The sequence below is a fragment of the Citrobacter sp. CK198 genome (genome assembly GCF_030333295.1).
Classification (GTDB): Bacteria; Pseudomonadota; Gammaproteobacteria; order Enterobacterales; family Enterobacteriaceae; genus Citrobacter_B; species Citrobacter_B koseri.
Genome location: NZ_JAOWGE010000030.1, coordinates 173,015 through 230,345, shown reverse-complemented (window position 1 = coordinate 230,345; position 57,331 = coordinate 173,015). Strand labels below are relative to the sequence as shown.

At 52.3% G+C, this 57,331-nt stretch carries 57 protein-coding genes and 1 tRNA gene (1 of these 58 only partly in view); 27 read left to right on the top strand and 31 right to left on the bottom strand.

Going from position 1 to position 57,331, the window contains the following annotated elements:
• The first annotated feature begins 182 nt into the window (after positions 1–182).
• Positions 183–1,229: a protease SohB gene (gene sohB / locus OGY62_RS09960; RefSeq protein WP_024130302.1), complete on the top strand. Its 1,047-nt coding sequence runs from the start codon at positions 183–185 to the stop codon at positions 1,227–1,229.
• A gap of 155 nt (positions 1,230–1,384) precedes the next feature.
• Here the strand turns inward: sohB and OGY62_RS09955 are convergent, their stop codons facing one another.
• Positions 1,385–1,636 (bottom strand): YciN family protein, encoded by a 252-nt coding sequence (locus tag OGY62_RS09955; RefSeq protein ID WP_003020616.1) that lies wholly within the window; start codon positions 1,634–1,636, stop codon positions 1,385–1,387.
• A 400-nt stretch (positions 1,637–2,036) separates the two neighbouring features.
• Here OGY62_RS09955 and topA point away from each other — a divergent pair, with 400 nt between their 5' ends.
• The 6 genes from topA to acnA all read left to right on the top strand — a co-directional run bounded on the left by topA (position 2,037) and on the right by acnA (position 9,546).
• Positions 2,037–4,634, top strand: a complete 2,598-nt coding sequence (topA, locus tag OGY62_RS09950; RefSeq protein ID WP_049011909.1) for a type I DNA topoisomerase — start codon at positions 2,037–2,039, stop codon at positions 4,632–4,634.
• Between the two features lie 211 nt (positions 4,635–4,845).
• A complete protein-coding gene (gene cysB / locus OGY62_RS09945) occupies positions 4,846–5,820 on the top strand; it encodes an HTH-type transcriptional regulator CysB (protein ID WP_012132231.1) in 975 nt (324 codons plus the stop codon).
• Positions 5,821–6,123: 303 nt separating this feature from the next.
• Positions 6,124–6,285 (top strand): YmiA family putative membrane protein, encoded by a 162-nt coding sequence (locus tag OGY62_RS09940; RefSeq protein WP_012132233.1) that lies wholly within the window; start codon positions 6,124–6,126, stop codon positions 6,283–6,285.
• Positions 6,286–6,288: 3 nt separating this feature from the next.
• The gene (locus OGY62_RS09935; protein ID WP_096753854.1) at positions 6,289–6,459 is read left to right on the top strand and encodes a YciX family protein; all 171 of its coding nucleotides are present in this window, start codon (positions 6,289–6,291) and stop codon (positions 6,457–6,459) included.
• A 130-nt stretch (positions 6,460–6,589) separates the two neighbouring features.
• Positions 6,590–6,685 carry a small membrane protein YmiC gene (ymiC, locus tag OGY62_RS09930; protein ID WP_223849120.1) on the top strand — a complete coding sequence of 32 codons (96 nt, stop codon included), beginning with the start codon at positions 6,590–6,592 and terminating at the stop codon, positions 6,683–6,685.
• Between the two features lie 185 nt (positions 6,686–6,870).
• The gene (acnA, locus tag OGY62_RS09925) at positions 6,871–9,546 is read left to right on the top strand and encodes an aconitate hydratase AcnA (protein WP_286459695.1); all 2,676 of its coding nucleotides are present in this window, start codon (positions 6,871–6,873) and stop codon (positions 9,544–9,546) included.
• A gap of 54 nt (positions 9,547–9,600) precedes the next feature.
• Here the strand turns inward: acnA and ribA are convergent, their stop codons facing one another.
• Positions 9,601–10,191 (bottom strand): GTP cyclohydrolase II, encoded by a 591-nt coding sequence (ribA, locus tag OGY62_RS09920; RefSeq protein WP_286459693.1) that lies wholly within the window; start codon positions 10,189–10,191, stop codon positions 9,601–9,603.
• A 187-nt stretch (positions 10,192–10,378) separates the two neighbouring features.
• On the opposite strand from ribA, the gene pgpB reads away from it, so the two are divergent.
• The 5 genes from pgpB to yciH all read left to right on the top strand — a co-directional run bounded on the left by pgpB (position 10,379) and on the right by yciH (position 14,031).
• Positions 10,379–11,143 (top strand): phosphatidylglycerophosphatase B, encoded by a 765-nt coding sequence (pgpB, locus tag OGY62_RS09915; RefSeq protein WP_012132240.1) that lies wholly within the window; start codon positions 10,379–10,381, stop codon positions 11,141–11,143.
• Positions 11,144–11,293: 150 nt separating this feature from the next.
• Positions 11,294–11,602 (top strand): LapA family protein, encoded by a 309-nt coding sequence (locus OGY62_RS09910; protein WP_286459690.1) that lies wholly within the window; start codon positions 11,294–11,296, stop codon positions 11,600–11,602.
• Between the two features lie 6 nt (positions 11,603–11,608).
• Positions 11,609–12,778, top strand: coding sequence for a lipopolysaccharide assembly protein LapB (lapB, locus tag OGY62_RS09905; RefSeq protein WP_012132243.1), 1,170 nt, complete (start codon positions 11,609–11,611; stop codon positions 12,776–12,778).
• Positions 12,779–12,967: 189 nt separating this feature from the next.
• Positions 12,968–13,705, top strand: a complete 738-nt coding sequence (gene pyrF / locus OGY62_RS09900) for an orotidine-5'-phosphate decarboxylase (RefSeq protein WP_286459688.1) — start codon at positions 12,968–12,970, stop codon at positions 13,703–13,705.
• Positions 13,705–14,031, top strand: coding sequence for a stress response translation initiation inhibitor YciH (gene yciH, locus OGY62_RS09895; RefSeq protein ID WP_058669222.1), 327 nt, complete (start codon positions 13,705–13,707; stop codon positions 14,029–14,031). Before pyrF ends, yciH begins: the two co-directional genes overlap by 1 nt.
• Positions 14,032–14,143: 112 nt before the next feature.
• Here yciH and osmB read toward each other — a convergent pair whose 3' ends face one another.
• From osmB to fabI, 7 genes are all read right to left on the bottom strand, one after another.
• Positions 14,144–14,362, bottom strand: a complete 219-nt coding sequence (gene osmB / locus OGY62_RS09890) for an osmotically-inducible lipoprotein OsmB (protein WP_012132246.1) — start codon at positions 14,360–14,362, stop codon at positions 14,144–14,146.
• Positions 14,363–14,641: 279 nt separating this feature from the next.
• Positions 14,642–15,394, bottom strand: coding sequence for a DNA-binding transcriptional regulator YciT (yciT, locus tag OGY62_RS09885; protein WP_024130303.1), 753 nt, complete (start codon positions 15,392–15,394; stop codon positions 14,642–14,644).
• 88 nt (positions 15,395–15,482) lie between these two features.
• Positions 15,483–15,665 (bottom strand): YciZ family protein, encoded by a 183-nt coding sequence (locus OGY62_RS09880; RefSeq protein WP_024130304.1) that lies wholly within the window; start codon positions 15,663–15,665, stop codon positions 15,483–15,485.
• Between the two features lie 183 nt (positions 15,666–15,848).
• On the bottom strand, positions 15,849–17,840 hold the full coding sequence (gene pdeR / locus OGY62_RS09875; protein ID WP_047463555.1) for a cyclic di-GMP phosphodiesterase: 1,992 nt from the start codon (positions 17,838–17,840) through the stop codon (positions 15,849–15,851).
• A 248-nt stretch (positions 17,841–18,088) separates the two neighbouring features.
• Positions 18,089–20,023 carry an exoribonuclease II gene (locus tag OGY62_RS09870; protein WP_060816072.1) on the bottom strand — a complete coding sequence of 645 codons (1,935 nt, stop codon included), beginning with the start codon at positions 20,021–20,023 and terminating at the stop codon, positions 18,089–18,091.
• 88 nt (positions 20,024–20,111) lie between these two features.
• On the bottom strand, positions 20,112–21,269 hold the full coding sequence (locus OGY62_RS09865; protein ID WP_230032093.1) for a carboxymuconolactone decarboxylase family protein: 1,158 nt from the start codon (positions 21,267–21,269) through the stop codon (positions 20,112–20,114).
• A gap of 243 nt (positions 21,270–21,512) precedes the next feature.
• The gene (fabI, locus tag OGY62_RS09860; RefSeq protein WP_024130306.1) at positions 21,513–22,301 is read right to left on the bottom strand and encodes an enoyl-ACP reductase FabI; all 789 of its coding nucleotides are present in this window, start codon (positions 22,299–22,301) and stop codon (positions 21,513–21,515) included.
• Positions 22,302–22,778: 477 nt separating this feature from the next.
• Here fabI and OGY62_RS09855 point away from each other — a divergent pair.
• A tRNA-Thr gene (locus tag OGY62_RS09855) sits at positions 22,779–22,854 on the top strand.
• 109 nt (positions 22,855–22,963) lie between these two features.
• Here the strand turns inward: OGY62_RS09855 and OGY62_RS09850 are convergent.
• The 8 genes from OGY62_RS09850 to pspF form a co-directional block, all read right to left on the bottom strand.
• A complete protein-coding gene (locus tag OGY62_RS09850; RefSeq protein ID WP_012132255.1) occupies positions 22,964–23,797 on the bottom strand; it encodes an SdiA-regulated domain-containing protein in 834 nt (277 codons plus the stop codon).
• Between the two features lie 85 nt (positions 23,798–23,882).
• On the bottom strand, positions 23,883–24,689 hold the full coding sequence (gene sapF / locus OGY62_RS09845) for a peptide ABC transporter ATP-binding protein SapF (RefSeq protein WP_012132256.1): 807 nt from the start codon (positions 24,687–24,689) through the stop codon (positions 23,883–23,885).
• A 1-nt stretch (position 24,690) separates the two neighbouring features.
• Positions 24,691–25,683, bottom strand: coding sequence for a peptide ABC transporter ATP-binding protein SapD (sapD, locus tag OGY62_RS09840; protein WP_012132257.1), 993 nt, complete (start codon positions 25,681–25,683; stop codon positions 24,691–24,693).
• A complete protein-coding gene (gene sapC, locus OGY62_RS09835; RefSeq protein WP_012132258.1) occupies positions 25,683–26,573 on the bottom strand; it encodes a peptide ABC transporter permease SapC in 891 nt (296 codons plus the stop codon). Before sapC ends, sapD begins: the two co-directional genes overlap by 1 nt.
• Positions 26,560–27,525 carry a peptide ABC transporter permease SapB gene (gene sapB, locus OGY62_RS09830; RefSeq protein WP_047463560.1) on the bottom strand — a complete coding sequence of 322 codons (966 nt, stop codon included), beginning with the start codon at positions 27,523–27,525 and terminating at the stop codon, positions 26,560–26,562. The genes sapC and sapB overlap by 14 nt, the downstream gene beginning before the upstream one ends.
• Complete coding sequence (gene sapA / locus OGY62_RS09825) at positions 27,522–29,165, bottom strand: ABC transporter substrate-binding protein SapA (protein ID WP_286459686.1); 1,644 nt, start codon at positions 29,163–29,165, stop codon at positions 27,522–27,524. Before sapA ends, sapB begins: the two co-directional genes overlap by 4 nt.
• A 178-nt stretch (positions 29,166–29,343) precedes the next feature.
• Complete coding sequence (locus OGY62_RS09820) at positions 29,344–29,844, bottom strand: DUF3828 domain-containing protein (protein ID WP_286459683.1); 501 nt, start codon at positions 29,842–29,844, stop codon at positions 29,344–29,346.
• Between the two features lie 178 nt (positions 29,845–30,022).
• Positions 30,023–30,997: a phage shock protein operon transcriptional activator gene (pspF, locus tag OGY62_RS09815; RefSeq protein WP_110494213.1), complete on the bottom strand. Its 975-nt coding sequence runs from the start codon at positions 30,995–30,997 to the stop codon at positions 30,023–30,025.
• Positions 30,998–31,169: 172 nt separating this feature from the next.
• Between pspF and pspA the strand changes: the two genes are divergently transcribed.
• The 7 genes from pspA to tyrR all read left to right on the top strand — a co-directional run bounded on the left by pspA (position 31,170) and on the right by tyrR (position 37,068).
• Entirely contained in the window at positions 31,170–31,838 is a 669-nt protein-coding gene (gene pspA, locus OGY62_RS09810; RefSeq protein WP_012132265.1) for a phage shock protein PspA, read from the top strand.
• Between the two features lie 54 nt (positions 31,839–31,892).
• Positions 31,893–32,117 (top strand): envelope stress response membrane protein PspB, encoded by a 225-nt coding sequence (pspB, locus tag OGY62_RS09805; protein WP_012132266.1) that lies wholly within the window; start codon positions 31,893–31,895, stop codon positions 32,115–32,117.
• The gene (gene pspC / locus OGY62_RS09800) at positions 32,117–32,476 is read left to right on the top strand and encodes an envelope stress response membrane protein PspC (RefSeq protein ID WP_134769384.1); all 360 of its coding nucleotides are present in this window, start codon (positions 32,117–32,119) and stop codon (positions 32,474–32,476) included. The genes pspB and pspC overlap by 1 nt, the downstream gene beginning before the upstream one ends.
• Positions 32,477–32,486: 10 nt before the next feature.
• Positions 32,487–32,708: a phage shock protein PspD gene (gene pspD / locus OGY62_RS09795; protein WP_012132268.1), complete on the top strand. Its 222-nt coding sequence runs from the start codon at positions 32,487–32,489 to the stop codon at positions 32,706–32,708.
• A gap of 214 nt (positions 32,709–32,922) precedes the next feature.
• Positions 32,923–34,320 carry a YcjX family GTP-binding protein gene (locus OGY62_RS09790; protein ID WP_058669435.1) on the top strand — a complete coding sequence of 466 codons (1,398 nt, stop codon included), beginning with the start codon at positions 32,923–32,925 and terminating at the stop codon, positions 34,318–34,320.
• Positions 34,317–35,378: a YcjF family protein gene (locus OGY62_RS09785; protein ID WP_200053807.1), complete on the top strand. Its 1,062-nt coding sequence runs from the start codon at positions 34,317–34,319 to the stop codon at positions 35,376–35,378. The genes OGY62_RS09790 and OGY62_RS09785 overlap by 4 nt, the downstream gene beginning before the upstream one ends.
• 148 nt (positions 35,379–35,526) lie before the next feature.
• Positions 35,527–37,068: a transcriptional regulator TyrR gene (gene tyrR / locus OGY62_RS09780; protein WP_071258372.1), complete on the top strand. Its 1,542-nt coding sequence runs from the start codon at positions 35,527–35,529 to the stop codon at positions 37,066–37,068.
• Positions 37,069–37,126: 58 nt separating this feature from the next.
• Here the strand turns inward: tyrR and tpx are convergent, their stop codons facing one another.
• Positions 37,127–37,633 (bottom strand): thiol peroxidase, encoded by a 507-nt coding sequence (gene tpx / locus OGY62_RS09775; RefSeq protein ID WP_012132276.1) that lies wholly within the window; start codon positions 37,631–37,633, stop codon positions 37,127–37,129.
• A gap of 135 nt (positions 37,634–37,768) precedes the next feature.
• Between tpx and ycjG the strand changes: the two genes are divergently transcribed.
• On the top strand, positions 37,769–38,734 hold the full coding sequence (gene ycjG, locus OGY62_RS09770; RefSeq protein WP_012132278.1) for an L-Ala-D/L-Glu epimerase: 966 nt from the start codon (positions 37,769–37,771) through the stop codon (positions 38,732–38,734).
• Here the strand turns inward: ycjG and mpaA are convergent.
• Positions 38,709–39,437 carry a murein tripeptide amidase MpaA gene (mpaA, locus tag OGY62_RS09765; RefSeq protein WP_286459681.1) on the bottom strand — a complete coding sequence of 243 codons (729 nt, stop codon included), beginning with the start codon at positions 39,435–39,437 and terminating at the stop codon, positions 38,709–38,711. The two genes, ycjG and mpaA, sit on opposite strands and share 26 nt — an antisense overlap.
• A 228-nt stretch (positions 39,438–39,665) precedes the next feature.
• Between mpaA and OGY62_RS09760 the strand changes: the two genes are divergently transcribed.
• Complete coding sequence (locus tag OGY62_RS09760) at positions 39,666–41,285, top strand: peptide ABC transporter substrate-binding protein (protein ID WP_012132280.1); 1,620 nt, start codon at positions 39,666–39,668, stop codon at positions 41,283–41,285.
• A 42-nt stretch (positions 41,286–41,327) separates the two neighbouring features.
• On the opposite strand, the gene OGY62_RS09755 is transcribed toward OGY62_RS09760, so the two are convergent.
• Positions 41,328–42,359 (bottom strand): mechanosensitive ion channel family protein, encoded by a 1,032-nt coding sequence (locus OGY62_RS09755; protein ID WP_286459679.1) that lies wholly within the window; start codon positions 42,357–42,359, stop codon positions 41,328–41,330.
• Positions 42,360–42,595: 236 nt separating this feature from the next.
• Here OGY62_RS09755 and OGY62_RS09750 point away from each other — a divergent pair, with 236 nt between their 5' ends.
• Positions 42,596–42,856 (top strand): DUF2534 family protein, encoded by a 261-nt coding sequence (locus OGY62_RS09750; protein ID WP_012132282.1) that lies wholly within the window; start codon positions 42,596–42,598, stop codon positions 42,854–42,856.
• Positions 42,857–42,912: 56 nt separating this feature from the next.
• Here the strand turns inward: OGY62_RS09750 and uspE are convergent, their stop codons facing one another.
• The 5 genes from uspE to ogt all read right to left on the bottom strand — a co-directional run bounded on the left by uspE (position 42,913) and on the right by ogt (position 47,017).
• Positions 42,913–43,863 (bottom strand): universal stress protein UspE, encoded by a 951-nt coding sequence (gene uspE, locus OGY62_RS09745; RefSeq protein ID WP_286459678.1) that lies wholly within the window; start codon positions 43,861–43,863, stop codon positions 42,913–42,915.
• Between the two features lie 259 nt (positions 43,864–44,122).
• Positions 44,123–44,326, bottom strand: a complete 204-nt coding sequence (gene ydfZ, locus OGY62_RS09740) for a putative selenium delivery protein YdfZ (protein ID WP_024130312.1) — start codon at positions 44,324–44,326, stop codon at positions 44,123–44,125.
• Between the two features lie 198 nt (positions 44,327–44,524).
• Entirely contained in the window at positions 44,525–45,229 is a 705-nt protein-coding gene (locus tag OGY62_RS09735; RefSeq protein ID WP_230012614.1) for a class I SAM-dependent methyltransferase, read from the bottom strand.
• 325 nt (positions 45,230–45,554) lie between these two features.
• Complete coding sequence (fnr, locus tag OGY62_RS09730; RefSeq protein WP_003020397.1) at positions 45,555–46,307, bottom strand: fumarate/nitrate reduction transcriptional regulator Fnr; 753 nt, start codon at positions 46,305–46,307, stop codon at positions 45,555–45,557.
• Between the two features lie 194 nt (positions 46,308–46,501).
• Positions 46,502–47,017, bottom strand: coding sequence for a methylated-DNA--[protein]-cysteine S-methyltransferase (ogt, locus tag OGY62_RS09725; RefSeq protein WP_286459676.1), 516 nt, complete (start codon positions 47,015–47,017; stop codon positions 46,502–46,504).
• Positions 47,018–47,538: 521 nt separating this feature from the next.
• Here ogt and smrA point away from each other — a divergent pair.
• Positions 47,539–48,102 carry a DNA endonuclease SmrA gene (smrA, locus tag OGY62_RS09720; protein ID WP_012132289.1) on the top strand — a complete coding sequence of 188 codons (564 nt, stop codon included), beginning with the start codon at positions 47,539–47,541 and terminating at the stop codon, positions 48,100–48,102.
• Between the two features lie 40 nt (positions 48,103–48,142).
• On the opposite strand, the gene OGY62_RS09715 is transcribed toward smrA, so the two are convergent.
• Positions 48,143–49,375 (bottom strand): sensor domain-containing diguanylate cyclase, encoded by a 1,233-nt coding sequence (locus OGY62_RS09715; protein WP_114847872.1) that lies wholly within the window; start codon positions 49,373–49,375, stop codon positions 48,143–48,145.
• 537 nt (positions 49,376–49,912) lie between these two features.
• Here OGY62_RS09715 and zntB point away from each other — a divergent pair.
• The 3 genes from zntB to dbpA all read left to right on the top strand — a co-directional run bounded on the left by zntB (position 49,913) and on the right by dbpA (position 52,757).
• On the top strand, positions 49,913–50,896 hold the full coding sequence (gene zntB, locus OGY62_RS09710) for a zinc transporter ZntB (protein ID WP_012132292.1): 984 nt from the start codon (positions 49,913–49,915) through the stop codon (positions 50,894–50,896).
• A gap of 275 nt (positions 50,897–51,171) precedes the next feature.
• Entirely contained in the window at positions 51,172–51,354 is a 183-nt protein-coding gene (ynaL, locus tag OGY62_RS09705; protein WP_072025335.1) for a proline-rich small protein YnaL, read from the top strand.
• Between the two features lie 29 nt (positions 51,355–51,383).
• Positions 51,384–52,757 (top strand): ATP-dependent RNA helicase DbpA, encoded by a 1,374-nt coding sequence (gene dbpA, locus OGY62_RS09700; RefSeq protein WP_114847873.1) that lies wholly within the window; start codon positions 51,384–51,386, stop codon positions 52,755–52,757.
• A gap of 81 nt (positions 52,758–52,838) precedes the next feature.
• Here the strand turns inward: dbpA and ttcA are convergent, their stop codons facing one another.
• From ttcA to nifJ, 5 genes are all read right to left on the bottom strand, one after another.
• Positions 52,839–53,774 carry a tRNA 2-thiocytidine(32) synthetase TtcA gene (gene ttcA, locus OGY62_RS09695; protein ID WP_012132294.1) on the bottom strand — a complete coding sequence of 312 codons (936 nt, stop codon included), beginning with the start codon at positions 53,772–53,774 and terminating at the stop codon, positions 52,839–52,841.
• A gap of 218 nt (positions 53,775–53,992) precedes the next feature.
• Positions 53,993–54,427, bottom strand: coding sequence for a universal stress protein UspF (gene uspF, locus OGY62_RS09690; protein WP_012132296.1), 435 nt, complete (start codon positions 54,425–54,427; stop codon positions 53,993–53,995).
• Between the two features lie 75 nt (positions 54,428–54,502).
• Complete coding sequence (locus OGY62_RS09685; RefSeq protein ID WP_012132297.1) at positions 54,503–54,721, bottom strand: KTSC domain-containing protein; 219 nt, start codon at positions 54,719–54,721, stop codon at positions 54,503–54,505.
• A gap of 141 nt (positions 54,722–54,862) precedes the next feature.
• A complete protein-coding gene (gene ompC, locus OGY62_RS09680) occupies positions 54,863–55,999 on the bottom strand; it encodes a porin OmpC (protein ID WP_047463579.1) in 1,137 nt (378 codons plus the stop codon).
• A 364-nt stretch (positions 56,000–56,363) separates the two neighbouring features.
• A protein-coding gene (nifJ, locus tag OGY62_RS09675; protein ID WP_286459674.1) for a pyruvate:ferredoxin (flavodoxin) oxidoreductase crosses the window boundary here: on the bottom strand, positions 56,364–57,331 show its 3' end. 2,557 nt of this gene lie beyond the right edge of the window; only the last 968 of its 3,525 coding nucleotides appear in the window; the start codon falls outside the window, past its right edge; it ends in the stop codon at positions 56,364–56,366.

Sequence of the window (57,331 nt, the reverse complement as noted above, 5' to 3'; positions counted from 1 at the left end):
AACTTTTCGGCTTTATGCCTGAAAGCCCGCGTCATTTCAATCAGTCAACGGCGATAACGCCGAAAAATGAACACTTTGTCATACTTTTCACCCAGTAACCGCAACGCAGGATCAAACGAGACGGGCTAACACGCCTGTTGTACACTGAGCCAAAATAGCGTTGTGTAACCAAGGTGGGACTCGTGGAATTGTTGTCTGAATATGGGTTGTTTTTGGCAAAAATCGTCACTGTCGTGGTGGCAATCGCCGTCATTGTGATGCTGATCGTGAATGCTGCCCAGCGTAAACGCCAGCGTGGGGAGCTGCGGGTAACGAATCTCAGCGAGCAATATAAAGAGATGAAGGACGATCTGGCGACGGCGCTGATGGACGGCCATCAACAAAAACTCTGGCATAAAGCGCAGAAAAAAAAGCTGAAGCTGGAGGCAAAAGCGGCGAAAGCGAAAGCAAAGCAGGGGGAAAATGCCGCGACGGGGAAACCTCGTGCCTGGGTGCTGGATTTTAAAGGCAGTATGGATGCCCACGAAGTCAGCGCGCTGCGTGAGGAGGTGACGGCGGTGTTAGCGGCGTTTAAACCGCAGGATCAGGTGGTCGTGCGTCTGGAAAGTCCCGGCGGCGTTGTGCATGGCTATGGCCTGGCGGCTTCGCAATTGCAGCGTCTGCGCGATAAGCAGATCCCGTTGACGGTAACGGTGGACAAAGTCGCCGCCAGCGGCGGTTACATGATGGCCTGTGTGGCCGACAAAATTGTTTCGGCGCCGTTTGCGATTGTCGGCTCTATTGGCGTTGTGGCGCAAATCCCTAACTTTAATCGCTTTTTGAAAGGGAAGGATATCGATATTGAGCTGCACACGGCGGGCCAGTATAAGCGCACGCTGACGCTGCTTGGCGAGAACACGGAGGAAGGGCGCCAGAAATTCCGTGAAGATCTGAATGAAACCCATCACCTGTTTAAGCATTTTGTGCAGCAGATGCGTCCTGTGCTGGATATCGAACAGGTGGCCACAGGCGAGCACTGGTATGGCCAACAGGCGCTGGAGAAAGGTCTGGTGGACGAAATCAACACCAGTGATGACGTTATTCTCCGCTTGATGGACGGTTATGAGGTGTTCAACGTTCGCTTTATGCAGCGTAAGAAATTGATGGATCGGTTTACGGGTAGCGCCGCAGAAAGCGCCGATCGTTTGTTGCTACGCTGGTGGCAGCGCGGACAAAAACCGCTGATGTAAAATTGTCATTGCCCGGTGGCGCTAACGCTTACCGGGCCTACGGACTGTTTTGTAGGCCGGATAAGGAGCCCGGTGGCGCTAATGCTTACCGGGCCTGCGGACTGTTTTGTAGGCCGGATAAGGCGTAGCCGCCATCCGGCAAAACCTTTCCTGCGTTAATCGATCAGGTGATACTTCTCAGAAAGCACATGTGCCAGATGTTTAAACATATTAAACACGGCGGTGCTTTTTGGCGTCGGTAAACCTTGCTCGTCTAAAAAGTAATCGCCGCTGAAGACCAGCACGCCGTTTCGTTGCGTCACACCGGTGGCGACAATCCCCGCCAGCGTGTCCTCATGCTCACGAATGATTTTGTTGGCTTCAATCAGCAGTGTTTCACGATCGATAGGTTGGGTGTCTTTATGCATTATTTACTCCTTAAACAAGGACATTAGTCTACGCCGGGCGCTGCTTATGGGCAAATATTCCCTGATAAACACGAAGGTCTTGTAAAGGTGCTGTTACTGGCGAGATTTGTTTTTGCATGCTAATAAAGTTGCGTAACGAATTTTATCAGGTACAGTGTGACGCTTTCGTCAATCTGGCAACAGATTTGCTTGACATTCGACCAAAATTCCGTCGTGCTATAGCGCTTGTGTGCTAAAAAGCCTGTTAACTCAGTCACCTGAGGATCACGTTTCGCGCACTGAGTCAGTACAAGGGGTTGATATCCGCCGACACAGAGACCATATCGGTGTCTCGTCGCCAGTGGAAGGTGAATCAACGTGCGACGCATTCCAGGAAGAATCAATTTAGGTAAAGGTGAATATGGGTAAAGCTCTTGTCATCGTTGAGTCCCCGGCAAAAGCCAAAACGATCAACAAGTATCTGGGTAATGATTACGTGGTTAAGTCCAGCGTCGGTCATATCCGTGATTTGCCGACCAGTGGCTCAGCAGCTAAAAAGAGCGCCGACTCTACCTCCACCAAAACGGCTAAAAAGCCCAAAAAGGATGAACGTGGCGCTCTCGTCAACCGAATGGGGGTTGACCCTTGGCATAACTGGGATGCGCAGTATGAAGTGCTGCCCGGTAAAGAGAAGGTCGTCTCTGAACTGAAACAATTGGCTGAAAAAGCCGACCACATCTATCTCGCAACCGACCTTGACCGCGAAGGGGAAGCCATTGCCTGGCACCTGCGGGAAGTGATCGGGGGTGATGACACGCGCTATAGCCGCGTGGTGTTTAACGAAATAACCAAAAACGCGATTCGCCAGGCGTTTGATAAGCCAGGCGAACTGAATATCGACCGTGTTAACGCGCAGCAGGCGCGCCGCTTTATGGACCGCGTTGTGGGCTATATGGTGTCGCCATTGCTGTGGAAAAAAATTGCGCGAGGCCTGTCGGCAGGCCGCGTACAGTCCGTTGCCGTGCGTCTGGTTGTTGAGCGCGAACGTGACATCAAAGCGTTCGTACCGGAAGAGTTCTGGGAAGTGAACGCCAGCACGACAACGCCTTCTGGCGATGCCTTGCCGCTCGACGTTACGCACCAGAATGATAAACCGTTCCGTCCGGTTAACCGCGAGCAAACGCTGGCGGCGGTCAGCCTGCTGGAAAAAGCGCGTTACAGCGTACTGGAGCGTGAAGATAAACCGACCAGCAGCAAGCCTGGCGCGCCGTTTATCACGTCGACGCTGCAACAGGCGGCGAGCACGCGTCTGGGCTTTGGCGTGAAAAAAACCATGATGATGGCACAGCGCTTGTACGAAGCGGGCTACATCACCTACATGCGTACTGACTCCACCAACCTGAGCCAGGATGCGGTAAACATGGTTCGCGGTTATATCAGCGATAGCTTCGGCAAGAAATACCTGCCGGAGAACCCGAACCAGTACGCCAGCAAAGAAAATTCACAGGAAGCGCACGAAGCGATCCGTCCTTCTGATGTTGCGGTGATGGCCGAAGCGCTGAAGGATATGGAAGCGGACGCGCAGAAACTGTATCAGTTGATCTGGCGTCAGTTTGTCGCCTGTCAGATGACGCCAGCCCAGTACGATTCCACCACGCTGACGGTCGGTGCGGGTGATTTCCGCCTGAAAGCGCGTGGCCGCATTCTGCGTTTCGACGGCTGGACGAAAGTCATGCCTGCGCTGCGTAAAGGCGATGAAGACCGGACGTTGCCTGCGGTGAATAAAGGCGATGTGTTGACGCTGGTTGAACTGACCCCGGCGCAGCACTTCACCAAACCACCGGCGCGCTTCAGTGAAGCATCGCTGGTTAAAGAGCTGGAAAAACGCGGTATTGGTCGTCCATCCACCTATGCGTCGATCATCTCGACCATTCAGGATCGCGGTTATGTCCGCGTGGAAAACCGTCGCTTCTATGCTGAAAAAATGGGTGAGATTGTCACCGATCGACTGGAAGAAAACTTCCGCGAGCTGATGAACTACGATTTCACCGCCCAGATGGAAGACAGCCTCGACAAGGTGGCCAGCCACGAAGCCGAGTGGAAAAACGTGCTTGATAACTTCTTCAGCGATTTTACTCAGCAGCTTGATAAAGCGGAGAAAGATCCTGAAGAGGGCGGCATGCGCCCTAACCAGATGGTGCTGACCAGCATCGACTGCCCGACATGCGGGCGCAAGATGGGGATTCGCACCGCCAGCACCGGCGTGTTCCTGGGATGTTCCGGCTATGCGCTACCGCCGAAAGAGCGCTGCAAAACCACCATCAACCTGGTGCCGGAAAATGAAGTGCTGAACGTACTGGAAGGCGATGATGCGGAAACCAACGCCTTGCGTGCAAAACGTCGTTGCCAGAAGTGCGGCACCGCAATGGACAGCTACCTGATCGATCCGAAACGCAAGCTGCATGTCTGCGGTAATAACCCGACCTGCGACGGTTACGAAATCGAAGAGGGCGAGTTCCGCATTAAAGGTTATGACGGCCCGATCGTTGAGTGCGAAAAATGTGGCTCTGAAATGCACCTGAAAATGGGGCGTTTTGGTAAGTACATGGCCTGTACTAACGACGAATGTAAAAATACCCGTAAGATTCTGCGTAACGGTGAAGTCGCGCCGCCGAAAGAAGATCCGGTGCCGTTGCCGGAACTGCCGTGCGAGAAATCGGACGCGTATTTCGTGCTGCGTGACGGCGCCGCAGGGATCTTCCTCGCGGCGAATACCTTCCCTAAATCGCGTGAAACGCGTGCGCCGTTAGTGGAAGAGTTGTACCGCTTCCGCGACCGTCTGCCGGAAAAACTGCGTTATCTGGCCGATGCGCCGCAGCAGGACCCGGAAGGCAATAAGACGCTGGTGCGTTTTAGCCGTAAGACGAAACAGCAGTATGTTGCCGCTGAAAAAGACGGGAAAGCGACGGGATGGTCCGCATTCTTCGTTGATGGCAAGTGGGTAGAAGGTAAGAAATAACAGTCACCTGGCTGAATTTCACTTAAGAGGGTCGCGCAAGCGGCCCTTTTTTATTCCGGGCTTATTATTTTTTCTTCGCATCTATACAGCTCTGATATAAATGATATAGTGGTTATAGTTAACGGCTTTTTTATTATTAAATCGTATTAGCAGCGCGTGACGTGCTGCTTATCAAACGATGACATGACGGCGCTAATCTGGATGGTTTAACATGAAATTACAGCAGCTTCGCTACATTGTTGAGGTGGTTAATCACAACCTTAATGTCTCTTCCACCGCCGAAGGGCTTTACACCTCCCAGCCGGGCATCAGTAAGCAAGTTCGTATGCTGGAAGATGAGCTTGGCATCCAGATTTTCGCGCGCAGCGGTAAACACCTGACGCAAGTGACGCCAGCGGGGCAGGAAATTATTCGCATTGCGCGCGAAGTGTTGTCCAAAGTCGATGCCATCAAGTCCGTGGCGGGCGAACACACCTGGCCGGATAAAGGTTCTCTGTATATTGCCACCACGCACACTCAGGCGCGCTATGCGCTGCCAAATGTGATCAAGGGCTTTATTGAGCGCTATCCTCGCGTTTCATTGCATATGCATCAGGGGTCGCCCACGCAAATCGCAGAAGCGGTTTCGAAAGGGAATGCCGACTTCGCTATCGCTACCGAAGCGCTGCACCTGTATGACGATCTGGTGATGCTGCCATGCTACCACTGGAATCGCTCTATCGTCGTCACGCCAGAGCACCCGCTGGCCGCTAAATCATCGGTGACGATTGAGGAACTGGCACAGTATCCGCTGGTGACTTACACCTTTGGCTTTACCGGGCGCTCCGAGCTGGATACCGCGTTTAATCGCGCCGGGCTGACGCCGCGTATTGTCTTTACGGCAACCGATGCGGACGTGATAAAAACATACGTCCGACTTGGCCTGGGGGTAGGGGTGATTGCCAGCATGGCCGTCGATCCGATTTCCGACCCGGACCTGGTGCGTGTCGATGCGCATGATATTTTCAGCCATAGCACCACGAAAATTGGTTTTCGCCGCAGCACGTTTTTACGCAGCTATATGTACGACTTTATTCAACGCTTTGCGCCGCATCTGACGCGCGATGTTGTGGATACCGCCGTGGCCTTGCGTTCTAACGAAGAAATCGAAGCCATGTTTAACGATATTAAATTACCGGAAAAGTAATCACGCGCGTGAGTTTTCAGGTATCTCCAGACATGAGGAGATACCTGAATAACCACTAAATTTATGGATTATGGTTTTCGTTTTTTCTGCGATCATATTACCTGTATCGTATTCATGGAAAAGCGCCAGTAAAGTAGTTTCGAATTACCCGCCTCGCAAATTCCGCCTTTCAAATATTTATTTCCGGTCAAAAGATTGATTTATTCATGGGAAACGATTCGTAAATTCACTGGATTTTTGACTAAAGTTTCTTTAGGATTTGTCTCATCTGATGATTAATTGTACCGATTGTTTGGTGCTAAAATGATAAGTGATGCCGATTGTATGAGGTTAGCAATGCCTTCTGGAAACCAGGAACCCCGCAGGGACCCCGAGCTTAAACGCAAAGCATGGCTGGCGGTATTCCTCGGCTCTGCGCTGTTCTGGGTTGTGATTGCGCTGGTTATCTGGCAAGTGTGGGGGTAAGTCATGGTTTCGCAGGAACATCAGCAACCCTCAACGCCAGCACGTCAGCCTCGTGATAGCGTGAAGGAAGCGCGGAGCGAATGTGTGACGAATATTCCAGAATCCTGGAAACTCACACAACAGCAACAGGCATTTATTGATTCATTCGCTGAAGATGAGCAACAGAAACAATAATTGGCGATTTTTTTAATCATCATTTCCAGTACAGGTCATTAACATCCCGTACTGTATTTTCTTATACACCACAGCAATAAGCGCTGAGTAAATCTCAGCATAAAGTATTAAACAAATGTCGGTGTAGCCTATGCAAACTGTGAATCTTAAATATTGGTCATGGATTGGGGCGTTCTCAGTATCGCTCTTGTTCTGGGCTCAACTTATCTGGATTGTCTCTTTCTGATCGTATGCCGGTCAATGCCCGATGGCGCAACGTCATCGGGCCTGCGCATGCCAATTCCCGTCCGTAAGGTTTCTCCTCTTTTATCAATTCGGGTTGTTATCAAAACGTTACATTCTGTTTGTGTTATCTTTAATACTAACCCTGAGGAGAGTCAGGGTATCCAACCCTGTTATTAAGGAGGAGCTATGTCGTCAACCCTACGAGAAGCCAGTAAGGACACGTTGCAGGCCAAAGACAAAACCTATCATTACTACAGTCTGCCCCTGGCTGCCAAAAAACTGGGCGATATTACCCGCTTGCCCAAGTCGCTAAAAGTTCTGCTTGAAAACCTGCTGCGCTGGCAGGACGGCGACTCTGTTACCGAAGAAGATATTCAGGCGTTAGCCGGGTGGCTGAAAAAAGCCCATGCCGACCGCGAAATTGCCTATCGACCCGCCCGTGTATTAATGCAGGATTTTACCGGCGTCCCGGCGGTGGTGGATCTGGCCGCCATGCGCGAAGCGGTCAAACGCCGCGGCGGGGATACTGCGAAAGTGAATCCGCTATCCCCGGTAGACCTTGTTATTGACCACTCGGTAACGGTCGATCGCTTTGGCGATGATGACGCTTTCGAAGAGAACGTGCGTCTGGAAATGGAACGCAACCATGAGCGCTATGTGTTCCTGAAATGGGGGCAACAGGCTTTTAGTCGCTTCAGCGTGGTGCCGCCAGGAACCGGGATCTGCCACCAGGTGAACCTGGAGTACCTTGGCAAGGCCGTCTGGAGCGAATTGCAGGCGGGAGAGTGGGTCGCATACCCGGACACGCTGGTCGGTACCGACTCCCACACCACGATGATCAACGGCCTTGGCGTGCTGGGATGGGGCGTCGGGGGGATTGAAGCGGAAGCCGCGATGCTGGGCCAGCCGGTCTCAATGCTCATTCCCGATGTTGTTGGCTTCAAGTTGACCGGTAAGCTGCGTGAAGGTATCACCGCGACCGACCTGGTGCTGACCGTGACCCAGATGCTGCGTAAACACGGCGTCGTTGGTAAATTCGTTGAATTCTACGGCGACGGTCTGGACTCCTTGCCACTGGCCGATCGCGCGACGATAGCAAACATGTCGCCGGAATATGGCGCGACCTGCGGCTTCTTTCCGATTGATGGCATCACCCTCGAATATATGCGTTTAAGCGGCCGTAGCGAGGAGCAGGTTGAGCTGGTCGAAACCTATGCCAAAGCGCAGGGGATGTGGCGAAACCCTGGCGATGAACCTGTTTTCACCAGTTCGCTGGAACTGGATATGGGGGATGTCGAGGCGAGCCTTGCCGGGCCGAAGCGCCCGCAGGATCGGGTTGCGCTGGCAGATGTGCCTAAAGCCTTCGCCGCGAGCACGGAGCTGGAACTGAACACCGCGCAAAAAGACCGGCAGCCAATCGATTATGTTATGAACGGCCATCAATACCAGCTCCCGGACGGCGCTGTCGTGATTGCGGCTATCACCTCCTGTACCAATACTTCAAACCCCAGCGTGCTGATGGCCGCCGGTTTGCTGGCGAAAAAAGCGGTAACGCTGGGACTGAAACGGCAGCCGTGGGTGAAAGCCTCGCTGGCGCCGGGATCGAAAGTGGTCTCGGATTACCTGGCGCAGGCGAAACTCACGCCTTATCTTGATGAGCTTGGCTTTAATCTGGTGGGGTATGGGTGCACCACCTGTATTGGTAACTCCGGCCCACTGCCGGAGCCTATCGAAACGGCAATCAAAAAGGGCGACTTGACGGTAGGCGCGGTACTTTCCGGCAACCGTAACTTTGAAGGCCGAATCCATCCGCTGGTGAAAACCAACTGGCTGGCGTCGCCGCCGCTGGTTGTCGCCTATGCGCTGGCGGGCAATATGAATATTAACCTGGCGAAAGAGCCGCTGGGCCACGATCGCAAAGGCGACCCGGTTTATCTGAAGGATATCTGGCCTTCCGCGCAGGAGATCGCCCGCGCCGTTGAACTGGTGTCGTCGGAAATGTTCCACAAAGAGTATGCCGAGGTTTTTGAAGGGACGCCGGAATGGAAAGCGATCAATGTTGATCGCTCAGACACCTATGGCTGGCAGGATGACTCCACCTATATCCGCTTGTCGCCGTTCTTTGACGAAATGCAGGTTCAACCCGATCCGGTTGAGGATATTCATGGCGCCCGTATTCTGGCCATGCTGGGTGATTCCGTCACCACTGACCACATCTCCCCGGCGGGCAGCATAAAGGCGGACAGCCCGGCAGGGCGCTATTTGCAGAATCATGGCGTTGAGCGTCGGGACTTCAACTCCTACGGTTCGCGCCGTGGAAACCATGAAGTGATGATGCGCGGTACGTTCGCGAATATTCGTATCCGCAACGAAATGGTTCCCGGCGTTGAAGGGGGAATGACCCGACATTTGCCGGGGACGGAGGTGATCTCCATCTATGATGCAGCGATGCTGTATCAGCAGGAGAAAACGCCGCTGGCGGTGATTGCGGGTAAAGAGTACGGTTCCGGTTCCAGCCGTGACTGGGCGGCTAAAGGCCCGCGTTTGCTGGGTATTCGCGTCGTGATTGCCGAGTCGTTTGAACGTATTCACCGTTCAAACCTGATTGGTATGGGGATTCTACCGCTGGAGTTCCCGCAGGGCGTTACGCGTAAAACGCTCGGGTTAACTGGTGAGGAGACAATTGATATTGCCAGTTTGCAAAACCTGAAGCCTGGCGCCGCCATTCCGGTGACGTTAACCAAAGTGGATGGCAGCACAGAGGTGATTTCGTGCCGGTGCCGTATCGATACCGCAACTGAATTAACCTACTACCAGAATGACGGCATTCTGCATTATGTGATTCGTAATATGTTGCATTAAGACATAAAAAAGGCCTGATAGCGCGGTGCTTATCAGGCCTTTAATAGCAAAAATTTATTTACCCAATAAATGCCCCATCTTAGCGGCTTTGGTATCCAGATAGTGTTCGTTATTTGGGTTACGGCCAACAATCAGCGGTACGCGCTCAACAATATTGATACCTGCTTCCGTCAGAATTTCGACTTTCTTCGGGTTATTGGTCAGCAGACGGACTTCATCGACGCCCAGCAGTTTAAACATATCGGCACACAGGGTGAAATCACGCTCATCGGCGGCAAACCCCAGCTGATGGTTGGCTTCTACGGTATCGTAGCCCTGATCCTGCAACGCGTAGGCGCGAATCTTATTGAGCAGGCCAATATTACGTCCTTCCTGACGGTGGTAGAGCAGAATACCGCGACCTTCTTCCGCGATATGCGTCAGCGCCGCCTCTAACTGAAAACCACAATCGCAGCGCAGACTAAACAATGCGTCGCCGGTCAGACATTCTGAATGGACGCGAGCCAGGACAGGGGTTTGACCAGCGATATCGCCATAAACCAGCGCGACGTGGTCGTGTCCGGTTGCCAGTTCTTCAAATCCCACCATCAGGAAATCGCCCCATGGGGTTGGCAGTTTGGCTTCTGCCACTCGTTTAAGCTGCATGTATTTCTCCAGATAATGCTGGTGTCATCGCCAATTGGCTTCTGTATGTTGCTATTTTGCCATAAGGCGGCGGACTTCACCTAATCGCTGCCGTGCGATCGCTTTTGGAATGGCACAAATTTGTCAATTTTCCGGCACGCCAGGTTTTCAGTTATGATTGTGGCACTTATCGACGAAAGGAGAGGTCATGCTTTCGATTGCGAAGCGCACAACCGTGGGCGCTGCTCTGTTGCTTGTGATGCCGGTTAGCGTATGGATTTCAGGCTGGAACTGGCAACCCGGACACTCGGTCTGGTGGTTAAAATCCTTATACTGGGTGACAGAAACGGTGACGCAGCCGTGGGGAATTATTACGCATGTGCTTCTGTGCGCCTGGTTTCTTTGGTGCCTGAGATTTCGCCTGAAAGCCGCAATGATGCTTTTTGCTATTCTGGCCGGTGCGATCCTGCTGGGCCAGGGGGTAAAATCGCTGGTGAAGGAGCGGGTGCAGGAACCCCGACCCTTTGTTATTTGGCTGGAAAAAACGCACCATATTCCCGTTGATGAGTTCTACACTTTAAAACGTAAAGAACGCGGGCACTTAGTCAAAGAACAACTGTCCGGGCAGCAGGATATTCCGGCTTTTCTGCGTCAACACTGGCAAAAAGAGACCGGATTCGCGTTTCCTTCCGGGCATACCCTGTTTGCCGCAAGTTGGGCGTTGTTGGCGGTAGGACTATTATGGCCGCGCAGGCGTACCCTTACGATTGCGATTTTGTTAGTCTGGGCGACAAGTGTTATGGGGAGTCGCCTGTTGTTGGGTATGCATTGGCCGCGTGATTTAGTTGTCGCGACGTTGATATCCTGGCTTCTGGTGACGCTGGCGACCTGGCTTGCTCAGCGCATTTGCGGGCCGCTTACGCCACCCGTTGAAGAGGCTCGCGAGATAGCGCAGCGGGAGCAAGAACGTTGACGGTGGTTGATTTTCCGTAATTTGCCCTTAAATCATGAGTGGACAGAACGCTTTTCCGTTTCGCGCGCGTCGCGAAAATGGTAATTTAAAGGGCTGAATGCGGTAAGTTGAACACGATTTATTCGCTCAAACCACATAACGGGAAGTAATGTGAAATATTTACTCATTTTCTTACTGGTGTTGGCGATTTTTGTTATTTCGGTGACATTGGGTGCGCAGAACGATCAACAGGTAACGTTTAATTACCTGCTGGCTCAAGGGGAGTACCGTATTTCTACGTTGCTTGCCGTTTTATTTGCCGCAGGCTTTGCTATTGGTTGGCTAATTTGCGGCCTGTTCTGGCTGCGTGTTCGCGTCTCCCTGGTGCGTTCCGAACGTAAAATCAAACGACTGGAAAACCAGCTTTCGCCTGCGACCGACGTTGCGGTATCTGCCGATTCGTCGGTTGTGAAGGAATAATCATTTATGCTGGAGTTGTTGTTTCTGCTTTTACCTGTAGCGGCAGCCTATGGCTGGTATATGGGTCGCAGAAGTGCGCAACAAACAAAACAGGACGAAGCTAACCGTCTTTCTCGCGACTATGTGGCGGGGGTTAACTTCCTCCTGAGTAACCAACAGGATAAAGCGGTGGATCTGTTCCTCGACATGCTGAAAGAGGATACCGGCACCGTTGAGGCTCATCTCACTCTTGGAAACCTGTTTCGCTCTCGCGGTGAAGTAGACCGCGCCATCCGCATCCACCAGACCTTAATGGAAAGCGCGTCGCTGACTTATGAGCAGCGTCTGCTGGCTGTGCAGCAACTGGGGCGTGATTACATGGCGGCCGGGTTGTATGACCGGGCGGAAGATATGTTCAACCAGCTTACGGATGAAACGGATTTCCGCGTAGGGGCGTTGCAACAGCTGTTGCAAATTTATCAGGCGACCAGCGACTGGCAGAAAGCGATTGATGTGGCTGAGCGGCTGGTGAAGCTCGGCAAAGATAAGCAGCGCATTGAGATCGCACATTTCTATTGTGAGCTGGCGCTGCAACAGATGGGCTGCGATGATATGGATCGCGCCATGACGTTGCTGAAAAAAGGCGCCGCCGCAGACAAAAACAGCGCCCGTGTTTCTATCATGATGGGCCGTGTGTTTATGGCAAAGGGGGAATACGCCAAAGCGGTGGAGAGCTTACAGCGGGTTATCTCCCAGGATAAAGAACTGGTCAGTGAAACGCTGGAGATGTTGCAGACGTGCTATCAGCAGCTTGGTAAAAATGATGAATGGGCGGAGTTCTTACGTCGGGCCGTGGAAGAAAACACCGGCGCCGCCGCTGAGTTGATGCTTGCCGATATTCTGGAAGCGCGGGAAGGGCACGACACTGCGCAGGTCTATATCACTCGCCAGTTACAGCGCCATCCGACCATGCGGGTGTTTCATAAGCTGATGGATTATCACCTCAATGAGGCAGAAGAAGGACGCGCGAAAGAGAGCCTGATGGTGCTGCGTGATATGGTCGGTGAGCAGGTGCGCAGCAAACCGCGTTATCGCTGCCAGAAGTGCGGGTTTACCGCCTATACCATGTACTGGCATTGTCCTTCCTGCCGGGCGTGGTCGACGATTAAACCTATTCGTGGCCTCGACGGGCAGTAGTTTTAAAAAAGTCTGTATTTTAGTTACAACATCCTATTGATTTTTACCTGTCCCTCACACTGGCATCCGGGCAATATCGCCTCGCAGAGGTACAATCGCGCCTGTTCATTTTGCCCTTGCGCAGGTAGAATGCACGCCGTTTACCCATTTCGCGCCGCACCCGGTGCCCATCATCAAGAAGGTCTGGTCATGACGTTTACTGCTTCATCTTCTTCCCGCGCTGTTACCGATTCTCCTGTCGTTGTTGCTCTGGATTACAATAATCGTGATAACGCGCTAGCTTTCGTCGACAGAATCGACCCGCGTGATTGCCGCCTGAAAGTCGGCAAAGAGATGTTCACGCTGTTCGGCCCGCAGTTAGTTCGTGATTTGCAGCAGCGCGGCTTCGATATCTTTCTTGACCTGAAATTTCATGATATTCCAAATACCACGGCACATGCCGTTGCGGCGGCGGCAGATCTGGGCGTATGGATGGTTAACGTCCATGCGTCGGGTGGGGCGCGAATGATGACCGCAGCGCGCGAAGCCTTACTGCCGCTGGGTAAGGATGCGCCATTGCTGATTGCGGTGACGGTACTGACCAGCATGGAAGCCAGCGATCTGGCGGATCTTGGCGTGACATTGTCACCGGCTGAGCATGCGGAACGTCTGGCGCGCCTGACGCAAAATTGTGGGCTGGATGGCGTGGTCTGCTCGGCGCAGGAAGCGGTGCGCTTTAAGCAGGAATTTGGCACAGAGTTTAAGCTGGTAACGCCGGGTATTCGTCCTCAGGGGTCTGACGCTGGCGATCAGCGCCGTATCATGACGCCGGAACAGGCGATGGCGGCGGGCGTGGACTATATGGTTATAGGACGACCGGTTACGCAGTCTGCTGACCCTGCGCAAACCCTGAAGGCCATTAATGCCTCACTGAAACGGGGAGCCTGATGAACAATTCTGACAACCGTCTGGTCTATTCCACGGAAACGGGCCGGATTGACGAACCGAAAGCGGCGGTTGAACGCCCAAAGGGTGATGGTATCGTCCGTATTCAGCGCCAGACCAGCGGGCGGAAAGGTAAGGGGGTGTGCCTCGTTACCGGCATTGATATGGATGATGCTGAACTGACCAAACTGGCCGCAGAGCTGAAGAAAAAATGCGGCTGCGGTGGGGCGGTTAAAGAGGGAATAATTGAAATTCAGGGCGATAAGCGCGATCTGATTAAATCATTACTGGAAGCCAAAGGAATGAAAGTTAAACTGGCGGGCGGCTAATGAAAAAAGCCACGATAGTTATTTATCGTGGCTTTAAATTTCACTGTGTATATTTAGAGTAAAGACCTGTAAAGAATTACCGTATTATTATTTCGAGCCGGTCGACCGTAGATTATTTACCTACCTGATGGCCGATAACACCACCTACCGCAGCCCCGCCAAGCGTACCCAGCGTGCTACCGTCAGTTAAAATGGCACCGCCCAACGCCCCAGCCCCTGCACCGATCGCAGTGTTACGGTCACGTTTAGACCAATTAGAGCAAGCGCTCAGAGACATCGCCAGGGTAATTGCCAGAACAGCGGCGGTCATTTTTTTGCTCGTCATAAACATAATACTTTCTCCTGAATAATTGATTCACGGAAGTAAGTTCTCTTTAATTATAGCTAAAATGATGTTCATTAAAGCCATTAAAGAGACTGTCCGCAAAACCTCGTTGCGCAGGGGTAACAGCTTAAAATCACGCAGGTGATAGTCACTTCCTGTTATATCGCTAATATAAATTTTACGACTTTACCCTGTTAATAACAGGTAAATAGTCTTAATTAGATTGTCGGAAAAATCTCAGAGGGGAGAGATGATTTGCCATACGGCAAATCATCTGCAATACGCTCAGGCACGAGGTTCGATGATGTTCACCGTCAGCCCGGTGCGTTCCAGTTGCATTTGATGGTCCGCACTTATTCTGGAATCGGTGATCACGCGGCTAAAACGTGTTAACGGCCCCAGCGTATAAGGATGTACTGCGCCGAATTTAGAGCTGTCCGTCAGAACAATGGCTTCAGAGCCTTTTTCCAGTACGGCGTTAACCACATCCGATCGCATCATGTCCCGTCCGGTAAACCCGGTATCCGGCTGCCAGCCATCGATACCGATAAAGGCCTTACTGAAGTGAACCTGCTGGATAAACTGGCGGGTCAATGGCCCGACCATACTTTCACTTTTTTTCTGGTAGATTCCGCCAAGGAGGATCACTTCGCACGGCGTCTCTTTGAGCAAGTGAGCGATATAGCTACTCACCGTAATAATGGTGACATCCTTTTGTTCCGCTAACGTTCTGGCCAGCAGGGCATTGCTGCTGCCGTTTTCAATAAACACCGATTCGCCGGGGCTGACCAGTGATGCGGCAAATTCAGCCAGTTCGCGTTTGAGCGTGTAATTGGTCATCATGCGCGTTTCGACGTCATCGCTGTCCAGCGAGACGGCAAAACCATGCGCACGGCGCAGATAGCTCTGTTTTTCCAGGGTGTTAAGATCCTGTCGGATCGTGACTTCAGAGACGCCGGTGATTTTCGCCAGCTCAGCCACGCTCATCTGGCCTTTATCAATGACCATTTGCAAAATTGATTGTTGTCGGGAATTCATAATTTTAATTTTTATAACGGTATCAGTACCGGGGAGTATAAGGGATGCTGCGTTTCCTGAGTCAGGTGCCACGAAAAGCTCGCGTCACTTAGATCTCCCACGGAGCCCGGGGTTTCGTCGAGGAGGCGTCGGTATCTTCTTTCACCTGACTTAACAACTCCGCTTTAAGAATTTCAAGGTTGTGGATGGCAGAGTGGTAATCGCCAGCAACAAGGATATCCAGCACGGTATCAATGCGTTCGGCAACACGTTGGGCGTCGATATCAGACATGGTTATCATCCTTACGTCAAAAATGTATGAATTTCATGATGCAGAAAATAATGCCAAAAGAGAAGGGGAAAAACAGGATTCGCCAAAACCATTGGGTAATATTATATATTCTGTTATTACATGCAGATAAGTTTGTTACCAGAGGTCTCTTACCCTGTCCCGAACGCCTGTTTTTTGCCCATCTCAGCGCATCTTTTTATTCAGATAACGTTTATACCAGCGTTCAAAAGCGGCGGCGGGCATGGGTTTGGCAAACAGGAAACCCTGGCGCTCGTTGACGCCATTCTTGGTTAAAAACGCATCTTCTTTTGCGCTTTCGACGCCTTCCGCAATCACCTGTAGATTTAACGCCTGCGCTACGGCGACGATCGCGCGTACTAACGATTGCGAAACCGACCGCTTATGAATGTCTCTGACAAACGTCTGATCCAGCTTGACCGCATCAATGGGGAAGCGGGCAAGCTGAGAAAGCGACGAGTAGCCGGTGCCAAAATCGTCCAGATGTATCTGTGCGCCAAGCTGGCTGAATTGCTGGATGACGGTCAGCGCCAGCTCTTCGTTTTCAATCAAACAGCTTTCTGTCAGTTCGACATCAATCGGGCAATATTCGAAGTTCAGTTCATGAAGCACCTGCTTCAGGTCGGTAAAAATAGTTTGATCCGCGAGCTGGCGGGCGGATACATTCACCGCGACGCGCAGGTTGATGCCTTTGCTGCGCCATTTGGCGACCTGCCGTACAACATCCATCATCACCCATCGCCCCAGCGGGACAATCAGCCCAGACTCTTCGGCGTAGGAGATAAACTCCAGCGGGGGAATTAACCCGCGTTCCGGTGATTGCCAGCGCACCAGCGCTTCGAGGCTGCGGACTTCGCCGCGCCAGGTCATCTTCGGCTGGTAGTGGATCAGGAGCTGATCGTTTTCCAGCGCTTTGCGCAGATTGGTGTCCAGCCAAAGATACTCAAAGACGCGCTGGTTCATCTCGGGGGAGAACACGCAAAACTGTCCACGTCCGCCTTCTTTCGCGGTGTACATTGCGGTATCCGCATTACGAATCACGCTTTCGCTGTCATGCCCATGCTGCGGCGCAAGGGCGATACCGATAGAACAGCCGGTATACACCTCGATAAGGCCAATGCGAAAGGGTTGACGTAAGCGTGTGAGAATTCGCGATGCCATAGCCTCCAGCGACCCTTGCGAAGTCTGCGTGGCGAGAACGATAAACTCATCGCCGCCGAGGCGGGCCAGCAGTTGATTCTCCTCAAGGCAACTCAGGATCGCCAGCGAGACGGCCTGTAGCAGCTGGTCTCCAAACATATGCCCGTAGGCGTCGTTCACCCTTTTGAAGTTGTCCAGGTCCAGATAGACGATACCAACCTGATTGTCGCCCGCGTTTTCAATGGCATCGTTAATCAGCTCATGAATGGCATTCCGGTTAGGCAGCCCGGTGATTGTGTCCGTATTCGCCAGTACGCGTAAACGCTCCTGCGTACGCCGCTCCTCGGTAATGTCGGTGCCTGAACAGATTAAAAAGATTTCGTTCTTACCGCTGCCGCTATGGACAAATTTATTCCGAAACAGAAACAGGCGCTGGCCTTTGCGGGTCTTTACCCAGCGTTCGATCTCATAAGAGTTGCCGTTGCGGAAAAAACCGCTGATGTTGCGCCTGGAGGCTGCGGCTTCGCGCCGGCTCATAAATAATTTGAAGACGCTTTGCCCAATGACGTCATGCTCTTTTAACCCGGTGTATTCTTCGCAAAGACGGTTAAAACGCTGGATATTCCCGCGGCTGTCAAGGATCACGATCGCTGAGTTGGCCTCTGATACCACCTGCTCGGCAAAGGAAAGTCCCAGAACGGCCTCCTGCGTATCTGAGGGCGCATCATGCCAGACCGATACGTTTCCTGCCCATTCGCGCTTGTTGATTTTTCGCCCGACAAGTTGCACGGGAACGGCATTATGTTCACCGGGAAGGGTGAGTAACAGGCTTGACGTGATGACGGTCATCTCCCGGATGCGGTCAGCCTGCTCGGAAGATAACGCAACGGTCTGGTCAGCGTCGGCAGCCTCAGTCGCGGATAAACGCAGGGTGTCGCAGTCATCCGATAAACGCCAGTAAGGGCTATGGGTTCCCAAATCGCTAAACAATGAAACAGGCTCCAGAACGTCTTTCATGATGCTTACCATCCCGTTTAAAGCGCATACAGCCTCAGGAGAAAGGTTAGCCATGATTCGTACGAGGTAATTATGGCTGAACATATTGTTTTACTTATGTATTTATATGTAATCCAGATTCAGAAAAAAGCATAGCGAGCGGATAAAAATAATTCTGAACGGATGAGTGAAGTGTAGCGTGCGGTGGGTGGGGCGGGCAGAAAAAAAACGGCCTTTCCGGTTAAAGAAAGGCCGCTACATCAAAAACGTCAGGCGACAGGCCGGGCGATAATGCTACGGGTTTCCATGCGAACTTCCGCGATCGTTACATCGATCACATCCGTCACTTTGTATACCGTTTCACCTTTGATCTGCACGGTGCCGCTTTCCTGGCTGCAAACCAGCTCGTCACGTACGGCATGCAGGAACGGCGCCGGGATAAAGGCCATTGCGCCATTATCGACCAGGCGAACGCGCATCCCGCCGCGGCTGATATCAACGATTTCCGCCGCAAAGCGTGTTTCTGTACCGGCTTTATCATTCAGGAAACGCGCATATAACCAGTCTCCGACGTCACGTTCCGCCATACGGTTCAGGCGGCGGCGTTCAGCCATCTGCTGCGTTGTCTCTTCCTGTGGACGCGCGATGGTTTCGCCTTTGATGACGGCCTTCAGCAGGCGGTGGTTAATCATGTCGCCGTATTTACGAATCGGAGAGGTCCAGGTTGCATACGCTTCCAGACCCAGTCCAAAGTGAGGGCCCGGTTCGGTGCTGATCTCTGCGAATGACTGGAAGCGACGAATACGGCTGTCCAGGAAACCGGACGGTTGGGCATCCAGCTCGCGGCGCAGTTTGCAGAAACCTTCCAGGGTTAATACGTCTCCTGCGTCAACGTGCAGGCCATGCGTTTTCAACAACGCTGCCAGCGCGTCGGCGTTGGCCGGGTCAAAGCCCATATGAACGTTGTAAATACCAAAGCCCAGTTTGTCGCGCAGCACGCGGGCGGCGCAAATGTTCGCCGCGATCATGGACTCTTCCACAATGCGGTTCGCAATGCGGCGAGGTTCCGCGACGATATCCAGCACTTCGCCTTTCTCTCCAAGAATAAAGCGATAGTCCGGGCGATCTTTGAACACCAGCGCATGGTTGTGACGCCATTCGCCACGGCTCAGGCAAATGCGCTGGAGCAGGCGGATCTGTTGGGCGATAGCGTCACTCTCAGGCTGCCAGCTACCGGTATTTTCCAGCCAGTCGGAGACATTGTCGTAGGCCAGTTTGGCTTTCGACTTGATCGTGGCCGCAAAGAAGGTGATGTCATCTTCAATAGTGCCGTCGGCGGCAATGGTCATGCGGCAGGCCAGTGCCGGACGAACTTCCTGCGCGCGCAGGGAGCAGAGGTCGTCAGACAGTTCGCGCGGCAACATCGGGATGTTGAAGCCCGGCAGATAGTTGGTAAACGCCCGGATTTTTGCGATGTTATCCAGCTTGCTGCCTTCCGCAATCCACGCGGTCGGATCAGCAATCGCAACCGTCAGTTGCAGCTTACCTTCGCCCAACTCTTGCGCATAAAGGGCGTCATCCATGTCTTCGGTGCTGGCGCTGTCGATAGTGACAAAATCCAGCGCGGTCAGATCCTGGCGTACCAGACCTTCATCAAGCATTTCTGTCGCCGCGCCGTTCGGCGCTTCTTTTTCGAGATTATGGCGAGCCAGCGTGACCCACCACGGTACGAAGTGGTCGTCGGCGAAGGTGATGAACTGGGTTAACTCGGCGTAGAAAGAGCGGTCGCCTTTCAGCGGATGACGGCGCATTTCAGCAACGGCCCAGTCACCCTCTTTAAATTCGTGTTCCACGCCACGGGCGGCACGGCATGGGATAGCGTCTTTCAGCAACGGATGATCCGGTACGATGGACAGACGATCGTTTTTACCCTGGATTTTGCCCACGAAGCGGGTCAGGAACGGCTCGATCAGTTCTTCTGGCTCGGCGGACTCGCGTTCTTTTTCCGTATGGATCACCGCGACAATACGGTCGCCATGCATGACTTTTTTCATCTGCGGCGGCGGGATGAAATAACTTTTTTGTGCATCGACTTCCAGGAAGCCAAAGCCTTTTTCCGTGGCTTTTACCACCCCTTCAGCACGCGGCGTCTGGGAATGTAGTTGCTGTTTAAGCTGCGCTAGCAGCGGGTTGTCCTGAAACATAATTGTCTATTTTCGTGGCCAAAAGAGCGGCTGACAGTTTTACGCGATTCTGCCTGGCGCAGCAAGCGCTCTTTCAGTAAAGGCGCGGTTAATGTGTTTCGCCCAACGCGATTTTTAAACGGTTCAACCAACCGCACAATCCGCACCAGCCCAGCAAGTTGACGGCCTGTTCCAGTGACGCCCCTTGTTCGAGTAACGGCGTGAATTGCGCAGCGCTAAAACGATCGGGCGCCCTGGTCAGCCATTGTATCGCTTGCGTGACAGGACGCTCAACCGGATGTTGGCTTTCCCAGTGCTGTATCTCCCGTTCACCCCGGCGGAACACCGAAATTGTCTCTGCCCATTCGCCCGCGTGGCGCGACTGTTCATTAAAACAGGCGACGCTGCCATTGATGCGCGACGTGAGCAGCGTGGCGAGCGAGAGCGACGCCGGTGGCGCATCCGTACGCAGGGCGCTGGTGAGTAGTGTGCCAAGCAAAGAAAGCAGGGCGGGTTCGTGAACCAGGACTGGCGCGAGCGTCAGCAGTTCTGCAACCGGCTGATGGTGAGACAGGCACTCCAGCTGTTCGGCGCTGGCGTAACGTATTTCCACGCCTTCCTGAGCCGGGTGCCATTGCGCGTCCTTTTCCTGGAAAAGCTGCGCATCGGCGAATTGCTGTATATCCAGGCCCGGCACCCAGCGGACGGGGTGTCCATGATAAGCCTGGAATATCGCCACGACGCGCGCTTGAAAACCCACAAAACCAATAATCTGGTTTATCAGAATGATGTCGCAGGTTGTCAGACCCACATCGTCAAGATGCTGGCGGTCGCGGGCATTAATGACCGCAGGGGAACTGGCCAGTTGACGCGCGTATTGCGTGATTTGCGCCAGTCGGTGGTTACTCTCCCGGGAAGAGTCCGGGCCGGGAAGCGGGGTTAGTCGCGCGGCGTAATGGTTACAGAGCCGCTGTACGCCATAGACCTGGGCAACGGTCAATGCGGTACTCATTCGTTCATAGGCGCTGAACGTGTGGAGACGATTCTGTGTGACGCGCTCGGGAAAGAGGCGTTGAGCAAGTTGACGGGCAGGGTGCAACCAGGACTGAAAGGGTAAAAGCACGTCTTCGGCGATCGCTAAATCCAGCAGAAAACTGTCCTCGACGTTCGCGGCTTCCGGCACCAGCGGGAGAACCTCTTGCGGATAAGTGCTGGACTGGGTTTCATGATACCAGTGGCTTTTGCCTTCAATTCGGCGTTGTTCCATGGGCGTTCCTTGGTCTAAAAGTGGCGACCCGGACACGTCGTCGTCGAATCACGCCGGATCGTTTTCGCTGCATTATCCTGGCGTAAGCAAGAGAGGGGATAAAAGATTGTTAGGTGATAATAAATATCAGAATGATATATACCGCGATGCGACAGCGCGCGAAGAATGGAAGGGGGTGAAAGGCGTCATCAGAGAAGGGAATAATGGGCGACGCTGCGCCGCCCATTGCGGGAAGTGAAACGATTATTTCAGTTCCAGTTCGTTCATGGCTGCGATGCTGAAACCGCCGTCGACGTGAACGACTTCACCGGAGATACCGGCAGACAGATCGGAGCACAGGAAGGCGGCAGAGTTGCCCACATCTTCAATGGTAACGGTGCGGCGAATCGGCGTAACCGCTTCGCAATGCGACAGCATTTTACGGAAATCTTTGATGCCGGATGCGGCCAGAGTACGGATCGGACCTGCGGAGATTGCGTTAACACGAACGCCTTCCGGGCCCATCGCGTTAGCCATGTAACGCACGTTTGCTTCCAGAGACGCTTTTGCCAGACCCATGACGTTGTAGTTCGGGATTGCGCGCTCAGCACCCAGATAAGACAGGGTCAGCAGGGCGGAACCCGGATTCAGCATGGTACGGCAAGCTTTTGCCATCGCCACAAAGCTGTAAGAGCTGATGTCGTGCGCGATTTTAAAGCCTTCACGGGTAACGGCATTCACATAGTCGCCATCCAGCTGATCGCCAGGTGCGAAGCCGATAGAGTGAACGAAACCGTCGAATTTCGGCCAGACTTTACCCAGCTCGGCAAACATAGCGTCGATGCTGGCATCTTCAGCCACATCACACTGCAACACGATGCTGGAATCCAGTTGAGCGGCAAACTCTTCCACGCGGCCTTTCAGTTTGTCGTTCTGGTAGGTGAACGCCAGTTCAGCTCCTTCGCGGCGCATCGCCTGAGCGATACCGTAGGCGATGGACAATTTGCTGGCAACACCCGTTACCAGAATGCGCTTACCGGAAAGAAAACCCATAGCTTTAATCCTTATAGTCATTACTTATTTTTTGCTTTTAATATCAATAAATTAAAAGCAACATTTCAAAGTTATTCGAAATTAGCTCGAAATTATATCCCACTCACAGCCCTTTGTGTCACGATATTTTTCCGTCATTTCCCGTGACTTAGCTCCGGGGCGGCGCAGGACGAGCCTGTTCACTTTCGATATTTTCCTGCATCCGTCCAGTATATCACCCGCTATCAGGTTCGCCTCATCCAACCAGCACGAGCGGGCGACGCGCTGCGAATATAAGGGATAAATACATTTGGACGAATCATAATGGTTGCATGACTAATTCTACTTATGTATTATTCGCAGCCGGTTCGTTATGACGCGTAAGTGCGTGATAACTCACAAGAACCGTCAAACCGCCATTAGCTCATCTGGAAGAGCGAACGACATTTGTTGTGGGTGTTGTAGGGAACGGGGTTCGAGGCCTCGATGGCGGCCCAGGCCGACTTAGCTCAGTAGGTAGAGCAACTGACTTGTAATCAGTAGGTCACCAGTTCGATTCCGGTAGTCGGCACCATTTCAAACGTTTCCAGTGTTTTCTGACTTCACAAAAGCCCGCGTATCGCCGTTTCTCCTCTCCCGTCAAAACCGCGCGTCAACGGGAAAGAAGAGTCTGAACTTACGGTTTACCTGCCAGTCGAGACCTTTTCAAATCGATAAAACAGGTTCGGCTCACTCATAATATAAATGTTGCCGGCCTTATCCATCGACACGCCTTCAGGTTGCGGGATATCTTCCTCAAGACCATTTTCGCCCTGCGTTAATGACATCCGGCGCAGCACATTGCCGTTCAGGTCTATCTCTGTCAGGCTGCGTGACTCATCAGATAAGATCAGCAGATGTTCACCGTGGATGTGAAGGGCGGAGATATCGTCTACGTCCAGATTTTTAATCAGATCATCCAGTGGGACGATCTCAGAAAAATGAGTAAGGCCGCCGTCGCTTTGGGTTCGGTACAGCATGACCGGTTTACGTTCTTTGGCGAAATAGAGTTCATTTCGTCCGGCCATCCAGGCAATGCCTTCGATTCCCCGGTTGCGCGCGTTCTCAAACAGGTCTGTTTCTATTTTTCTCACTGACCTGATGTCCAGATCCTGGCTGAGCTGGTAAACATACATCGCGGAGTCTGCTTCATCGACCAGTAAGTATGTCCCGTTACCCGCGTATTCAATTGATTCAGCATCTTTAATCCGATCTGCGATGCTTTTTCTGGCGAGTATTTCTCCATTTTTAGACAGTTTGAGGATGGTGGCGGGTCTGTTGAGGGTGGCGACAAAAACATCTTCTTCGGGCACGTAGCTCAGGGAGGATAAATTGTCGATCCCGGACAACGGTTTTTTGAAGTCCAGAGTGTAGCCGAATGCCGGTTCAGTCTGGTTGTCAGCGCGAGTGAATGCGAAAGCAGACGCCAGTAGCACAGCCAGCGCCAGACACAGGATCAGCCAGGAATATTTTCTCATGGGCGCTCCTGCATTCGGGGCGCGTGGTGGATGACCAAATGGCCGTTAATTGATTCAGACAACAACATCATAACGCTCCTTCAGGCTAGCGATCTTTTCGCCAGGCGTCGGCGGTGAGGGCTTCGCCGAAGTGTCCTGCGATCAAACGGCGGGTGAGTTCATGTAACGGAGAGGCGAGAACATCAGCAGTGCTGCCGCGTTCGACCACTTCGCCCTGGTGCATGACCAGCACCTGATCGCTGATGTGTTTCATCATCCCCAGATGCTGAGTGACGTAGATATACGAAATCCCCTGTTTTTCCTGGAGTTCCAGCATCAGGTTGATGAGCTGCGAGCGCATCGACATATCGAGCGAAGCCAGCGCTTCGTCGGCGATGATCACCTTCGGGCGTAAAATCAGGGCGCGGGCTAATCCCAGACGCTGTTTCTGCCCTGGCGCCAGCATGTGCGGATAATAGCTGACGTGGTCAGGGAGAAGGCCGACCATCCGCATGGTTTCAATAATCTGCTTACGTCGCTGCTCCGGTTCCAGATCGGTATTCAACCGCAGCGGGAAATCCAGAATCTGCGAGATGCGCTGTCGTGGATTGAGTGACGTTGACGGGTCCTGAAAAATCATGCGGATGCGCTGGCTGCGAAACGAGTAGTCGCCGTATTTCAGCGGATGATCGTCAATCAGCAGTTCGCCGCTGGTCGGCGCGATCATTCCTGCCAGCATTTTCGCCAGCGTGGATTTGCCGGAGCCATTCTCGCCAATAATGGCGAGCGTCTGGCGTTCGCGTAAGGTGAAGCTGAGCGGCTTTACCGCCTCGACGGTCTGACGCCGGAACCATCCTGTACGGTAGCGGAAGGTTTTACTCAGGTTACGCACTTCGAGCAGGGTTTCCACCATGTCACTCTTTCTCCATATTCAGCGGAAAATGACAGGCGTAGAGATGATTCTTCGCCCCGGTCAGACGCGGGGTTTCAATGCATTCTCGTTGAGCATACGGGCAACGCGGCCCCAGACGACAACCTATCGGTAATTGTTCCAGCAGCGGGATTGCCCCTGGCATGGTATTCAGGCGGCTTTTATGCGGCATGGCGCTGCCAAAATCCGGTATCGCGCGGATGAGCGCCTGAGTATAAGGGTGGTGAGGCGTCGCCACCAGATCCTTACTGGGCGCAGTTTCAACCGTCTGCCCGCAATACAGAACGTTGATTTTGTCTGCCCACTGGCTGAGCATTTGCAGGTCATGGCTGATCAGCAAAATAGTGGTATTGCTGTTCTGGTTCAGGCGCGTCAGCAGGCGGAAAATCTGCGCCTGGGTGGTGGGTTCCATCGCGTTGGTCGGTTCGTCGGCAATCAGCAAGCGCGGCTGATTGGCGAGCGCAATGGCGATCATGACTTTCTGACATTCGCCATCCGTCAGCTCATACGGAAAACTGCGCATCGCGTCTTTGTGATCTTTAATGCCGACCCGGTGCAACAGTTCAATGGCACGGCGTTTTCGCCAGCCAATACGCTGCCACCAGCGACCTTTATAGGTCCAGGCGGGAATATTCTGCATCAGTTGACGGCCAATGCGCTCCGAAGGATCAAGGCACGACTGCGGTTCCTGAAAGATCATCGACACGTTATGGCCGACCAGTTTGCGGCGCTCGCGTGCGGAAAGACGCAGCAGGTCGATATCGTCAAAGCGCATACGGTCGGCGGTGACGCGCCAGTTGTCTTTCGCCACACCGCAAATGGCTTTCGCAATCAGGCTTTTCCCGGAGCCGGATTCGCCGACCAGTCCACGAATTTCCCCTTCATTTAACGTCATACTGACCCGATCTACGGCTTTAACCCAGTCTTCGCCGGTTTTAAATTCAATGGTCAGGTTACGGATATCCAGTAACGGCATTATTCCACCCCCGCGATAATCGCGCGCCGGATGCCGTCGCCGAGCAGGTTCACCAGCAGAACGCTGATCATAATTGCCGCGCCAGGTAACATCACCGTCCACGGCGCAACATATATTAGCTCCAGCGCGTCGCCGAGCATGGCGCCCCATTCAGGAGAGGGGAGTTGCGCGCCGAGGTCGAGAAAACCGAGCGCAGCGATATCGAGGATCGCCATCGACAACGCGCGGGTGATTTCGGTAATCAGACCGGCGGTAATATTGGGCAGAATGGCAAACCAGAGAATATTGAGCGTGGTGGCACCGTCGAGGCGCGCGGCGATCACATACTCTTTTTCCAGCTCGTCATGCACCATGCTGTAGACCGAGCGCACCATACGCGGCAGCAGTGCGAGCCAGACGGCAAACATTGCGTGACTCAGATGCGGCCCGGCAAAGGCAACAACGATAATCGCCAACAGCAACGACGGAATAGAAAGCAGGGTGTCCAGAATATGGTTGAGTACGGCGGAGCGTAAGCCGTGCGTAGCCCCGGCGACAACGCCCAGAATCAGGCCGCACAGCGTTGCCGCCAGCGTGACGATAAACGCGCCGCCGACGGTGGGCGCCGCGCCGCTCAGCAGGCGACTTAAAACGTCACGCCCCAGATCGTCCGTTCCCAGAAAAAACGAGACTTCGCCATAGCGCGACCAGGACGGCGGCAGCAACTGGTAGCCGAGGAACTGCTGATCGATGCCGTAGGGAGCAAACCAACTGCCAAAAATACACAGCACCACCAGACCTGCGCAGCCGTAAAGACCGACCATCGCAGAAGCGTCGCCATAAAATTTGCGCCAGGCAGTGCGCAGCGTTCCCGGTGGGCGCTTTTCGCTGTACACACTATCGTAAGGCATACCATTCCTTATGTTTCAGAGGGTTAGCCATAGCACCCAAAATATCAGAGATCACGTTGACGATAATCACCAGCGAACCAACCACCATTACGCCTGCGGAAATAGCGGCGTAGTCCTGCTGGCGGATAGCGTTGATCAACCAGCGTCCCAGCCCCGGCCAGCTAAAGACCATCTCGGTGATCATCGCCAGCGTCAGCATGGTGGAAAACTGCAAGCCGAGACGCGGGATCACCGGCGGCAGCGCGTTGTGCAGCACATGCCGACGCAGAATCGTCAGCCGTGACAGACCGCGCGTCGCCGCTGCCTTCACGTAATTCTGGTCATACACTTCAATAGTGCTGATGCGCATCAGACGAATCACTTCCGTGGTGGGGGCGACGGCCAGCGTCAGCACCGGCAATACCATATGGCGCACTGCGCTCATCACCATCTCATCGCGCCAGGGCGAGTCGGAAATCCAGGCATCAATAATGGCGAAACCGGTGACCGGCTTCACTTCGTAAAGCAGATCAAAACGACCTGATACCGGCAGCCAGCCGAGCGTGAGCGAGAAAAACAGCGTCAACAGCAGCGCCAGCCAGAAGACCGGAATCGAAAATCCCACTAAAGCGAGGGCGCTGATGAAACGGTCTGGCCATTTATTCCGCGTTACGCCTGCCAGCATCCCCACCGGGATTCCGACCATCAGGGCAAAGCCGAAAGCGAGAATGCACAGCTCCATCGTGGCGGGAAAAACCTCTTTGAGCTGTTCGGAGATCAGCTGGCCGTTAATGCTGGAAACGCCAAAATCCCAGTGGATCAGGCTGTTAAACCAGAAAACCCAGGCGTTCCACAACGATGCGCCCTGTAATGGCGCATGGGGCGTGAAATAGCTCAGGCTAAAGCCGATAAAGGTCAGAAAGAACAGCGTGACCAACAGCAGCAGAAACCGACGCAGGGTGAAAATAATCATGGTTTTTTCACCTCATCTTCTTTTTCCCGCGAAACACCGGCAAACGAGGCGTTACCAAAGGGACTTAAAACCAGCCCTTTAATATCATAGCGATAAGCCTGTAAACGCAGCGAGGAGGCGAGCGGCAGTATCGGCAGCTCTTTTGCCAGAATATTTTGCGCTTCATCATACGCGTCAATACGCGCCGCAAGCTGCTGGGACGAGAGCGCTTTTCGCAGAATGCCGTCAAACTCAGGATGGCACCAGTGTGCAAAGTTGGTTTGTGAGTTAATGGCGGCGCAGCTCAGCAACGGCCTGAAGAAACTGTCTGGATCGTTACTGTCGGTTGCCCAACCGGACAACGTCAGATCATGGTTCATGTCCATCAACCGCGCCTCCTGGAAACGACCTTCTACCGGAACAATCACCACTTTTACGCCGACCTGCGCCATATCCGCCTGGATCAGCTCGGCGGTTTTCAGCGGGCTGGGGTTCCAGGCCTGGGAACTGGTCGGCACCCACAGCTGTAGCGTTAAGTTTTCCAGCCCCAGCGCTTTCAACTGCTCGCGGGATTTAGCCGGATTGTATTCTGTAATTTTAGCCTCGTTGTCATAGGCCCACGAGGCGCGCGGCAAAATAGAGGCGGCGGTTTCTGCTGTACCGTAGTAGATCGACTGCATCAGCCGCTGGTTGTTGATCGACAACGCCAGCGCATGGCGCACGGCGGGATTATTCAGCGGCGGCTTATCGGTATTAAAGGCCAGGTAGGCGATGTTCATACCGGGGCGCAGCGTCAGACGCAGGCGCGGATCGTCGCGCAGAATCGTGAGTTGACTGGCGGCGGGCCAGGCCAGCACATCGCATTCGCCGGTGAGCAATTTCGATAAACGGCCTGTGCCGCCGGAGCCTAAGTCAACCACCACCTGCGGCATCAGCGGTTTACCACGCCAGAATCCCTCATGACGTTGCAGACGAATATATTGTCCGGCGCGATATTCCGAGAGCTGGAACGGGCCGGTGCCGATCGGCTGGCGGTCAATCAGTTCCGGGTGATCCTGCTTTGTCAGCTGCGCCGCATATTCCGCTGACATGACCGACGCATAGTGCGTCGCCAGATGCCATAAGAAGGAGGCGTCTGGTTGGGTCAGGCGAAATTCGACAATATTGTTGTCCAGCTTACGCACGCTCTGTACGTTATCGGCAAACTGCAAACTGTCGAAATAGGGAAAGCTGCCGCCGTTAACGTTATGCCAGGGATGTTTGCGATCAAAAATGCGCTCGAAGGTAAACACCACGTCATCCGCGTTCAGCTTGCGGGTAGGGGTGAACCAGGCGGTCTTCTGGAAAGAGACGTTGCGACGCAGGTGGAAACGGTAGGTCGCGCCGTTGTCCAGCACTTCCCAGCTTTCTGCCAGTTCCGGTACCAGACGATAAGTATAAGGGTCCACATCCAGCAGTCTGTCATACAGCTGGGCGGCAAGCGTATCAACGATCAGGCCGCTGCTCGCTTTTTGTGGATTGAAGGTGTTGACCTGCCCACTGACGCAATAGACAAAACCGCTGTCGCGAATATCAGCATGCATAGTCGGTTCAGGCGCAGCCGCAGCCTGACCACTCAGGAGTCCAGTCATCACGATCAGAGACGATAAAACCAGGCGCATAATTTTTAAGGTTTTTAGATTCGATCTGCAAAGTGTATCGCACTTCGGCCCGCCAGGTAAAAATGACTGCGGACAACTGGCGTAAATGTACACAATTGCAATGAAGGAATCGTCATACTGGTTGAATAAACACCAAAGGAAATGCCCGTTCAGTTAAGTTACGGGCTTTGATACATGATTACTTCAGGCTTACGTTTCGCAATATTTTCTGGCCTGCGACAGATTGTACTTTCCAGGTACCGTTTTCTTTCACCATGCAGTCTATTACGGTGTGTTTCTGTTCAGCGCCGAAAGAGACATAAACCTGTGTACATACGGGATCTAAGTCTGATGAGACGATCTCTATTTGCTGCCAGTCATCGTCAAAATCCTGGGCTTTGATGAACATATCAGAATCGGGTACATCTTCGGAGTCTGGGTCTGCTGTATTTGAGGCCTTTAACGCAGCAATGGTGTTTGCTGTAACGTAGGGCTGGAGTCCCTCATAATCAGCCAGTGGATTTTTCTCCTGTATTAACTGGGATATGTACCAGCGATTAAATGTTAAAGCTGTAGCTTCGGGTCCGCCGGGAGACAACGCCGCAAAAGCAGAAGAGCTGATTAACAAGCCAGCCAGGCTCGCACCCATCATAGCGTGTCTGCGTGCGTATTCTACGGTTGCGTGTTTATCCCAATTCATGGCATTTCCCTTGTATGCAAAATCGTTGGGTATAACATTACGCTGGAAATTCAATCACCTTTGTAATTATTTTTATTATGTTATTAACCAATATCGAAATTAATTATAAAGAAAACCTCATTAATTCACTTAACATATTACCCCCACAGAATGAGAACAACTGTCCCGGGCATGAGCGCTAAATCTGATGTTTTTTGAGCAATGCGCGCAACTGGTGGTAGGTCAGACCCAGCAATTCTGCTGCCCGTTTTTGATTAAATTTCGCCTGTTGCAGGCTGATTTGCAGAAAGTCTTTCTCCTGCTGTTGCTGAAATTCGCGTAAATCCAGCGGCAATGATGGCGCAGAAACGGGCGTTTCCGACGGCGTCGGTTCGGGAATGTCACGCTTAAACGGGTCGATGATAATTTCATCTAACGGATAATCGCTGCTGCCATGCCGATAAACCGAACGTTCAACCACGTTTTTCAGCTCACGAATATTTCCCGGCCAGCGGTACTGAAGCAGGGTTTCTCTCGCCCGCGCGGTAAAACCCGGGAAGAGGGGCAGATGAATCTCACGGCACATCTGAATGGCAAAGTGTTCGGCCATTAACATGATGTCGCTTTGACGCTGGCGTAAAGGGGGAAGCTGCACGACGTCGAAAGCGAGCCGGTCCAGCAGATCGGCGCGAAATGTCCCTTCGCTCACCATTTGTGGCAAATCGGCATTTGTCGCGCAGACCAGACGCACATTAACCTGCAACGGCTGGCTGCCGCCGACGCGCTCCAGCTCGCCGTATTCGATCACCCGCAGCAGTTTTTCCTGAACCAGCATGGGAGCGGTCGCCAGCTCATCCAAAAAGAGCGTACCGCCATCGGCGCGTTCAAAGCGCCCGGGATGACGTTTTTGCGCGCCGGTAAATGCGCCTGCCTCATGACCAAATAACTCGGAGTCGAGCAGGTTTTCATTGAGCGCGGCGCAGTTAAGGGAGATGAACGGCCCTTGCCAGCGCGTTGAGAGAAAATGCAGCCGGTTGGCGATCAGCTCTTTCCCTGTTCCGCGTTCGCCAATGATAAGCACGGGTTTATCCAGCGGCGCCAGATGGGAAACCTGCTCCAGCACTTCAAGAAAGCTGTTGGCTTCGCCGAGAAGGTTATCTTTGTATTCTGCCATGATGAGATTCACCACTTGTTAGTGTTATTCACCACTTTAGCCTATTTCTCTCGTGAGGTAAAATCGTACATTGTTTTAATAATCAATAAATTAAAAAGTTGGCACGCAGATTGTATTAACCCTGTAGCAGGGCATAGCCCGATATCAGAACATACCGTGTGAGGATTGAATTATGGGTATTTTTTCTCGTTTTGCCGACATCGTGAACGCCAACATTAATGCGCTGCTGGAAAAAGCGGAAGATCCGCAAAAGCTGGTGCGCCTGATGATTCAGGAAATGGAAGATACGCTGGTGGAAGTCCGTTCTAATTCCGCGCGCGCGCTGGCAGAAAAGAAACAGTTATCCCGTCGCATTGAGCAGGCCGCCGCGCAACAGGCGGAGTGGCAGGAGAAAGCCGAGCTGGCGCTGCGTAAAGATAAAGAGGATCTGGCGCGCGCCGCGCTGATTGAGAAACAAAAACTGACGGATTTGATCGCCACCCTCGATCAGGAAGCGGCACTGGTTGACGACACGCTGGTGCGGATGAAGAAAGAGATTGGCGAGCTGGAAAATAAACTCAGTGAAACCCGTGCCCGTCAGCAGGCATTGACGTTGCGCCACCAGGCGGCAAGCTCTTCCCGTGATGTTCGTCGTCAACTGGACAGCGGCAAACTGGATGAGGCTATGGCGCGTTTTGAATCGTTTGAACGCCGTATCGATCAGATGGAGGCGGAAGCGGAAAGCCAAAACTTTGGCAAGCAGAGAACCCTGGATCAGCAGTTTGCCGATCTGAAAGCAGATGATGAAATCAGCGAACAACTGGCGCAGTTGAAAGCCAAAATGAAGCAAGATAACCAATAATAATACCTGGCGGCGCCCGAACGCGCCGCCGCTCATCACCTGTAAGGAGCACTCATGAGCGCGTTATTTCTGGCCATACCGTTAACCATTTTCGTGCTGTTTGTGTTACCGATTTGGTTATGGCTGCATTACAGCAACCGTTCCGGTCGGGGCGAACTGTCGCAAAGCGAACAGCAACGTTTAATGCAGCTAACCGACGAAGCGCAACGCATGCGCGAGCGTATTCAGGCGCTGGAAGCCATTCTTGACGCCGAACATCCGAACTGGAGGGATCGCTAATGGGAGGAATTAACCTGAACAAGAAATTATGGCGTATGCCGCAGCAGGGGATGGTGCGAGGGGTGTGTGCCGGTATCGCGCAGTACCTTGATGTACCGGTGAAACTGGTGCGTATCCTGGTGGTGTTGTCGATCTTCTTTGGTCTGGCATTTTTCACCCTGGTGGCTTACATCATTCTCTCTTTTGTACTGGACCCGATGCCGGACAGCATGGCAACGGGCGAGCAACAGCCTTCCAGCGGTGAACTGTTAGATGCGGTGGATCGTGAACTGGTCGCAGGCGAAAAACGTTTACGCGAAATGGAGCGCTATGTGACCTCTGATACCTTCACGTTACGCAGCCGCTTCCGTCAATTGTAAGAGGACAGAGATGAATACTCGCTGGCAACGCGCCGGGCAAAAGGTGAAGCCGGGCTTTAAACTTGCAGGGAAGCTGGTTCTCCTGACCGCGTTACGCTACGGTCCCGCAGGCGTAGCGGGGTGGGCGGTGAAATCCGTGGCCCGGCGCCCGCTGAAGATGTTGCTGGCGTTGGCGCTTGAGCCTTTACTGAGCCGGGCAGCGGCTAAATTATCCCGGCGTTATGGGCGATAAGAGGATGCAGGAAATATTTTCTTAAGGCCATGTGTACAGGATGATGAAATCCTGATCATCAGTAAGAACGATAACAGGTGTACTTTTCTGCTTGTGGCGGCGTAAACGGCGTCGCCATAAATACCTCAGAGAGTTGATAATTAATAATCAGCCCCTATCTTTATTTCCTGCTCGTTATACTTTTTATGGACTCTTCAGGCACAACAGGATGGCGATGAAGCGACTCAAAAACGAACTTAACTCGCTGGTTAATCGCGGTGTAGACAGGCATTTACGTCTGGCCGTTACCGGACTTAGCCGCAGTGGAAAAACCGCGTTTATCACTGCGATGGTTAACCAACTGCTCAACATCCATGCCGGATCGCGACTGCCGCTGCTAAGCGCGGTGCGTGAGGAGCGTTTGCTGGGCGTGAAACGCGTTCCACAACGTGATTTTGGTATTCCACGTTTTACCTACGATGAAGGGCTGGCCCAGCTTTATGGCCAGCCGCCTGCCTGGCCGACGCCAACGCGCGGCGTGAGCGAAATCCGTCTCGCGTTACGCTATAAATCCAATGATTCTTTGCTGCGCCATTTTAAAGACACCTCGACGTTATACCTGGAGATTGTCGATTATCCCGGCGAATGGCTGCTCGACTTGCCGATGCTGGCGCAGGATTACCTGAGCTGGTCCCGGCAAATGACCGGCTTACTGCAAGGGCAGCGGGGCGAATGGTCGGCCAAATGGCGTCAGTTATGTCAGGGGCTGGACCCGCTGGCGCCTGCTGATGAAAATCGCCTGGCGGAGATCGCCGCGGCCTGGACGGCGTATCTGCACCAATGTAAACAGCAGGGGCTGCACTTTATTCAGCCTGGCCGCTTTGTGCTGCCGGGCGATATGGCGGGCGCGCCTGCGTTGCAGTTTTTCCCGTGGCCGGATGTGGATGCGCATGGCGAATCGATACTGGCGCAGGCGGACAAACACACCAACGCCGGAATGTTGCGTGAACGCTTTAATTACTACTGTGAAAAAGTGGTGAAAGGGTTCTATAAAAACCATTTCCTGCGGTTTGATCGCCAGATTGTACTGGTGGATTGCCTGCAACCGTTGAACAGCGGGCCGCAGGCGTTCAACGATATGCGTCTGGCGCTGACGCAATTGATGCAGAGTTTCCACTATGGTCAGCGAACGCTATTTCGCCGACTCTTTTCCCCGGTGATTGATAAACTGCTGTTTGCGGCGACCAAGGCAGACCATGTGACTGTCGATCAACATGCCAATATGGTCTCTTTGCTCCAGCAACTGATTCAGGATGCCTGGCAAAACGCGGCGTTTGAAGGCATCAGCATGGATTGTCTGGGACTGGCGTCCGTACAGGCGACGACCAGTGGATTGATCGACGTAAATGGTGAAAAGATCCCGGCCTTACGCGGTAACCGTTTAAGCGATGGAACGCCGTTAACGGTATACCCCGGCGAAGTGCCCGCACGTCTGCCGGGACAAGCGTTCTGGGACAGTCAGGGTTTCCAGTTTGAAGCGTTTCGCCCGCAGGTGATGGATGTGGACAAACCATTGCCGCACATTCGTCTGGATGCCGCGCTGGAATTTTTAATAGGAGACAAATTGCGATGAGCGAACCGTTAAAACCGCGTATCGATTTCGCAGGTCCACTGGAGGTGGAGCAAAACCAGACGCTTAAAACGCAACAGACCTTCAGCGAGACGCAAGCGCAGACCTTTGCCCCCGCGCAGGTGGATGAACCTCTGGAGGACGAGGGACAGGCGGAAGCGGTCATTGATGCCGCACTGCGCCCTAAACGCAGTTTGTGGCGCAAGATGGTGATGGGGGGACTGGCGTTGTTTGGCGTCAGCGTTGTGGGCCAGGGCGTGCAATGGACCATGAACGCATGGCAAACTCAGAACTGGGTGGCGCTGGGCGGTTGTGCCGCCGGGGCGTTGATCATTGGCGCAGGCGTTGGCTCGGTCGCGACAGAATGGCGTCGGCTATGGCGATTACGCCAGCGGGCGCATGAACGGGATGAAGCGCGCGACCTGTTGCACAGCCACGGTACGGGAAAGGGCCGTGCGTTTTGCGAAAAGCTGGCGCAGCAGGCCGGTATCGATCAGTCTCACCCGGCGTTGCAGCGCTGGTATGCTTCGATTCACGAAACGCAAAATGATCGGGAAGTGGTCAGCTTATACGCTCAACTGGTGCAACCGGTACTGGATGCCCAGGCGCGACGTGAAATCAGCCGTTCGGCCGCCGAGTCCACGTTAATGATCGCCGTCAGCCCGCTGGCGTTGGTGGATATGGCATTTATCGCCTGGCGAAATTTGCGGCTGATCAATCGCATTGCGACGCTGTATGGCATTGAACTGGGGTATTACAGCCGTCTGCGCCTGTTTCGTCTGGTGTTGCTCAATATTGCGTTTGCGGGCGCCAGCGAGCTGGTGCGTGAAGTCGGGATGGACTGGATGTCGCAGGATCTGGCGGCGCGTTTGTCTGCCCGTGCGGCGCAGGGTATTGGCGCCGGGCTGTTAACCGCTCGTCTGGGCATTAAAGCGATGGAACTGTGTCGTCCCTTACCGTGGATCGACGATGATAAGCCGCGTCTGGGGGATTTTCGTCGCCAGCTTATCGTTCAGGTCAAAGAGACCTTGCAGAAAAGCAAAACTCCGCGCGAAAACTGATCGCTGGAAGGGCGCTGACCGTATAACTTTACGGCCCGGCGCCCAATTTTCCGTCATGCTGTCAATAATTGTTGACAGAATCCTTCCTGCTAATCGAATACTGGCTTATCATCTATCTAATAGCTCATTGTTTTAGGTGAAAGTTCCCATGCGTCTGGAAGTCTTTTGTGAAGACCGTCTTGGTCTGACCCGCGAGTTACTCGATTTGCTGGTGCTTCGTAGCATTGATTTACGCGGTATTGAGATTGACCCCATCGGGCGAATTTACCTTAATTTTGCTGAACTGGAGTTCACCAACTTCAGCAGCCTGATGGCGGAGATCCGCCGCATTTCCGGCGTGACCGATGTCCGTACGGTGCCGTGGATGCCGTCTGAACGCGAGCATCTGGCGCTGAGCGCACTGCTCGAAGCGTTGCCGGAACCCGTCCTCTCTCTGGATATGAAAAGTAAAATAGAGATGGCGAACCCCGCGAGCTGTCAGCTTTTCGCACAAAATCAGGAGCGTATGCGCAATCACACTGCCGCGCAGTTGATCAACGGCTTCAACTTCCAGCGTTGGCTGGAGAGCAACCCACAGGTCTCTCACAACGAGCATGTGGTGATCAATGGGCAGAACTTCCTGATGGAGATTACCCCGGTTCATTTGCAAGGGGAAAATGACGAGTACATGCTCACGGGCGCTGTCGTTATGTTACGTTCCACCATCCGAATGGGGCGTCAGTTGCAGAATTTGACGACTCAGGATTTGAGCGCATTTAGCCAGATTATCGCCGTCAGCGCGAAAATGAAGCATGTCGTAGAGCAGGCTCGTAAGCTGGCTACGCTGAGCGCGCCACTGCTGATTACCGGCGATACCGGAACCGGTAAAGATCTCTTCGCCCATGCCTGTCACCTGGCAAGCCCGCGTGCGGCAAAACCGTATCTGGCATTGAACTGCGCCTCCATTCCTGAAGATGCGGTTGAAAGCGAACTGTTTGGTCATGCGCCGGAAGGTAAAAAAGGCTTCTTTGAACAGGCTAACGGGGGTTCGGTGCTGCTGGATGAGATTGGTGAGATGTCGCCACGCATGCAGACCAAATTGCTGCGTTTTCTTAACGACGGCACTTTCCGTCGCGTTGGCGAGGATCATGAGGTTCACGTTGATGTCCGGGTGATCTGCGCCACGCAGAAGAATCTGGTGGAGCTGGTGCAAAAAGGGCTGTTCCGCGAGGATCTCTACTACCGTCTGAATGTGCTGACGCTCAATCTGCCGCCGCTGCGTGATTGCCCGCAGGATATCATGCCGCTCACTGAACTTTTCGTGGCGCGTTTTGCCGATGAGCAGGGGGTGCCGCGTCCAAAACTCTCTGCCGATCTCAGCACCGTATTAACCCGTTATGGCTGGCCGGGCAACGTGCGCCAGCTTAAAAACGCCATCTACCGGGCGCTGACGCAGCTTGAAGGGTACGAATTACGTCCGCAGGATATCTTGCTGCCGGATTACGACGCCACGACCGTTGCCGTTGGTGAAGATGCGATGGAAGGCTCGCTGGATGATATCACCAGTCGTTTTGAACGTTCCGTACTGACGCAGCTTTATCGCAATTATCCGAGCACGCGCAAACTGGCAAAACGCCTGGGCGTCTCACATACCGCGATTGCCAATAAGTTACGTGAATACGGTTTGAATCAGAAGAAAAGCGAAGAGTAGAAACGACACAAGTATTAGAAGCCCGATGAGCGTTGCGCCATCGGGCTTTTTTACCGTCTTACGCTTTCAGCACGTCCAGCGCAGCAGCATAGTCAGGTTCGTTGGTGATTTCGTTCACCAGCTGGCTGAAAATGACGTTGTCGTTTTCATCAATGACCACCACGGCACGCGCCGCCAGACCTTTCAGCGGGCCTTCAGTGATTTCAACGCCGTAGTCTTTCAGGAAGTCAGGATTACGCAGAGTGGAAAGGGTAATGACGTTGCTCAGACCTTCCGCGCCGCAGAAACGAGACTGGGCGAACGGCAGATCCGCAGAAACGCACAGTACGACGGTGTTGTCGATTTCTGTCGCCAGTTGGTTAAACTTACGTACCGATGCCGCACAAACGCCGGTATCAATACTTGGGAAAATATTCAGCACCTTGCGCTTGCCTGCAAACTGAGCCAGTGTGACGTCAGACAGATCTTTTGCCACGAGGGTAAAAGCCTGTGCTTTGCTACCAGCTTGAGGAATGGTGTTGGCGACGGCGACTGGATTGCCCTGGAAATGAACGGTTTGTGACATGGTTATCTTCCTGTTTACATATAGTTAACGTCGTGGCTAGTTTATGCCATCAGCAGTTAACACGGCAAACGCTATTTGTGTTTAATCCACCGCCACGCATCTGCAACGTGAAAAACGGCGAGAAAAGGAGAACCAATGAGATCTGTTAAGGTGTATGAGGAGGCCTGGCCGCTGCACACGCCCTTTGTGATTGCCCGGGGAAGTCGTACCGAAGCGCATGTTGTGGTCGTGGAGCTGGAGGAAGAGGGCGTAAAAGGCGTAGGGGAATGTACGCCTTATCCACGTTATGGCGAAAGCGATGCCTCGGTGCTGGCGCAGATCATGAGTATCGCGCCGCAACTGGAACAGGGGCTGACCCGCGAAGCACTACAAAAATTGCTGCCTGCCGGCGCGGCCAGAAATGCGGTCGATTGCGCGCTGTGGGATCTGAGCGCTCGCCAGCAGCAGCAAACGCTGGCGGAGTTTGTGGCCGTTGAATTGCCCGCTACGCTGACAACAGCACAGACTGTCGTGATCGGTACGCCTGAACAGATGGCGGCCAGCGCGGCGGCACTGTGGGAAAAAGGGGCGAAACTGCTCAAAATTAAGCTGGACGATCGCCTGATCAGCGAACGAATGGTCGCGATTCGCTCCGTCGTGCCTGATGCGACGCTAATCGTGGATGCAAACGAGTCCTGGCGTACAGAGGGGCTGGCGGCGCGATGCCAGCTGCTGGCGGATTTAGGCGTCGCGATGCTGGAACAACCGTTACCTGCGCAGGATGACGCCGCGCTGGAAAATTTTGTTCATCCGCTCCCTATTTGTGCGGATGAAAGTTGCCATACCCGCAGTAGCCTGAAAGCGTTACAGGGGCGCTACGATATGGTCAATATCAAACTGGATAAAACCGGTGGTCTGACGGAAGCGCTGGCGCTGGCCGCCGAAGCCAGAGAACAGGGTTTTGGGCTGATGCTGGGATGTATGCTGTGTACCTCCAGGGCCATCAGCGCAGCGTTGCCGCTGGCCCCACAGGTGCGTTTTGCTGACCTCGATGGCCCCACCTGGCTGGCGGTGGATGTCGAGCCCGCTTTACGGTTTACGACCGGGCAACTTCATCTTTAGGGTGCCAGCGCAGCAGAGTAGACATCGCCATCAGATACTTTTCGCTGGCTTCATCGGATGAGATCGGCGGGAACTCTGCGGTAATACAGTGCAGATTGAGGTCGGCGCACCAGCTTCCAAACGAACCGGGCGTTTCGTAACCTACGCTGGAGACCAGCGGCAGCTCAAATGCCCGGGCCAGCCATTCGCCTAACTCGCTATGTCTGGGATCTTCAATACAGGTGAGAGGATCGTGAAAGGAGACCACCCAGGCAGGATGCACCCGGTGTATCAGTTGGCACAGCGCCTGGGTTTCGGGTTCAGATCCCGGATGTTCGCCGGTAAGCAGCACCACATCGCGCTCCTCGGCGCTGCTGTTCCAGCGATAAACCGTCTCACCCGCTTTCCAGTTCGCCGCCGGAAAATTACGGTTCAAATCGACGCCATTGGCATTGGCGCGCAGACCAAGCTGGCAACCGTCCGGGTTCACCGCCAGCACCACATGATGACGGCGGAGTGAAGGATTCAGCGTACGCAGCGCACACGAGAGCGTCACCACCGACGCGTTCTCATCGCCGTGCGTTCCGGCCAGAATCAGGCCGCTTTCGCGATCGGCAGCCGGAGCCGGAAACCAGATCAACGGCGCTCCCAGCAATGAACGCCCATAATGTTCGGTTCCTGGCGGAAATGCGCCGCGCTCGGCACGAGGACGGGTAACGGTCATAAGTGTCTCTGAATGCTGTTGTTATTACTCGCAGTGTTGTGCAAATTGTCCAGATAATCAAATCGTTTTCACGCGTTGCGCGCGCTATGCAATATCCTCTATCTGGCTTCCTGGAAGCGGATGCGTATATCGGGTTAATATCAACTTTCTGTAGGAAGACGTTTGCATTTCCTTCATGCGAAACAAATAATTACGCAGTCATCTAACTTCATCATTTAAGGGCATCTTATGAAGCACTCTGTTTCAGTTACCTGTTGTGCGCTGTTGATTAGCAGCGTCTCCCTGACACACGCTGCGGATGTTCCCGGCGGAACGGTACTGGCAGAGAAGCAAGAACTGGTCCGCCATATTAAAGATGAACCGGCGTCGTTAGATCCGGCAAAAGCGGTTGGGCTGCCGGAGATTCAGGTCATTCGCGATTTGTTTGAAGGTCTGGTGAATCAGAATGAGAAAGGGGAAATCATTCCCGGCGTCGCTACGCGCTGGAAGACCAATGATAACCGGATCTGGACGTTTACCCTGCGCAATAACGCAAAGTGGTCGGACGGCACTCCGGTGACCGCGCAGGATTTTGTCTACAGCTGGCAACGTCTGGTTGATCCGAAAACCCTGTCACCGTTTGCCTGGTTTGCCGCCCTTGCTGGCATTAATAACGCCCAAGCGATTATTGATGGTAAAGCGTCGCCGGATACGCTTGGGGTTAGCGCCGTGGACGCCCGCACGCTAAAAATACAGCTGGATAAACCGCTGCCGTGGTTTGTTAACCTGACTGCCAACTTTGCTTTTTACCCGGTACAGAAAGCCAATGTAGAAAGCGGTAAAGACTGGACGAAGCCCGGAAACCTGATCGGCAATGGCGCCTATGTGTTGAATGATCGCGTGGTCAACGAAAAACTGGTGGTGGTGCCCAATACCCACTACTGGGACAATGCGAAGACGGTGCTGCAAAAAGTGACTTTCCTGCCGATTAATCAGGAGTCGTCAGCGACTAAACGTTATCTGGCTGGCGATATTGATATCACCGAATCTTTCCCGAAAAATCTGTATCAGAAGTTGCTGAAGGATATACCGGGGCAGGTTTACACACCGCCGCAGTTGGGCACCTATTATTATGCGTTTAACACCCAAAAAGGCCCGACGGCGGATTCCCGCGTTCGTCTGGCGCTGAGCATGACGATTGATCGCCGCATCATGGCGGAAAAAGTGTTAGGAACCGGGGAGAAACCGGCCTGGCGTTTCACCCCGGACGTGACGGCAGGCTTTACTCCCGATCCTTCGCCATTTGAACAAATGAGCCAGGAAGAACTCAATGCTCAGGCAAAAACGTTATTGCTTGCGGCTGGCTATGGCCCGCAGAAACCGCTCAAATTGACGCTGTTATATAATACATCTGAAAATCATCAGAAAATCGCGATTGCGGTCGCCTCGATGTGGAAAAAGAATCTGGGCGTAGAGGTGAAGCTGCAAAACCAGGAATGGAAAACCTATATCGACAGCCGCAACACCGGTAATTTTGATGTTATCCGCGCCTCCTGGGTGGGGGACTACAATGAACCGTCTACTTTCCTGTCATTGTTAACCTCGACCCATACGGGCAATATCTCGCGCTTCAATAACCCGGCCTACGATAAAATCATGACGCAGGCGACAGTAGAAAATACGGCGAAGGCGCGCAATGCGGACTATAATGCGGCAGAGAAAATCCTGATGGAACAGGCGCCGATTGCGCCGATTTACCAGTATACCAACGGACGTTTGATCAAACCGTGGCTGAAAGGTTATCCCATTAATAACCCGGAAGACGTGGCGTATAGCCGGACAATGTATATTGTGAAGCACGACAAATAATATGCGGCAGTGAGCGAAAAGACGCGGAATACCGCGTCTTTTTTAATTTGCGGATTGCGGTGACGCGGCGTTATCCAGATAAAGCGTCTGGCTTGGAAACGCAAAATCTGCGCCGTTCGTCTGAACAATGTCGATAATCTTCAGGTAAACATCCTGCTGAACCGCAAGCCAGGCTTCCCATTTGGTGGTTTTGCTAAAGCAATAGACCATGATATTCAGCGATGATTCGCCGAATTCATTGAAATAGACCAGTAGCGTCTGGCGCTGATCGATATCAGGGTGGTTTTGCAGCATCGTTCTGACCGCATCAACAATAACGCCTGTTTTACTGGCATCCTGATACCGTAACCCGATCACCGTTTTAATACGTCGGTTGGTCATCCTGCCGGGATTCTCCACGCTAATGGAGGAGAAAATCGAATTCGGCACATATAAAGGGCGGTGGTCGAAGGTGTTAATTTTGGTCATTCGCCAGCCGATTTCAGTCACGGTGCCTTCAATATTTCTGTCCGGGGAACGGACCCAGTCGCCAATGCTAAAGGGGCGATCAAAATAGAGCATAATCCCCGAGAAAAAGTTGCTCAGAATGTCCTTACCCGCCATCCCAACAGCGATGCCGCCAATACCGCCAAAAGTCAGCAACCCGGACAGACTCATGCCAAAGTGTTCGCCATAGAGTAAAACGATGGCGATAATAATGGTGATCTTAATAATGCGAGACAGGATCTTCGCACTGGTGACGTCTCTGCCTTTACCGATCTGTGATTTTTCAAAGCGGTTGATGAGTAAAAACAGTTTTATTGTCAGAATCAGCGCAATCAGAGATGTGCAGATAAAATCGACGGCATTTGGAGAGATGAATTTCAGATCGTAGTTTTCAATAACATTATTGGCGATACTGCCCAGCGTGCCGATGATAAGGGCATAAACGAAGAACTGTACGGCATGAAATATAAATCCTTTTCTTCTTTTCTCGCCACGACGAAACACAATACTCATCAGAAGTAAGGCGGCGCCACTGCCAAAAATTATTGCCAGATTAAACGCGTTTTTGAAAAAAAATTCTGCAATCATTTTGGTCTGTCACTACCCCGTATGGTTGATATAACGCTAAAAGATCCTGAGGTGCAGATATTTTATCCGCTTCGAATGCGCTGGTCATTGATCAAAAAGAATAAGACGTAGCGCATTTTCAGACAGGGACGCGCGATGTGAATATTATGTCACGACTTGTGTGGCAGACAACGGGGGATTGTCATGGTATTGTTACGCGCAAGTAACAGAGCTTTCATCTGCAAAAGGACGATACCATGATCATGACAAAGCTGAAGACAGCAAAGGGGAAGAAATTTCTGTTGGGCCTGCTGGCGGTGTTTATTATTGCGGCATCAGTGGTTACGCGGGCGACTATCGGCGGCGTGATCGAACAGTATGATATTCCGTTGTCCGAGTGGACAACCTCGATGTATTTCATTCAGTCATCAATGATTTGCGTCTACAGTCTGGTTTTCACCATTCTGCTGGCCATTCCGCTGGGGATCTATTTCCTCGGTGGTGAGGACAAACAGTAACGTGAGTGAGCGGCTTCGCCGGGTAGGCATAAGCGCTACCCGGCACGAAAATAGGCTTAATCGTCTTCTTCGTCGTCCAGTTCTACCGGTGTCTGATACTGATCGGGTTTAATGACAAGCAGATCGCAGCGCAAATGGTCGATAACCTGTTCCGCCGTATTGCCCAGGAAGGCCGCAGATATCCCGGTACGACCAACCGTACCCAGTACAACGATACCCGCCTGTAGGTGCTCGGCTAAATCCGGGATAACCTCTTCAGGCAACCCTTTTTCAACATGCGTCACTTTCTCATCAATGCTGAATTTCTGCCGTAGCGCCTTCATCGCCAGCAAATGCTGACCGCGAATCGCGTCGTTGTAAACGCTCGGATCAAATTCAGGCAGTTCGATTGCGATATTGATGGGCGTCACGGGGTAGGCGCCAACCAGATGGACTTCGGTGTGGTTCACCTGTTCTGCAAGTTGCAGCGTTTCTTTGACCAGCTTTTCATTCAGCGCATTGTGATAAGGTTCTTCGCTTGCCAGGTTCACGGCCACCAGCGCTTTACCGCCTTCAGGCCACGGTTGGTCCTTGACCATCCATACCGGGCTTGGGCATTTACGCAACAAATGCCAGTCAGTCGGCGTAAAGATTACCGCTTCCAGGCGGTCATGCTGGTGCGCCATTTTGAGCACCAGATCGTGATCGTCGCTGATCACTTCCTGGATAATGGCTTCAAAGGGACGGTTGTGCCAGACCACTTTTATCTCAACGGGAACACCTGCTTTGATGTAGTATTTCGCTTGTTCGCGTATCCAGGCTGTTCGCTGGCTGATGACGCCCTGACGCATCGCGGTACGCTCATCAGGCGAGAGCAGGGTAGTCATTTCATAAGAAAAATCATAGATCGGCAAAAAGGCTTTAATTTTGCCACCAATCCGTTGATGCAAATAAACAGCGCGTCGTAATGCGGGTTGATCGTCCTGGTTTGGGTCGATGACCACCAGCATATTTTGATACATAGCCATACAGGGTCTCCTTACAACTGTCACCGCAGTTTGTAATTAAAAGAGTAACCCATATATGTTGAATGAAACAGGGGGGAACCTTCTGCCAGATCAATAAATCAGGAAAATTTGCTGTTCTATAGAGCAGTGTATTGAATGTAAACAATTTCTATCAGTAAAATCAGACTTCCGGGGCATACCTGGGGTAAATAGCGGCTTAGTAGAGTCTGTAATTAAATCTGTTTGATTCATGAATGCCGCCATAGCGGCATTCTTATCGTTAGTGGGAACCAAGACGGATCAGTTCAACGGGTTCGAACTGGCCTTCACAGCCTTCCACTTCGACGGTTTTGTTGCGGCGTAACTGGGCTGGAGTTAACCCGTTAGAATGTATGGCAACGATTTTACCCGTTCTGCCCGTCCCATTAATCATAACCCGACTGCCATTAGTAATAGGATTATGGTTACGATCATAAGTGATCATGGTTCTTTCTCCTCTTAATATCTGGGTATCAAAAAATCCGCTTAACAATCCGGGCCGCAGTCCAGAAGCGAACGTAATATAAATACACCTTTGCCATAATCTTTTTTTGTTTTTGATCAAGGTCACACTTTTTCTATACTCACCAAACCGCTGACGACGGGGTTTACGCACGATGCAGGACCCTGGTGCGGCTGACTGTTATTTTTTTCCTGAAGCTGAAAACATAACTACAGTACCTTTAACCGTAGTTTTAACATCCTCGAAGTACTCGGACAGTATTTGCGTTAAGCCCGCCTCTGAATCTCCGGTATTTGAGAAAATGCCTTTCCGGTTGTAAATGCGCATCAGTTTTTGACCGAAAGTATTGTGCTTAACGCCATCACCAAGAATGGTAGCGCCGTAAAGAGTGCCATTGTCGGTTAAAGCCTGCGCGGCATTCTGTATTACACATCCTTTTGCAGACATATCTCCAGGCAGGCAGTGAAGAAGGTAAAACATGGAGATGGAGTCAAATTGATTATGCAAGGTTTTTGGGTAAGGCTCGAAAACATCATGGGTAATTTTGCTCTGAATTTTCGTTTCTCCAGCCCTTGTTGATGCTGCGCTCAAGCTTGCTTCGTTCAAATCCATTAGCGATATTAAACGGCTTTCAGGAGCGTGAGTGAGGTAATATCCGGTTCCTACACCAATATCCAGATGTTTTTTCCCTAAATGTCGGAGGAAGTGTGGAAGAAGGTATTCCTTAGTGGGGCACCCCCATGCAAGCCGATTTGATACCCTCAAGACCCACCAGTCATAAAGTTTTAGTGTGAGGGGGGTGTAAACTTTAGATCCGTTATCTGTGTTTCTATTCATTAATTCCACCTGTTTATAGTTTTCGGGGGGAATTAAATCAATAATCATTATAAATGACAAGGGGTTAGAGTTGCCGCAGTTGCGTCGTATGCAAGAACGCAACTGCGGCCAGCTGGCGATCGTTCGATAGTGCGAATATAGAACGGTTGCCAGCCGCTGCGGATTGTACTTTTCCGGCATGATGAATCAATGTGGTTAATCCGAAAACGGCCTGGCAGGGCGTAAACCATGCCAGTGGTGTCCAACTGGAGTGATGGCTACGTATTTGAGATTTCTTTAGCTTATTGACGTGGTGTGATTCCTTCTGTCAAACCAATAAATCAGGAAAATTTAATGATTTAACAGAAGGATAACTGACTTACTTGAGGAAAGATTAAGCAACGTTGCGAGTATGACCAGCAAGCACTGCGAGCGCATCGCTGTTTTCGATGGTGATGTATTTACCTTTCACCGCCAGCATACCGCTTTTCTGGAAACGACCCAGCAGACGGCTGATCGTTTCGACCGTTAAGCCAAGGTAGTTACCTATGTCGCCACGGGTCATCGTCAGGCGGAATTCACGCGGAGAGAAACCGCGCTGGGCAAAACGACGGGACAGATTGTAGATAAAGGCTGCCAGACGTTCTTCCGCATTTTTCTTCGACAGTAACAGGATCATATCCTGATCGCCTTTGATCTCGCCGCTCATCAGACGCATCATCTGTTGACGTAGGTTAGGCATCTTACCGGAGAGATCGTCCAGAGTCTCAAACGGGATTTCACATACCATTGAGGTTTCCAGCGCCTGGGCAAAGCTCGGGTGGTGCCCGCTGCCAATCGCGTCAAAGCCGACCAGGTCGCCCGCTAAATGAAAACCAGTGATTTGCTCGTCGCCCTGCTCGGTAATGGTGTAGCTTTTAATCGTACCGGAGCGGATAGCATAGAGCGATTTCAGTTCATCACCTGCTTTAAACAGCGTTTGCCCTTTCTGAATAGGCTTTTTACGCTCAATGATATTATCAAGCTGATCAAGCTCATGTTCGTTAAGTGTGAACGGGATGCAAAGCTGGCTGATACTGCAATCCTGGCAATGGATAGCACAACCGCCAGACTGAATGCGCCGTATAATTCGCTTTTCCGGGATCATAGGTCTGCTCAAGCCGTAATTGATATTTGTCAATTTTAACATCTTTTTGGTGAGCACGTAAGCCTGAGCTACCCCCAATAGAGGATAATTCAGGCATAAGCAGGAGAAATATTTATATCCCTTTGAAAATCCATGCTTTATAAGTGGTTACTTTGCATCAAAGTGTGACGGGTAAGGCACAAAATGCCTGGTTTCTACAGCAGCAGATACCCTTCATGGCGTAATAACCACTCTTTTCTTTGCACGCCGCCAGCATATCCCGTCATTGTCCCGTTGCGCCCGATTACGCGATGGCAGGGTACAACGATACTGACCGGGTTAGATCCGTTAGCGGCGCCTACGGCGCGAGCGGCTCCCGGACGGCCTAATTTTTCGGCAAGTTGACCATAATGCATAACCTGACCGCAGGGGATGGTGCGCAGCGCCTGCCATACTTCCCGCTGAAAAGGTGTTCCCCCGGTGGCGGTCTCCAGCGTATCAATGATGCTGAGATTTCCCTCAAAATACGCGGTGAGCTTATCGCTCAGGCCACCCGGATTTTTGGCGGCGACGCGCTCGTATCCCTCTGAACGATAATGTATGCCCAGTAGCTGTTCCATACGGTCGCTGTGTTGCTCCCATTCGACGGCGCGCAGGCGGAATTGCTCATCGCAAATCACCCATAACGGCCCCAGCGGGGTCGCGATATTGTCTTCAAGTAATCTCAGCATCCGTTATCTCTCATTGCAGGCGGGATAATTCCCGGACTTATCAGCAGTTCAACAAGATACCATGCGACCAATATCCGCAACCATACCCCTAAAAAGATAAGCGGGCATAATACGTTTAGCGTCATTGTTTGTTGAAAAAGCGAACAAATAAAGATGCTGAAAAAATGAAGCACGGCAGGAGAATAAAAAACAGGGACTGTCGACATCCGCCAGCCCCTAAAATCTACACAGCAGTGCTTCCTTAACCTTTTCCCGGCCTGGTTTTCCCTCAGCGGGTAATAAAGTTATAACGGCTATAAAAGAGATATTCCACTTTCAGGGCATAATTGATTTTACAAAAGCCCCGCTGAAATTGTCGGTTAACGCAGGATAAAACGTGGCTTTACCGGGGATGAAATAGTGAGATGCGCATAGCCAGATAATTGAGCCAGTGTCGTTTATTGGAAATAACTGTAAACCGTTGTCGGTATAATAGCGCGCGGTTATGATAGTGCCTGTCTTAACGCGCTGGAGGAGGAATCATGAACCTTGACGACAAAACGCTGTTTCTTGACGCCATGGAGGATGTCCAACCGTTGAAACGTTGCGCTGATGTACACTGGCAGCCCACGCGCAATTCACGGGCGCCGCAGCGTATCGATACGCTCCAGCTCGACAATTTTCTCACTACCGGGTTTCTGGATATTCTTCCTTTGGGCGAACCGCTGGAATTTCGCCGGGAAGGGTTGCAGCAGGGCGTGCTCGACAAACTGCGTTCGGGAAAATACAGCCAGCAGGCGAGTCTCAATTTGCTTCGTCAGCCGGTTGAGGAATGTCGCAAGATGCTGTTTAGCTTCATCTGCCAGGCGCGTCAGGATGGTTTACGCAACGTGCTGATCATTCATGGCAAAGGGCGGGAAGATAACGCGCATGCCAATATTGTGCGCAGCTATGTGGCGCGTTGGCTGACGGAATTTGACGACGTTCAGGCTTACTGTACGGCGCTGCCTCATCATGGCGGCAGTGGAGCGTGTTATGTTGCGTTGCGTAAAACGGCGCAGGCAAAGCAGGAAAACTGGGAGCGTCACGCGAAACGCAGCCGTTAAGGGCGTTCACAGGCTACTTACGAGCAGCCTGTGACGTTTATTACGCCGCCAGCACCCGATTTCTGCCGTCGTTTTTGGCTTTGTACAGGGCATCGTCCACCCGCTTAAATAATTCATCAATACTTTCATTCGATTCATGCCGTGCGACGCCGATGCTGACGGTAAAACGGGGCAGGCCAGGAATACAGACTTTCGCCACGGCGGCGCGTATTGATTCTGCAAGATTAAGCGCAACCTCCAGCGAGGTTCGCGGCAGCAGCAAGACAAATTCTTCACCGCCCCAGCGGAAGACCAGGTCGCCTTTACGTGCGCAGGCTTCCAGCGTTCGCGCCAGAGCGCACAGCACTTCATCGCCTTTCAAATGACCGTATAAATCGTTAATGCTTTTGAAGCGATCGGTATCGATGAGCAGCAGGCTGTAATCCATTGTCATCGACAGATGGGGCGTATGGTTTTGCTCAGTAAGAAGATAAAATTGCCTGCGGTTCAGTAAGCCGGTCAGCGCATCATGCAGGGCTGCGCGTTCCAGCTCCTGTTCCAGCCGTTTTTGCTCGGTAATGTCATGAATGATGCATAACATGAGCTTATCGCCGTATATCTCAAGGGGACCCGCATAGGTTTGTACGTGCCGGGTGGTGCCGTCAGAGAGTTTATGGACGAAGTTTAAGGGCTTATGCCCGCCGGGCAGACGGGCAATCTCATGCATAACGGGTAAGATCTGGCGGCCTAATACGTTGATTTCCCATGTATGTTTCTGGCACATCGCTTCATGGCTGTAGCCATAGAAATTGAGTGCGGCCAGATTGGCATCGACGATCAGACCGTCCCGTGAAGGGTCTATCAACAGCATCGGCGCGGAGTTCGTCAGGAAAAAACGGGCGTAAAACCCTTGTTTTTTACGCTGATAGTTTGCCGAACGGCTGGCCTTGAGGCCTTGCGCCGTGGGTGTCTCTATGCCTTCAAAAATAATAACGTCCCCCTGCGTCGACAGGGTTTTAACCGAGAGGCGGCAGGTTAAGGCGATTTCTTTACCATCACGACAGACCGTCAGAATTTCAACAATATCGTGATGGTGGTGTAAATCAGCAACGTACATGCGCAGTTCATTTTGCGCATAAGTTGAAAATATCCCCTTTCTGAGACGGCTGAAAGTCTGTTCCTGTGTCAGTTCGCGTGCGGCGGTATTAGCGAAAACTAACTCTTCTGTGTGTGGTAAAACAATCCAGACAGGAAAACTTAATAAATCCAGAGCATTGAGTTCGTGAGCAATCATCGATAATCCCGTTATCTTCACATGCTGTGTTGCCGGTTTATTGGTGAATGGCTTTTTTATTAACAGCTTACAGTGATATGGAGCGTTTTTTCACAAATCGGGAGACAACAATAGACGTGCAGATAAATCTAGCAGGGAACCTGGACAAATCCACGAATGATAAGTTTTTTTTCAATGGTCGATATAAGTGTGAACGAGTAAAAAGGAAGAAAGGTTGATGGCGACTTATATAAACATTACTCAGGCTAATCATTCTGAAAGAGGTTAACCCTTTCCCGTACGACATATTAAAGCTGATGATGCAACGCAAGGTTATCGATCTACAGACTAAAATTCATAAATTTCGATTAAGTAAATTATCATCCGTTGAACACCCCATATTGTCTCGCACAACACATTTGCGCCGGTGATGCCGGCGCCTTTCCTGCCATACCGTACTTTTCTGAATCATTTCAGCGCAATGGGATAATGAGGTATTGCTTAACATACGCCGAAGGCTAGACTAACGAAAAAGCGTTGAATGAATGTGGAGGCGTTGTGGAAGCCATCAAGGGATCGGAAGTCAATGTGCCGGATGCCGTTTTTGCCTGGCTACTGGATGGTCGCGGCGGCATTAAACCGCTTGAAAATGACGATATTATCGACAGCCAGCATCCCTGCTGGTTGCATCTCAATTACACCCACCCTGACAGCGCGCAGTGGCTGGCGTCGACGCCTTTGTTACCGAATTCTGTACGCGATGCGCTGGCTGGCGAGAGTTCGCGCCCACGCGTCAGTCGGATGGGGGAAGGCACGCTGATCACCTTACGCTGCATCAACGGCAGTACCGATGAACGCCCTGATCAGCTAGTGGCGATGCGTGTATATATGGATGAACGTTTTATCGTCTCAACGCGACAGCGAAAAGTTCTGGCGCTTGATGAGGTGGTTAGCGACTTGCAGGAAGGGACGGGCCCGTCCGATTGCGGCGGCTGGCTGGTCGACGTGTGTGACGCCCTGACGGATCACGCCAGCGAATTTATCGAGCAATTACACGATAAAATTATCGACCTGGAAGACAATCTGCTCGATCAGCAGATCCCGCCGCGTGGTTTCCTGGCGTTACTGCGTAAGCAACTGATTGTGATGCGTCGATACATGGCGCCTCAGCGTGATGTTTATGCGCGACTGGCAAGCGAGCGTCTGGCCTGGATGAATGATGATCAGCGGCGTCGAATGCAGGATATCGCGGATCGTCTGGGAAGGGGGCTGGATGAGATCGACGCGTGTATTGCGCGCACGGGCGTGATGGCCGATGAAATCGCGCAAGTCATGCAGGAGTCCTTAGCGCGCAGAACCTATACGATGTCGCTGATGGCGATGGTCTTTCTGCCCAGCACATTTTTAACCGGATTGTTCGGCGTGAATCTCGGGGGAATTCCGGGCGGCGCATGGCATTTTGGATTTTCTATGTTCTGTATTCTGTTAGTTGTCCTGATTGGTGGTGTTACCTTATGGTTGCATCGTAGTAAATGGTTGTAACAACAACGCTTTTCATCGTCCTTTGAGCAGAAAAACGCCGCATAATTTGAGCGAAGTCAATAAACAATCTACCCATTCGGGGCAATATCTCTCTCGCAGGTGAATGCAACGTCAAGCGATGGGCGTTGCGCTCCATATTGTCTTACTTCCTTTTTTGAATTACTGCATAGCACAATTGATTCGTACGACGCCGACTTAGATTAGTCGGCTTTTTTTTGCCTGCGGGATATCAGCGTCTACCCTAAAAGAGTCAATCTGTATGACCGGAGGGTAATATGACCAGCCTGTTCACGTTGTTGCAAATGCAAACGCGCCAGTCGGATTCCGTACCAACCGATCCGGTGCCGATTCCCGATCCTATCCCGCGCCCACAACCTATGCCAGATCCGCCGCCGGATGAAGAACCGATTAAATTGTCGCATCAAGAGCGGAGATCTGCGAGGATACGCGCCTGCTGACTGTGTGTCTTTTACCGCGAGATTAAATTGTGACCGCTTTTTCTACTCTGAATGTCCTGCCTGCCGCCCAACTCGAGAATCTTAACGAGTTGGGTTATCTTGAGATGACGCCTGTCCAGGCCGCTGCGTTACCGGCGATCCTGGCCGGAAAAGATGTGCGCGTGCAGGCAAAAACCGGCAGCGGAAAAACGGCTGCATTTGGTCTCGGGCTTTTACAGCATATTGATGCCAGTCTGTTCCAGACCCAGTCGCTGGTGCTTTGTCCTACGCGCGAACTGGCCGATCAGGTGGCAGGGGAGCTGCGTCGTCTGGCGCGTTTTCTGCCTAATACCAAAATCCTGACGTTGTGCGGCGGGCAACCTTTCGGCGCGCAGCGAGACTCTCTCCAGCATGCGCCGCACATTATTGTCGCGACGCCGGGCCGCCTGCTTGACCATCTGCAAAAAGGCACCGTTTCTCTGGATGCCCTGCAAACGCTGGTGATGGATGAAGCCGACAGGATGCTGGATATGGGCTTTAGCGACGCTATTGACGAGGTGATTCGCTTTGCGCCGTCACGCCGTCAGACTCTGCTGTTTTCCGCAACCTGGCCTGAGGCCATCGCGGCGATCAGCGGTCGGGTTCAGCAAAATCCACTGACGATTGAAATTGATTCGGTGGATGCGCTGCCATCTATCGAGCAGCAGTTTTTTGAAACATCTTCGCAGGGGAAAATCCCGCTGCTGCAAAAGCTGCTGAGCCAGCATCAGCCTGCGTCATGCGTTGTTTTCTGTAATACCAAAAAAGATTGTCAGGCGGTTTGTGATGCGCTCAATTCTGTTGGGCAGAGCGCATTATCGCTGCATGGCGACCTTGAGCAGCGCGATCGTGACCAGACGCTGGTTCGTTTTGCAAACGGCAGCGCGCGCGTACTGGTAGCGACGGACGTCGCCGCGCGTGGGCTGGATATCAAGTCGCTGGAGCTGGTCGTAAACTTCGAGCTGGCGTGGGACCCGGAAGTTCACGTACACCGTATTGGTCGTACCGCCCGTGCAGGCAACAGCGGTCTGGCGATCAGTTTTTGCGCGCCGGAAGAGGCGCAGCGCGCCAATATTCTGTCTGAAATGTTGCAGCTTAAACTGAACTGGCTGACGCCGCCGGGCAACGTTCCGGTTGTACCGCTGGAAGCTGAAATGGCGACGCTGTGCATTGATGGCGGTAAAAAAGCAAAAATGCGCCCGGGCGACGTGCTGGGAGCATTAACGGGAGATATTGGTCTGGATGGCGCTGATATTGGCAAAATTACCGTACATCCGGCCCATGTTTATGTGGCGGTTCGCCAGCCTGTGGCGCAGAAAGCCTGGAAGCAATTGCAGAACGGAAAGATAAAAGGGAAGAGCTGTCGGGTTCGTTTATTGAAATAAATGCCCGTTCCGGCCTACAGGTGCTTATGCGCACCGTAGGCCGGATAAGACGTTTACGTCGCCATCCGGCTGAGTCAGAAATTACTTCACTTCCACGACGTTCAGACGCAGTTCATCCAGTTGGTTATCGTCTTCCTCTGGCTGCCAGCCTGCGGGTTGCAGAGGGATCTCTTCGCGGTCAAAGGCTAAATCACCACCGTCCACCACATCGGAATCATGATTAATGCCTTTGAAATCAAAAAGATTAATATCGCTCAGATGAGAAGGCACCACGTTCTGCATCGCGCTGAACATGGTTTCAATACGCCCTGGATAACGCTTATCCCAGTCGCGCAGCATGTCGGCGATGACCTGGCGTTGCAGGTTTGGCTGCGACCCGCACAGGTTGCACGGAATAATAGGGAACGCTTTGGCTTCTGAAAAACGCTCAATATCTTTCTCGCGGCAGTAGGCCAGCGGGCGGATAACGATGTGTTTGCCGTCATCGCTCATCAGCTTCGGCGGCATCCCCTTCATTTTCCCGCCGTAGAACATGTTCAGGAATAACGTTTGCAGAATATCGTCGCGGTGGTGGCCTAACGCAATTTTGGTTGCACCCAGTTCTGTTGCGGTGCGATAGAGAATACCGCGGCGCAGTCGGGAGCACAGAGAGCAGGTCGTTTTGCCTTCAGGAATTTTCTCTTTAACGATCCCATAGGTGTTTTCTTCAACGATCTTATACTCTACGCCCAGGTTCTCAAGATATTCCGGCAGAATGTGTTCGGGAAAACCCGGTTGCTTCTGGTCAAGGTTAACGGCGACCAGTGAAAAGTTGACGGGTGCGCTTTGCTGCAAATTACGCAGAATTTCCAGCATGGTATAGCTGTCTTTCCCACCGGAAAGGCACACCATGATGCGATCGCCTTCTTCGATCATATTGAAGTCAGCAATCGCTTCGCCCACGTTACGACGCAGACGCTTTTGTAATTTGTTCAGGTTGTACTGTTCTTTCTTGCTAATATCTTGATTTTGCGACATTTAATAGAGGCTCAATTCATTGTGTGGCATCAGAAAAGTATGCATCACGCCGGAAAGACCGGCAAAAGAAATCTGATATAAAAACTGTGGCGTGTATGGTACGGATTGGCGAGAAGAATGTCAGCACATTTATACCCGTTATACCTCAGGTTGCAGGTAAGCGTGCAGGGTTGAAAAGTGGATATGAAAAGCCCGCAACGGCGTGCGGGCTGATGCGTTTAGCGAACCACCAGGACGGAACATTCGGCATGGCGTACGACCGCTGCGGCGTTGGAGCCCAGCAGATACGTGGTGATGTCCGGGCGGTGAGAAGCAATAATCACCATGTCTGCCGGTAATTTTTTAGCCATTTCCAGAATTTTATCTTTCGGAGAACCTTCCGCGATATGAATCTGTACTCTGTCGGCAGGAATACTGAACTTCTTGATAATCTCTTCCAGTTGAGATTTTGCTTCGGCTTTCAGATCGTCCATAGCCGGTAACTCTGCTGAGTAGGCCAGGCCTAAAGAGGCGTAATAGGGCAGTGACGGAATAACGGTCAGGAAATGGACCTCTGCGTCATCTATTTTTGCCTCGGCTTCAACATGGGTGATAACGCGTTGAGTTAATTCTGAATCTGAAATATCGATGGGCACAAGAATCGTTCTGCTCATAAAACCTCCTGTTTAAGTATCCGATTAAAGTTTAACCCTTAATGGCACTTTATGTACAATGACAGGAGTCACATTTTAGCGTGAGTTTGGTTTCTGCTCTGGAAATTTCCCTTTGATCACGCCGTCATAAAAGCGGCCTTTAGAAACCACGACAAGAAAATCACGGAAAATACGCGACGGGACGCCGAGATATTGCAGAGTACCGGTTCGATGAAAACGAATTTCCAGCGTGCTGGAGGTTTCGTCATAGCCGACGGATGCAATACGGGATGATTTAACGGGATGATGGTTCATTGCCGGCGTCCTCTACAGCAGATCTTTATGCAATATATCATCTATCAATGGAGAGTTTTAGCGCAACAAATATATTGTTTTAGTATAGATAAAACACTGTTGTTATGAGAAAAGCCCGCCGTTGCCAGCGGGCTGACGAACTTAGAACTGGTAAACCATACCCAGAGCAACGACGTCGTCAGTAGACATATCGTTGCGAGTGTAGAAGCTGTCATCTTCATCCAGCAGGTTGATTTTGTAATCAACATAAGTGGAGAAGTTTTTGTTGAAGTAGTAGGTCGCGCCTACGTCAGCATATTTAACCAGGTCTTTATCTTCACCGCCGGCCAGATCCTTACCTTTAGACATCAGGAAAGATACGGCAGGACGCAGACCGAAGTCGAACTGGTACTGCGCTGTAACTTCAAAGTTCTGGGTTTTGTTGGCAATGGTGTTATCACTGCCGTTTGAGCCACCGTAAGGAGTCATATTACGGGTTTCAGAATACATGGTCGCCAGATAGATGTTGTTAGCGTCATATTTCAGGCCAGCAGTCCACGCATCTGCTTTATCACCGCCAGCAGTAGAGTGATTTGCTTGCTGATTCGTTCGGTCGGAAGTGGTATATGCCGCACCGAAGCTGACGCCCATACCCAGATCGTAAGTTGAAGAGATACCGAAGCCGTCGCCGTTGGAGTTTTTCACGTTACGGTCACCGCCGTTATTTGTCCCCTCCTGGGAATACGTGTCTTCGCTGCCGGATTGGTTTTCATTCGCACCCTGATATTGCAGCGCAAAGCTCAGACCATCCACCAGACCGAAGAAGTCGGTATTACGGTAGGTTGCTACGCCGTTAGCACGACCGGTCATGAAGTTGTCTGCTTTGGTATAAGAGTCGCCGCCGAATTCTGGCAGCATATCGGTCCAGCCTTCCACGTCGTACAGTACGCCGTAGTTACGGCCGTAGTCGAATGAACCATAGTCACCGACTTTAATACCTGCGAATGCCAGACGAGTCCAGGAGTCACCTTTATCACCTTCGGTACCGTTAGCCTGAACCTGATATTCCCACTGGCCGTAACCCGTGATCATATCGTTAACCTGAGTTTCACCTTTGAAACCCATACGCATGTATGTTTGATCGCCGTCAGAATTTGCGTCATCAGAGAAATAATGCAGACCGTCTACTTTGCCATAGAGATCTAATTTATTGCCGTCTTTATTATAAACTTCAGCGGCGTGGGCCGCGCCTGCTGCTAACAGGGCAGGGATTACGAGAGCCAGTACTTTTCTTTTCATTGAAATAACCCTTTAGTTTTTTTATTTACCTGTGACTCCCCATAAGGGAAGTGAAATCATGCTAAAGGAGAAGTTCCGTAAAGAGATAAATATGAATTGTTACGCCTTAAGTAAAATCTTAATTAAATAATTCTACAGAAATGATGATAATTGACAGGAATGTTTTTTAATAAAACATATAAAATAAAAATTATACAATTTAATTTTGTTGCGATATTCTGCGCGGGTTATATGCCTTTATTGTCACATTTTGCTTTTTTCGTTGGGCCATTGCGATAAGTACTGATCTTCCAGCGAATGAATTGACAAGCCCGAACCTTGGTTCGGGCTTTTTTTCGTCCTGACGAATACTCAAACAGCCGTATTATTCAGCACTGCTCTTTTCTGCTTTACCTGCCAGTTGAGCAAGGAAGTCATAGCGTTTTTGCAGATCCGCCGTCGCATCCTTCCAGAGCTGTTCAGCAACGTCTGGCTGCTGTGCATTCAGGCGGCGGAAGCGTTGCTCGTTGAGCAGCGTCTCTGCCAGCGCGTCTGACGGTGGACGGGAATCCAGCGCCAGCGGCAGTTTACCCTCATCGGCGCGACGCGGGTCAAAGCGGTACAGCGGCCAGAAGCCGGTAGCCGTTAACTGACGCATCTGATCGTGGCTCAGCGCCAGGTCGTAGCCGTGTTCTTCACATGGGCTGTATGCAATGATCAGCGATGGCCCCGGATACGCTTCCGCTTCCTGGATTGCTTTCACCGTCTGGTTTAACTGCGCGCCCAGCGAGATCTGCGCGACATACACATGACCGTACATCATCATGCTCACACCCAGATCCTTACGCGCTTTGCGCTTGCCGTGTTCGCCAAACTTCGTGACCGCGCCAAGTGGCGTCGCCTTCGACGCCTGTCCGCCGGTATTGGAATAACACTGCGTGTCCAGAACCAGAATATTGACGTTCTCGGTCAGGCTCAGCACATGATCCAGACCGCCAAAGCCAATATCGTAGGCCCAGCCGTCACCGCCAATCAGCCAGATTGATTTCTCAATCAGCGCATCGGCATCGGTTAACAGTTCATGCGCGCCGTCGACATCTTTCAGATGCTGGCGTAATGCGGCGACCTGTTCACGACGAACTTCCGGCGTCGCGTCGGCGTGCAATGCGTCGTTTAAATCCGTTGGGATGCGATCGGCGAACTGTTCCAGCAGCCGCATGACGCGCACGCGATGCTGATCAACTGTCAGGCGGAAGCCCAGACCGAATTCGGCGTTATCTTCAAACAGCGAGTTCGCCCATGCGGGGCCGCGACCGTTGGCATCGGTGGTGTAAGGCGTTGAAGGCAGGTTAC

Coding starts and splice junctions, on each gene's coding strand:
- OGY62_RS09955 (WP_003020616.1), bottom strand. CDS start 1,636: ATGCATAAAGACACCCAACCTATCGATCGTGAAACACTGCTGATTGAA.
- topA (WP_049011909.1), top strand. CDS start 2,037: ATGGGTAAAGCTCTTGTCATCGTTGAGTCCCCGGCAAAAGCCAAAACG.
- cysB (WP_012132231.1), top strand. CDS start 4,846: ATGAAATTACAGCAGCTTCGCTACATTGTTGAGGTGGTTAATCACAAC.
- OGY62_RS09940 (WP_012132233.1), top strand. CDS start 6,124: ATGATAAGTGATGCCGATTGTATGAGGTTAGCAATGCCTTCTGGAAAC.
- OGY62_RS09935 (WP_096753854.1), top strand. CDS start 6,289: ATGGTTTCGCAGGAACATCAGCAACCCTCAACGCCAGCACGTCAGCCT.
- ymiC (WP_223849120.1), top strand. CDS start 6,590: ATGCAAACTGTGAATCTTAAATATTGGTCATGGATTGGGGCGTTCTCA.
- acnA (WP_286459695.1), top strand. CDS start 6,871: ATGTCGTCAACCCTACGAGAAGCCAGTAAGGACACGTTGCAGGCCAAA.
- ribA (WP_286459693.1), bottom strand. CDS start 10,191: ATGCAGCTTAAACGAGTGGCAGAAGCCAAACTGCCAACCCCATGGGGC.
- pgpB (WP_012132240.1), top strand. CDS start 10,379: ATGCTTTCGATTGCGAAGCGCACAACCGTGGGCGCTGCTCTGTTGCTT.
- lapB (WP_012132243.1), top strand. CDS start 11,609: ATGCTGGAGTTGTTGTTTCTGCTTTTACCTGTAGCGGCAGCCTATGGC.
- pyrF (WP_286459688.1), top strand. CDS start 12,968: ATGACGTTTACTGCTTCATCTTCTTCCCGCGCTGTTACCGATTCTCCT.
- yciH (WP_058669222.1), top strand. CDS start 13,705: ATGAACAATTCTGACAACCGTCTGGTCTATTCCACGGAAACGGGCCGG.
- osmB (WP_012132246.1), bottom strand. CDS start 14,362: ATGTTTATGACGAGCAAAAAAATGACCGCCGCTGTTCTGGCAATTACC.
- yciT (WP_024130303.1), bottom strand. CDS start 15,394: ATGAATTCCCGACAACAATCAATTTTGCAAATGGTCATTGATAAAGGC.
- OGY62_RS09880 (WP_024130304.1), bottom strand. CDS start 15,665: ATGTCTGATATCGACGCCCAACGTGTTGCCGAACGCATTGATACCGTG.
- pdeR (WP_047463555.1), bottom strand. CDS start 17,840: ATGAAAGACGTTCTGGAGCCTGTTTCATTGTTTAGCGATTTGGGAACC.
- OGY62_RS09870 (WP_060816072.1), bottom strand. CDS start 20,023: ATGTTTCAGGACAACCCGCTGCTAGCGCAGCTTAAACAGCAACTACAT.
- OGY62_RS09865 (WP_230032093.1), bottom strand. CDS start 21,269: ATGGAACAACGCCGAATTGAAGGCAAAAGCCACTGGTATCATGAAACC.
- fabI (WP_024130306.1), bottom strand. CDS start 22,301: ATGGGTTTTCTTTCCGGTAAGCGCATTCTGGTAACGGGTGTTGCCAGC.
- OGY62_RS09850 (WP_012132255.1), bottom strand. CDS start 23,797: ATGAGAAAATATTCCTGGCTGATCCTGTGTCTGGCGCTGGCTGTGCTA.
- sapF (WP_012132256.1), bottom strand. CDS start 24,689: ATGGTGGAAACCCTGCTCGAAGTGCGTAACCTGAGTAAAACCTTCCGC.
- sapD (WP_012132257.1), bottom strand. CDS start 25,683: ATGCCGTTACTGGATATCCGTAACCTGACCATTGAATTTAAAACCGGC.
- sapC (WP_012132258.1), bottom strand. CDS start 26,573: ATGCCTTACGATAGTGTGTACAGCGAAAAGCGCCCACCGGGAACGCTG.
- sapB (WP_047463560.1), bottom strand. CDS start 27,525: ATGATTATTTTCACCCTGCGTCGGTTTCTGCTGCTGTTGGTCACGCTG.
- sapA (WP_286459686.1), bottom strand. CDS start 29,165: ATGCGCCTGGTTTTATCGTCTCTGATCGTGATGACTGGACTCCTGAGT.
- OGY62_RS09820 (WP_286459683.1), bottom strand. CDS start 29,844: ATGAATTGGGATAAACACGCAACCGTAGAATACGCACGCAGACACGCT.
- pspF (WP_110494213.1), bottom strand. CDS start 30,997: ATGGCAGAATACAAAGATAACCTTCTCGGCGAAGCCAACAGCTTTCTT.
- pspA (WP_012132265.1), top strand. CDS start 31,170: ATGGGTATTTTTTCTCGTTTTGCCGACATCGTGAACGCCAACATTAAT.
- pspB (WP_012132266.1), top strand. CDS start 31,893: ATGAGCGCGTTATTTCTGGCCATACCGTTAACCATTTTCGTGCTGTTT.
- pspC (WP_134769384.1), top strand. CDS start 32,117: ATGGGAGGAATTAACCTGAACAAGAAATTATGGCGTATGCCGCAGCAG.
- pspD (WP_012132268.1), top strand. CDS start 32,487: ATGAATACTCGCTGGCAACGCGCCGGGCAAAAGGTGAAGCCGGGCTTT.
- OGY62_RS09790 (WP_058669435.1), top strand. CDS start 32,923: ATGAAGCGACTCAAAAACGAACTTAACTCGCTGGTTAATCGCGGTGTA.
- OGY62_RS09785 (WP_200053807.1), top strand. CDS start 34,317: ATGAGCGAACCGTTAAAACCGCGTATCGATTTCGCAGGTCCACTGGAG.
- tyrR (WP_071258372.1), top strand. CDS start 35,527: ATGCGTCTGGAAGTCTTTTGTGAAGACCGTCTTGGTCTGACCCGCGAG.
- tpx (WP_012132276.1), bottom strand. CDS start 37,633: ATGTCACAAACCGTTCATTTCCAGGGCAATCCAGTCGCCGTCGCCAAC.
- ycjG (WP_012132278.1), top strand. CDS start 37,769: ATGAGATCTGTTAAGGTGTATGAGGAGGCCTGGCCGCTGCACACGCCC.
- mpaA (WP_286459681.1), bottom strand. CDS start 39,437: ATGACCGTTACCCGTCCTCGTGCCGAGCGCGGCGCATTTCCGCCAGGA.
- OGY62_RS09760 (WP_012132280.1), top strand. CDS start 39,666: ATGAAGCACTCTGTTTCAGTTACCTGTTGTGCGCTGTTGATTAGCAGC.
- OGY62_RS09755 (WP_286459679.1), bottom strand. CDS start 42,359: ATGATTGCAGAATTTTTTTTCAAAAACGCGTTTAATCTGGCAATAATT.
- OGY62_RS09750 (WP_012132282.1), top strand. CDS start 42,596: ATGATCATGACAAAGCTGAAGACAGCAAAGGGGAAGAAATTTCTGTTG.
- uspE (WP_286459678.1), bottom strand. CDS start 43,863: ATGGCTATGTATCAAAATATGCTGGTGGTCATCGACCCAAACCAGGAC.
- ydfZ (WP_024130312.1), bottom strand. CDS start 44,326: ATGATCACTTATGATCGTAACCATAATCCTATTACTAATGGCAGTCGG.
- OGY62_RS09735 (WP_230012614.1), bottom strand. CDS start 45,229: ATGATTATTGATTTAATTCCCCCCGAAAACTATAAACAGGTGGAATTA.
- fnr (WP_003020397.1), bottom strand. CDS start 46,307: ATGATCCCGGAAAAGCGAATTATACGGCGCATTCAGTCTGGCGGTTGT.
- ogt (WP_286459676.1), bottom strand. CDS start 47,017: ATGCTGAGATTACTTGAAGACAATATCGCGACCCCGCTGGGGCCGTTA.
- smrA (WP_012132289.1), top strand. CDS start 47,539: ATGAACCTTGACGACAAAACGCTGTTTCTTGACGCCATGGAGGATGTC.
- OGY62_RS09715 (WP_114847872.1), bottom strand. CDS start 49,375: ATGATTGCTCACGAACTCAATGCTCTGGATTTATTAAGTTTTCCTGTC.
- ynaL (WP_072025335.1), top strand. CDS start 51,172: ATGACCAGCCTGTTCACGTTGTTGCAAATGCAAACGCGCCAGTCGGAT.
- ttcA (WP_012132294.1), bottom strand. CDS start 53,774: ATGTCGCAAAATCAAGATATTAGCAAGAAAGAACAGTACAACCTGAAC.
- uspF (WP_012132296.1), bottom strand. CDS start 54,427: ATGAGCAGAACGATTCTTGTGCCCATCGATATTTCAGATTCAGAATTA.
- OGY62_RS09685 (WP_012132297.1), bottom strand. CDS start 54,721: ATGAACCATCATCCCGTTAAATCATCCCGTATTGCATCCGTCGGCTAT.
- ompC (WP_047463579.1), bottom strand. CDS start 55,999: ATGAAAAGAAAAGTACTGGCTCTCGTAATCCCTGCCCTGTTAGCAGCA.